This window comes from Flavobacterium sp. GNP011, assembly GCF_056428925.1.
This window is the reverse complement of the sequence record NZ_JBWJVJ010000001.1, coordinates 173,015-230,685: the sequence shown is the minus strand read 5'-3', so window position 1 is coordinate 230,685 and position 57,671 is coordinate 173,015. Positions and strand designations below refer to the sequence as shown.

The following is a 57,671-nucleotide window of genomic DNA, read 5'->3' as shown; positions in this document are numbered from 1 at the left end:
AAAACTTTAAGCCCGTTTTTAATTCTACTATTGGTTACCCATAAATTCCCCGACTTGTCAAATGCCGTTGCATTGATTCGTATATCAACATTATTAGTTCCTCCAAAAGTAAGCGACTCTAATCCGCTGTTGGTTTGATTGAATAAAATAGTTGGAACATCATTCTCAATTTTGAGAAGCCCTGAAAAAAAAGAACTCGCATACACTTGATTTTCGTTTATTGGGTTCACAATCACTTTACCTATAGTTTGCGCTCCTAATACCGATTCATAAGGAATATTTAGCCAGCCTTCCTTATCATATTTACTTATGCCATAGCTATCCAACGGAAATGGATTGTAATCCCCTGCAAATTCTCCGTACACTGCCCAAAGCACAGAAGGCGTGAGATCCAAAGCGAAAATATTATTTCTTAATGGTCCTGAGGGTGTACTGTTTTCAAATACGGATGATCCATTAAGAGCGGTTGTAAATAATCCATTTTCTTGTGTACCAATATAAACCGTATCACCAATTACGGTAGCGCACGTAAAGGTGATGTTGGTCTCAGGAATCTGATTGGCGTTTAGTTCCCGAAGCAAAATCATTTGACTGTTATAAAAATATAGTGTGCTTGGAGTACTCACAACCATAATACCTGCTCCAACTCTCATATCTATTGCTGGCTGTGGCAATTGTGAAAATAGCACAAAAGTATTTGTAACTGCATTATACTTTTGGATTGCTCCTGTAGCATTGACAGCATACAATTCTTGATTAAGCGTTGTAACTCCTATCCAAGAGGCTGATGTTAGTGTTTCCCACTGATTATAATCTATTAAATTTGGGTTTATGGCTAAGGCTCTTCTAATCCCGCTGGAAGTAGCAGCATAAAAATATCCATTAAAAAGTGCCATTTGGTGCACTTTCATTTCTGTTCCGCCGTCGCCAATGAAATACGTGTCTCCAAATTGCATGGTTGATAAGTTAAACTGTACAATCCCAAAATCACAAGAGACGTAAAGTATTCCTTGATGTTCTAAGAAATGATTGATTTTTTTTATAGTAGGAGACAGTTTCTTATTGATAATGTCTACTATTCTCGACATACTTCCGTCCTGCTCATTGATCACTATAATAAGTCCGTTTTCATAACCTAAAACAGTCTTATTGAGCGCTGTGCTATGGTATAATGTTGATATGGTTTCTCCCGAAAGGCCATCAACCGTAGTAGTTGTTTTTATTATATTTGTGAGTGAATTTTTAGAGAACAAAGCGTTTTCTGAAGCTGCAAATACCGCATTTGCAGACTGAGAAACATCTTTAATTTCAGAATATGAAAAATACCCTTGCCAGGATAAGTCGCTTTGGGCAAAACCCAAAAACATCCCTGTAAAAAGTAAAATAAGCGAAAAAAAATTTTTCATCTAATGTAGCACTATTGATTTACAAATATAAACAAACGAAAGTTAAGGCTATTTGTTACATAAAAAAACCTTCTACCGCATACACGATAGAAGGTTTATTATAATTTAAGCAGTGTATTATACCACGCCTTGTGCTAGCATTGCATCGGCAACTTTTACAAATCCAGCTATGTTTGCTCCTTTTACGTAGTTTACATATCCTTCTTCATCTGTACCATATTGCTTACACTGATTGTGAATTCCAACCATGATTTCTTTAAGTCTTGAATCAACCTCTTCACTAGTCCAGTTTAAACGGATAGAGTTTTGTGTCATTTCAAGTCCTGAAGCAGCTACTCCTCCAGCATTTGCAGCTTTTCCAGGTGCAAAAAGTACTTTAGCTTTCAAGAATTCTTTTATAGCTTCAAGGGTACATGGCATGTTTGCAGCTTCGGTTACACACATTACTCCGTTTGCAATTAATTTTTTTGCATCTTCTTCGTTCAACTCATTTTGAGTAGCACATGGAATTGCAACATCCACTTTCACTTCCCATACACTTTTTCCTTTGTGGAATTCAGCATTTGGATATTTTTCTAAATACGCTTCAGCTCTGTTATCACCTCTTGCTCTCATTTCAAGCATGAAGTCAATTTTATCTCCTGAAATTCCTTCTTCATCATAGATATATCCATCAGGACCAGAAATAGTAACTACTTTTCCACCTAGATCATTTACCTTTAAGGCAACACCCCAAGCTACATTTCCAAATCCAGAAATAGAAACTCTTTTTCCTTTGATGTTTTGTCCGATAGTGTTTAACATTTGCTCCGCAAAATATACCACACCGTAACCAGTAGCTTCTGGTCTAATCAAAGATCCACCGTATGCTAATCCTTTACCAGTTAAAACACCAGTAAACTCATTTCTGATTCTTTTATATTGACCAAATAAATACCCTATTTCTCTAGCACCTACACCAATATCACCAGCTGGAACGTCTAATTGTGGCCCAATGTGTCTGCACAATTCTGTCATAAACGATTGGCAAAAACGCATTACTTCAGCATCTGATTTTCCTTGTGGATCAAAATCAGAACCTCCTTTTCCACCACCCATAGGTAATGTAGTCAAACTGTTTTTAAAAACTTGTTCGAATGCTAAAAACTTAAGCACTGATAAATTTACAGTATGATGAAAACGAATTCCTCCTTTGTATGGACCAATGGCAGAGTTCATTTGAATTCTAAAACCTCTGTTTACTTGAATTTCTCCTTTATCATCAACCCAAGGAACTCTAAAAATGATAGAACGCTCAGGCTCAGTAATTCTAAGTAATAAGTTTTTACCGTCGTATTTTTTTTGTTCTGCAATAAATGGAATGACTGTTTCAGCAAATTCCCTAACAGCTTGAATAAATTCAGGTTCATTTGGATTCTTGGCCTCAACTTGAGCCATAAAATCATTTATTTTTAGTAACATAGAATATAAGTAATTAATTAAGAAAACGATTTCGTTATAATTTACAAAGATACATTTTATAAAAATATACGGTCTTAGTTTTTTTATTTTATGCTTAGAATTATCTATTTATTAAGCAATTTCAAACAATTGTATTTAAGATGAATGCAAATAATGCTATTGATTACCACTTTCGTAAGTAAATAAGAAATTAAGTGTTTATTTTTAATTTGCTTTTCCTTTCTAAAATGAGCGAGGTTTTTATATATTTGTATAGTTTTGAAAACAATACACACTAATGATCAGACAAATAATACTTTTTTTGGGAGTTATTTTTGGATTTTCTAATTATTCAAATGCTCAATTCGACGGTTTTTCGCACGAAGTTGGAATAATTGTAGGCCCAGTTGCTTTCCAGTCTGATTATGGAGAACGATACGATCTATCTACCAATGCAGGAAACACAGGATTTGGTATTGGCTTAGTTCATTACTTGAATTTCACCTATGACAAGTACTACAATTACACTTCTAGAACTTATTTTAACCAACACTTTAAATTAAGAACTGAATTATCATTTAATAAAACCAATTTGCAACATTTTGGCGAATATGTTGACCCAAGTAAAAATTCACTTGGAGCCCAACAATTACGTGCCATGACCGGAAGTACCGCAGTAACAAATCTTGGTATGCAACTTGAATTTTATCCTTGGAACATAAGAGACTTTACAGCAGTAACAGGAGGTTTTGCTCCATTTATAACTTTAGGTGGTCAATTTAGTTACTATAATACGAAAGCTAAATCATCTGTTGGTCCGCTAGGAAATGCTGCTACTACTTTTCCTAAATACCTCACCCCATCAGAAGGGCGTGCTTACGGGTTTTCATCTGAGCAGGGTACTGTTTTGTCTGTTGTATCAAGTGTTGGATCTCGATATAAATTAACCGATTCTGGTGATTTGATGGTTGATTTACGTTTTCAATATTATTTCTCTAACTGGGTAGATGGGCTTAATCCCAACCCAGAAATTTATAAAGAAAATAAAGCTAATGACTGGCTAGTTTGGTTTAATGTAGGGTACATTCATTATTTAGATTAATCAGTCAAACCATTATTTGTGTAAAAACAAACCCCAAAACATTCTTTTCTGTTTTGGGGTTTGTTTTATTAGGCCAATGCTTGTTTTAAATCTTCGATTAAATCATCTGCATCCTCGATACCTACGCTCAAACGAACCAAATCATCCGTAATTCCAATTTCCTTACGTTTATCTTCAGGAATGGATGCGTGTGTCATTAACGCTGGATGATTGGCTAAAGACTCAACGCCACCAAGAGATTCGGCCAAAGTAAATACCTTAACTTTTTCTAGAAAGTCAATTGCATCCTCTTTTTTACCCGATACAAATGTAAAAGATACCATTCCGCCAAAACCACTCATTTGTTTTTTGGCAATTTCATGATATGGATGACTCGGTAATCCAGGATAATATACTGTTTTTACTTTTGGATGATTGTTTAAAAACTCAACCACCTTAGCTCCATTTTCACAATGTCTTTGTACGCGTAAGTGTAACGTTTTTATTCCTCTAAGTACTAAAAAACTATCCATGGGTCCAAGTGTAGCGCCAGTAGCAAATTGTTGAAAATGCAATTGTGCTCCCAGTGCTTCATCTTTTACAATCAAAGCTCCCGCAATCACATCAGAGTGTCCTCCTAAATATTTTGTAGCAGAATGCATTACAATATCAGCTCCTAAGTCTAATGGTTTTTGCAAATATGGCGTTGCAAAAGTATTATCAACAGCAAAAAGAATGTTGTTTTCCTTCGTGATTTTTGCAATTTCTTGAATATCGGCTAGCTTCATTAAAGGGTTTGTGGGCGTTTCTACCCAAACCATCTTCGTGTTTTCATTGATCAACGACTTGAATTTTTCCAAGTCATTCATGTCCACAAAATGGAATTTTATTCCTGAATCTTTATAAATACGCGTAAACATGCGGTACGTTCCTCCATATAAATCATCCATAGCAATGATTTCGTCTCCTGCTTTGAAAGATCGCAACACACAATCTGTAGCCGCTAATCCTGATGAAAAAGCCAATCCACGAGTTCCGTTCTCAATACTTGCCAAAGCGTTTTCAAGAGCGCTTCTGGTAGGATTTGCAGCCCTACTGTATTCATAGTCTGGATTTAATGGCTGCCCTGGGCTGGTTTGTACAAATGTTGATGTTTGATATACTGGCGGCATAACTGCTCCTGTACTTGGATCATGGTGTTGCCCACCGTGGATTACCTTTGTATTGAATTTCATATCGTTTGATTTTATTACCTAAATGTTTCACAAATTTACCCTTTAATTTATTTTAACCAAGCTACAAGTTGATACCTTTGTATATAATTAACAATTTACAAATGAAACCTTATTTCGTTTTTGGAGTACTATTCCTTTTTTTAACTAGTTGTACAAAGGAGCTTCACTTTACTTCTGTTTCTTTCGAAAAAAAATCGAAGATTGCTTGCCAAGAAAACTGCCCACAAATCAGTATCAAAATTCCAGTTGCACAGGACAATTCTGTGGAAGCCGATAGTATTAACAAAAAAGTGTTTTCGGTTTTAAAAGAGATTGTTTACTTTGGTGAAAAGCCATATGCCGCAACAAATTATAAAGATTTAACTACTGCTTTCATTGACTCCTACGAGAAATTACACAAAGATTTTCCTAGCGAAACTATTGGTTGGGAGGCTACTATAACGGGGAAAGTAAGGTATCAATCAGAAGGAATTTTGAATCTAGAAATCAATCATTACACCTATACGGGAGGTGCTCATGGCTATCAAGGTTTGCGCTCTTTATTGTTTGACCCATCAACAGGCAAGACCATTACAAACGAAGCTATTTTTAAGGATAAAGCTGCTTTTATGGCTTTCGCCGAAAAGAAATTTAGAGCCAAATACAAAATCCCAAGTACAGCATCGATAAACGCTACAGGACTGATGTTTGAAGAGGATAAATTTGCGCTTCCTCAAAATATTTTTTACACAGACAAAGGATTACTGCTTTATTACAACTCCTACGAAGCTGCATCCTATGCCGATGGCCCAAAAGAATTATTGTTGGCATACACTGATATAAATTATTATTTAGAGATTAAATAGTTGTTTTAAATCTAAGATAATTGTTGCGCTATAAAATTTAAAGCTTTATACATTTTGAAAAGTTATTCAAAACTTTGTATTTCAAATTATAAATCAATAAAAAGTGAAGAAAAATATAAATAAAAACATCTTCAAGGTACTATTAATCACATTGAGTTTGTCAATATTTTCAGCCTCCCTCACTTTCGATGCATTCTCGTATGAATACCAAGGTGTAAAAATGATGTCTTCTTTATCGTGCTTTGTAACAGGGAGCCTTGCAATTTTGGGAGGTGGCACTTTAGAATGGTTAATCTGGTTGGCTAATCCTTTATGCTTAATATCTATTTTTTGTTTAATTATGGACAAAAATCTAGCCTCAAAATTTAATTTTACAGCTTTGATTTTAGCTATATCATTTTATTCTTGGAATTCAGTTCTAGCTTCAGAAAGCGGAACTTCTGGTAAAATTTTATCCGTAGAATTAGGGTACTTCATTTGGTTAGCTAGTATAACTGTACTTACCATCGGAACTCAATTGTATTTTAGACAATATAGTGAAATAAAATACACTGATTAAATCAAGATAAATATTAATTAAAAAGGTAATCGATATCACATTTAGATCAAATATTATCTTTTTTATCGAAAACAAAGTTTTGAACTCACACTAAGGCATTACCTTTTTTAGAACGTTACATCTCAAAAGAAAAGTCCCCCTAGCCCCGACAGCAGTGAAAATCCTCTGGCCCAAAACCCTATTTTTTCTTGGTAGAAAAGAGCGACCGCAGGAAGCTCCTTTTATGCCTTAGAAAAAAAGGGTTTTGGGCCAGAGATGAAACGAATGGCGGGATATAGCTCCTAAATAAACTTTCGAATGATGAGCATATTGCCTATATGTAAGCCTTCATGGAAATTACTGAAAGCCATGGCATCTTCGGCATTTTGCAGGACGTGATCACCGGTAGAGGTGGTGTACTCCATGTAAGTAACAAACTTTTTCTGCTCATAATCCAGTTGAGTTTGCGCTATAGTTGCAAACAATAAGGCCTTCATTTCGTCTACTTCGGCTTGTGTAACATCAACTTCTGGGCGGGTTCCTTTTTTATACTTCTCCACCAATTCCTCTGAAACTAACATAGGTAAACCCGAAAGTTTGTATACTAGCAGTTGTTGTGAGACAACAATGTGCCCAATGTTCCAGATTAAATTATTGCTGCATCCCTGCGGTATGGCATTCAATTGATCCAGCGAATAGCTATCTAAGAATTTCGACATCATTTTTCTACTGGTTGTAGCTACATCAAATAATTGCTTCATGATTTTTATTTTTTCTATAAAAATAATCATTTTTTGACTTATACAAACTTTCTAATACTCATAATGATGCCCATGTGTAGCGCCTCATGATAGTTATTAAAAGATAATGCATCTTCAATGTTTTTAATAGTCAGGCCTATTGAAGTAGTATACTCCTGATAGTCTTTAAAGAATTTATTATTAAAATCTACTTCGGTTTGATTAATAGTTTCAAAAAGCAATGACTGGATTTCATCAACCTCAGCTTGTGTTACATCTTGAAGTGGCTTGGTTCCACCTTTATATTTTTCAAATAATTCGTCAGAAATAATCATAGGCATTCCCGAAAATTTATAAACTAACCTTTGTTGTGTAACCACAATGTGCGCGATGTTCCAAATTAAATTGTTATTAAATCCCGGAGTCATTTTATTTAGTTGCTCCAAAGTATAGTTTTCCAGAAATTGTGACAACACTTTTCTACTTGCTTTGGCAATATCAAATGTTTGATGCATTTTTTTATTTTTTCTATAAAAATAATCATTTTCAGTGTCAAATGAATTTTCTTTGCACAAAGAAATTATGCTATCCATGGACAAAATATACTATCTCGCCTCCTGCGACACGTGCAGAAAAATTATAAAATCATTACCTAAAGAACATGATTTTAAATTTCATGACATCAAACAAGACCCCATTACGCTGGAAGAATTAGAACAAATGCGAGAACTTGCAGGCAGTTACGAAGCACTTTTTAGTAAAAAAGCACAGCTTTACAAATCAATGGATTTGAAAAACAAATCCTTAACCGAAGACGATTACAAGAAATACATTCTGGAACATTATACGTTTTTGAGTCGTCCGGTATTTATTATAAAAGACAAAATCTACATTGGCAACAGCCAGCAAAACATGCATCAAGTAAATCTTGCTCTTGCCCATGTCTAAAAGAAATCTCGCGCTCATTGGCGCTACACTGGTCTCCATTATTTATGGTGTAACTTTTACCATTGCTAAGGATGTTATGCCGGCGTACATTGATGCGTATGGGTTTATTTTGCTGCGTGTAGGAGGTTCGGTGATTTTATTTTGGTTGGTTTGGCTTTTTATGCCAAAGGAAAAAATTGAGATTGGTGATTTTCCTCGAATTATAGCGGCAGCTTTTTTTGGTGTAGCCTTTAATATGCTAACTTTCTTTAAAGGATTAAGCTTGACTTCGCCCATAAGTGCAGCGGTAATTATGGTGTCTACTCCTATGATTGTATTGACACTTTCGGCCATTATTATGAAAGAACGCATGCAAAAGAGAAAAATTTTTGGAATCATCCTAGGACTCATAGGAACTGCGTTTCTTATTCTTTACGGCAAGTCTATTGGCAATGCTACCAATGCTGGATTGGGGAATTTCCTCGTTTTGGTCAATGCCATTTCGTATGGGTTTTACCTAATTGTAGTCAAGAAATTGATGGACAAATACAATGCGTTCACGTTTGTAAAATGGATTTATTTGTTTGGTTTTTTAATGGTTTTGCCTTTTGGCTGGAGCCAATTTCAAGCCGTTGATTGGATAGCAGTACCCGCGGCTATTGGATGGAAAATAGGATTTGTGGTGATTTTTTCGACTTTCTTCACGTATTTGTTGAATTTACTTTCGATGAAAGAATTAAAACCAACAACCGTGGCCGTTTTTATCTATTTACAACCTTTATTTGCAACCATTTTTGCCATCGGTTTGGGTAAAGATGAGTTGAGTTTGGTAAAAATTGGTTCGGCAGTTTTGATTTTTATTGGCGTTTATTTGGTGACGATGAAAAAGAACTAGTTTACAGTGAGCAGTTGCAGTTGGCAGTTGTGAAAAGTAGTCTACAAAAATGAGATTTGGTTGCAAATTTGATTGCTGAAAACTGAGACTAAATACTGCAAACTACACCCTAAAAACTGAGACTGAGACTGAAAAAGTTTTTCCTTATCTTTGAGCTCTTTTTATAAAATGATATGATACAATCAATGACCGGTTTTGGTAAAGCTACTTTGCAACTACCAACCAAAAAAATAACAGTCGAAGTAAAATCCTTGAACAGTAAAGGTTTGGATTTAAATGTACGCATGCCTTCGCTGTACCGCGAAATGGAATTGGGTTTACGCAACCAAATTGCGATGAAACTCGAACGCGGAAAAGTAGATTTTTCTGTTTTTATAGAAAGTACTGCTGAACAAACTTCTACCAAAGTCAATGTACCGATTGTAAAAGCATATATGGATCAACTTAAAGAAATTTGTAACGAAGGATACGAAACAGAGTTGATGAAAATGGCCATTAGAATGCCCGACGCCATGAAAATAGAACGCGAAGAAATTGACGAAAACGATTGGATTCAAATTCAAACTGTTATTGAAGAGGCGTTGCAAAACATCTTGAATTTTAGAAGAGATGAAGGTATGTCACTTGAAAAAGAATTCCAATTGCGTATTGGCAACATTCGTCAATACATGACAGAAGCTTTGGCGCTTGATCCAGAACGTGTGCAAGCCATAAAAGATCGTTTGCAAACTGCTATTTCTGAATTGAAAGTGAATGTTGATGAAAATCGATTTGAACAAGAATTGATTTACTACTTAGAGAAACTAGACATCACCGAAGAAAAAGTACGTTTGACAAACCACCTAGATTACTTCCTAGAAACCATCAACGGAACCGAAGCTAACGGTAGAAAATTAGGCTTTATTACTCAAGAAATGGGACGTGAAATTAATACGATGGGTTCCAAATCAAATCACGCACAAATGCAAAAATTAGTCGTTCAAATGAAAGACGAATTGGAGAAAATTAAGGAACAGGTGTTGAATGTATTATAAAAGTAATTAGTACTTAGTCGTTAGTCTCTCGTGTTCAAAAACGAAGGACTAAGGACCAAGAACTCTGGACTAATCATTATAAAGATGAAAAAAGGAAAATTAATCGTATTCTCGGCACCGTCAGGATCAGGAAAAACGACCATAGTTAGGCATTTATTAAAACAAGAAGACTTGAATTTAGAGTTTTCCATATCAGCAGCTACGCGCGAAGCTCGTGGTGAAGAAGTAAGTGGCAAGGATTACTATTTTATGTCGCTTAAAGATTTTAAAACGCACATTAAAAACGAGGATTTTGTAGAATGGGAAGAAGTCTACAGAGACAATTTTTACGGAACTTTAAAAAGCGAAGTAGAACGTATCTGGGCACTCGGTAAAAACGTAATTTTTGATATTGATGTAGCCGGCGGATTGCGCATCAAACATAAATTTCCAGAGGAAACTCTTGCTGTTTTTGTGAAACCACCAAGCGTGGATGAACTTAAAAGACGATTAAAGGAACGCTCTACCGAAAGTGACGATAAAATCAATATGCGTATCGCTAAGGCATCTGTAGAACTTGCAACTGCACCACAATTTGATGTGATTATCAAAAACTATGATTTGCCAGTTGCTCTTGAAGAAGCCTATCAATTGGTAAAGGATTTTGTTGAGGATTAAAATTATTACACAAAGATTCACAAAGAAAAAAAAGAGATACACAAAGCGTTAAAAATCCTTCGTGAATCTTTGCGAAAAGCTGATATATGAAGAATTTGCCTATTGCAATTGAGGAAGCGTAGTAATTAGTGAAGGATTTTGTTTAGGATTAAAATTATCACACAAAGATTCACAAAGAAAAAAAAGAGATACACAAAGCGTTAAAAATCCTTCGTGAATCTTTGCGAAAAGCTGATATATGAAGAATTTGCCTATTGCAATTGAGGAAGCGTAGTAATTAGTGAAGGATTTTGTTTAGGATTAAAATTATCACACAAAGATTCGCAAAGAAAAAAAAGAGATTCACTAAGCATTTAAAAATCCTTCGTGAAACTTCTAAAACTCTTTGCGAATCTTAGCGAAACAAAATAAAAATGAAAATCGGACTTTATTTCGGAACATTTAATCCCATTCATGTTGGGCATCTTATCATTGCCAATCACATGGCAGAGCATTCTGATTTAGATCAAATTTGGATGGTAGTTACGCCACACAATCCTTTGAAGAAAAAAAGCACACTACTTGATGATTATCACCGTTTGCAAATGGTCCATCTAGCTACTGAGGATTTCCCAAAAATCAAGCCTTCGGATATTGAATTCAAACTAGCACAGCCAAATTATACGGTAAATACACTCGCTCATTTAGAAGACAAATATCCTAATTACGAATTCTCTTTAATCATGGGAGAAGATAATTTGAAATCGTTACACAAATGGAAAAACTACGAAGTAATCCTGGAGCGTCATGACATTTATGTGTATCCACGAATCTCATCCGAAGAAGAAAATTTGGAATTTAAAAATCATCCAAAAATCCATCTGATTGATGCTCCTGTTGTAGAGATTTCAGCAACTTTTATCCGTGACAACATCAAAAAAGGCAAAAACATTCAACCGCTGTTGCCTGCAAAAGTTTGGGAGTACATTGATCATAATAATTTTTATAAGAAATAAAATCAAAAAAAGCCTAAATGAAAATTTACATTTAGGCTTTCTATTTTTACAAAGTTGGTTACAACAAACTGTTCTTTACTTGACTCCGAATCTCCGATAAACTTAAGTCAATTAAAAGTTTTCCATCTCTAAAAACTTCTTTCAATTCTCCTTTTTGTTCTTCTTCCCAAGAAACCTCATCCGTTAAAGTATATTGACCCTCAACCAATTCTATTTTCATTAATCCTTTAGCCGATTTTTTGGTACCATCATCCGTAATCGGGTCTTTAAAAATAGCTCTTCCTTCTCTGTTGACTTCTCCATAAGTTGCTTTCATTGCAAAACCAAAAGTATCTCTTGTATTGTATTGATAGGTAAATGAACCAATTCCAAGAACCACATTAGTAGAAGCAAACCCTTTAGCTTTTAATCGTTCACAGATTGCCGTTGCTCTAGTTACGGTAATACTGTCTCCATAAATAGCTCCTATTTGAGGTACTAATTCCTTGAATCCTTTTGCGTTTACAGTACCTCCAAAAACATCCCAAAGCAATTCAATTACTCCTTTCTTTTCTTGTTCAGTTTTGCCATTTGGATTACCGCAAATAATATCAACTGGATCTCCACTGTCTGGACGCACCACTACTTTTCCTTCTCTTGAAAGAATTTCATCTTTCAATCGAGGTAAATAATCTGTTAATACTTTCCATAAATCCCAAGTGTCAGAAACAATAGAAACAATTCCTTTTGGATAGACCTCACAAATTAATCTTTTGAACGTTTCATATTCTCCTTCGGTAGTACCCATACACATTACAGAATGTTCAGTTGCGGCAACAGAACCAGCTATTAATTCAGCGTCAGAATTGGCATTGTAATACTCTTCAAAAAAATCAATTGCAGGAATCGTATCCGAACCTGTAAAACTCAATAAATGCCCCGCTGCAGATGTTACCGCTGCTTCTATACCGCCCATTCCTCGCATGGAGAAATCATGTCCTTGCCAATCCACAAACCTCGGCATTGAAGACGTTTCCTCGGCATATTTGTCTAGTACTTTTCTGTACTGCTTTGCTATTGTAGCCGAATTACAAGGCAACCAAATTACCGCAGAAAGCAATGTTTCAAAATAATTGGTTAACCAGAAAAACTCAGGAATCGTATTGTACATTGTGAACATAGGTATGCGAATAGGCACGCTGGCTCCTTCTGGCAAGGCTTTGAAAACCATAGGGATATATCCCAAATCGTGCAAATCTTCAATATGTTTGGTACCCACTTGGTTTTCGGCCAAATAATTGTTGATTCTGCGGGCATATTTTTTCACCACTTCTTCTTTTGGCTGTTTAAAAAAATGCAAATCAAAATCTTGAATGATGTATTTTTTTAGGAAATATTGCAATCCAAAAAACACAACTTCATCAATACCCTCAATTCTCGATTTTCTTGGAGTCCAATTAGAATATACTAATGTCGTTCCGTCAGGATATTGCCTTTTGTGGTCAACTTTGTAACCGTCTGTTAATAAAAGTGGGTTCATGTTTTTTAATTTATTTTTTTTAATAATCGTTCTGCTAAATCTTTAATATCATTTGTTCTGACTAAATTTTCAATCCATTTTTTTGGAATATTTTCGATTCCATAATAAATACCGGCTAGACCACCAGAAATAGTTCCTGTTGTTTCTGTATCACCTCCAAAATTAACTGCTTTCAAAACTGTTTCTTCATAGGAATTAGAATTTAAAAAACAGTACAAACTCGCTTCTAAACTATGAAGAACATAACCAGATGAGTGAATTTCATTTTCAGGATATTCAGCAATATTATTTTTTAAAACTCTATCGAACAATTGAATTTCAATGGGATTAAATTTCTTGTCTATTAAAAATACTGCAATGATTTTTTGCATTTCCTTATATGCTTCTGTTTTGTCTTTTCCATCCAAGATTTCTAAGCAATAAATTACATAAATAAAGCAAGCAAATACCGAACGAAAATGGGCATGTGTAATTGATGAAACTGCTTTTACTTTTTTGTAAATAATTTCGATATCTGTTTCTTTATGAAGATGAAAAACTAAAGGCAGTATTCTCATTAAAGATCCGTTACCGTTATCTTCTTCAAAAAAATTACCCGAAAATCTGGCCGATTCACCTTTTACGACTCTTGCCAAAGAATATCTTGTAGTACCTCCTATATCAAATACTTTATGATGCGCTCCCCAGTATCCGTCCTGCATCCATTTAATAAAAGTTGTTGCCATATCTTCGATATCATAACCTTTGCATAAACTTTCAGCTGTACAAAAAGCCAATGAACTATCGTCACTAAATGTTCCAGGAGGTTGATTCCAACACATAAACCCCATCATATCCTGAACTGGATTGTTTCTTAAAAAATCTCTGGTTTTAAACTCTACTGGAACTCCTAATGCATCTCCTATTGCTAATCCGAATAAACCTGATTTGATTTTGTTATCCATTGTATTGCTTTTTAAGTCAATTTTTTATTTATTTCTTCCGTTTTCTTTTGGATATAATGACTGCACAACATCGCTTTGCCAGAATGTTTTAGTTTCAATATCAAGACATGACATTTTTCCATAAAAACCAGCTCCTGTGTCGATATTCCAGACATTACATCCTTGCATTGGTACCTCAATATTATAATTTAGTGTAGGTGTATGTCCAATATAAATTTCATTATAAATCAATAACCTTTTTGGATAGGAAAGAGAATCTTTCTTAATTCTTTTATCCATTGTCAAAGCCATTTCCCAGAGCGTCCTATCCCAAGTATAATTAGTAGTATAATGCTCTTTTTCTGGCCCATGCATAGATGAAAAACCCGCATGAATAAATAAATTATTATTTTCATCAACATAATAATCTTTCATCTTCGCAAAAAAATCAAGGTGCTTCTCTTTTGTTGAAAGATCAACATTTTGATAACTGTCAATAGTCGATTTTCCACCATGCAAAAACCAAATATCATTTATTTCTTGATTAATCAACCAATCTTGACACCACACATCATGATTTCCTTTAATAAAAACACAAGAATATTTTTTAGAAAGTGCTATTAAAAAATTGATCAATTGAGCTGATTCTGACCATCCGTCTACGTAGTCACCAAGAAAAATCAATTGATCATTTTGATTAATTCTAGCTCTATCAAGCAATTGGACTAATGCTTTTAAGCCACCGTGGATATCGCCAAAAACGAGTGTTCTTTTTTTCATTTTAATAATCCCAAATTAATCCTTTTTCATTTAATCTGTATTGAAATTTTTGAGTGTCTCCAAATGTCTTATAATCTTTATAGTTCCCGTTAATTATTTCATCGTAAGCTAAAAACATTTGATTTGAAGCAATATGAAATGGCATTCTTCCACAACCTGTTGCTAATCCAGGAATAGCGACCGTTTTGATTGTTTCATTATTTTTACAAGCTATCAATATAGCTTTCATCGCTAAATAGGCGTTGACAGATGTTGCTATATTGAAACTCATAGGAACTCGCATAGTTGGGGCAGAAATTAGGTATGGAATTTTTTCATTTCCTGTTGCCAAAGTAATGGACTTACCTATTAATAATTCTTTTTCGTCTAAGCTTGCAATTTTTGCTTGCAATTCGTCTTGTAAATGCCAGCCAAATTTTTCAGAAATATGTAAATCCAAACCGCCATCCATAAATCCAAAAGAATTCGCAGGACTAACAATAGCATCACATTCTGTTTCTAAAAGATTGCCATTTAAAATTGTTACGTTGGTACAACCAGCAAAATCATTAATCCATGCATTTCCAAGTTCTTCTTCTATATAAACTAATTTTATTTGTAGCATTTATATTTTAATTTAATTCGATATAATTAGTTGGTACTTCATCAATTAACCAAACATTGTTTTCGGAGAGATAGAATTTATATCCATCTAAAAACATTTTTGGAGCATTAATTTTTAGGACAATTGGCTTTCCTCTTCTGCTTCCTACTTTTATTGCGGTCTCTTTATCTTTACTTAAATGAACATACTGTCTACTCATTTTTTGTAAACCTTCTTTTTTTATGGAATCAATAAATTTTTCGACTGTCCCGTGGTACAAGAAATCTTTAGGTTCTGACTCTTTTAAGTTAAGTTCAACGTCAATCGAATGTCCTTGGTTAGCTCTTATCTTAGTTAAATCCTCGTTGAACGTAAATCTCTTTTTATCATTAGTTTCAACAACCTCTTCTAACAAACCAAAATCAAATTCTTTTCCAAATTGGTGGGACTGAATTATTAATTCATCCACGTTTGCCCAACCATTTTTATCCAATTGCAATTGAATTGTTTCTGGAGCGTGGCGCAGAACCAAACTCAAAAACTTACTTATTGTTTTTATTTCTTTTTCTTTCATAATGTTTGATTTTTAGATCAAAATCTTTTTATACAAATCATAATTCTCATCATCAAAACAAACAAATACCACTTCTTCAATTGAATTAAATTGAAATGACTTTACCGTTTCAATGGCGATTTCTGCCGCTTTATCTTTTGGAAAATGATAAATTCCTGTACTTATATTTGGAAAAGCGATTGATTTTAAATTTTGATTTTCGGCAATTGTTAAACAGCTTTTATAACAATTTGCTAATAACATTTTCTTTTCTTCTTTGTCTCCATTCCAAACAGGTCCAACAGTATGAATTACATATTTTGATGGCAAATTACCTGCTGTTGTAATTACAGCTTCGCCTACTTTACAACCGCCTTGTTTGTTGCGAATTTTGACACATTCGTCCAAAATTGCTTTTCCTCCTTTTCTGTGAATTGCTCCGTCAACTCCGCCTCCTCCTAGCAGTGAAGTGTTTGCTGCATTGACAATTGCATCGCCTTTGACAGTTGTAATATCGGATTGAATTAGGGATATTTTCATGCTTTTTTATCTATTTTTAAACGTTTTCTAAAAATCATATACAGTTACTTCTATATCATTATTAGAAAGTTTTTTTAAAATAATTGGTTCAATACTCTCCCATTTTCCACCTGCTAAACCGCATCCAATTCTTGGCATATGAATACTAGCTTTGTTTTCAGTTGCAAAAAGCGCAATCGCTTCTAAACCTTCTTCAATAGCATCATATCGTATTGGAGCATTTCCGTTTTCATCTTTATTGATTTTATGCTGACCAATTAAATTTGCTACCCAAAGATCTTCTTCTACCTGAACAAACTGAACTTTACTCAATTCAAAACCATCTTTTGATTTAAACCATTCCCTATATTGATTTTCCGGTTTTTTCCATCTTTTTGAAATCGCCATAACAAATCCTTTTCCCCAACCTCCAATATCATTACAGATATGCACAATGATTTTATTATCTTCTGATTGAGGAGCAGTTGCATCTCCTTTTGTATATTGAATATCTTTCATTTTTGTGTTTTTTTTTAAGCTATAAGATCTTTAATGGAAATTTTCATTTTTCCTTCCATAAAATGAGATGTTGCCCAAACATAATCTCTACCTTCACTTTCTAAATAATAGAAAATAAATATTCTTTCTGCACCTTGAAATAAATGTTCTTTGAAAATATTTGATAACCAACTTATTTGATCCTGAGAAATAACAGATTTTAGTGCAATCTTGATTTCTGCTTTCTTGCTAATTTTAATATAATAATTTTCAAAAATTTCGTAATCTATTGATTCCTCATTCGTAATCTCAACAGGAATATATTTTAAATAATTTAACTCCGCATCATCAATGTCATTTATCAAAACTGCATCTAACCCATACTTTTTTTCTAACTGAACTATTTGATAATATTTTATACCCCTACCTTTCAGCCTCTTAATTACTTCTTCTTTCTGAGAAGCAGGCATTCTTAAACCAAAATAAATTGCTTTTACAGTTCTAAAATCATAACTATGTTTTCCAAAATCATCATTAACTATACGATATTCTTTTTCGTATTCCCATTTTTTTGATTTACAACCAAATGCTTTTTGTATCAAAATATTGTTTTTTGATGCAGAAGAAACATCTTTTAAGTCTATTTCAGAAGGATTAAGATTATAAATAACAGGAAATGAATATCTATTTTCATGGACATGATTATCCAAAAGATTATTTAACTCATATTCAATACAAAAACCTGCATGAGAATTAGCATAGTGAGCCCAAAGAAGCTCATCACTAAATGTTTTCGACAATGAATAAATCCCTACTCTTTTCTTATGTGAAAGAAAAACATCTAAAGCTTCATGAACATTTACCAGAGCATCCTTTGATTTTTTTCCAAAAAATAGACTTAAAATGTTTGATTGTTTGACAAACTTATCAGGAGATATCATGCTTTCCTGAGTATCATTTAAGCTTTCTAAATTTGCACTCCAGTAATAATTTTTTTCTAAAGAGTCTAAATCTCTTGTAAAAATTTCGTCATTTCCTCCTCTATACTTATAAACTAACATCTGAAGTAATTTAAATTAATACTTAGTTCTATTCTAATTCATCTCTAACTTCCATCAATGCAAAACCTAATAAATTTAATCCTCTCCATTTCTCAGGATTCAAAACATCTTTATGATCACCTGCCATCCCTATTCCCCAAATAGCATCAACTGGACTCGCCTCTACCAAAACTCTTTCCTTAGTATTCACAAGAAACGCTTTTAAATCTGAATTTTGATGGAACTTATGGAGATTGCCTTGTTTTACAATTTCATATCGGCTGGCTAACCAAAGTGTATCATCATAATTCCTCACTTCTCGTCCTAATTTTTTAGCTTCGGCAGGAGAATTCGCTTGAATTATTTTTTCTAAAATTTCATTGTCGTTAAACAGTTCGGCTTTTTTTGCCATCATCCAATGTTCTGCTGTTTTATAGGTAATGCCATCAACAACAAATGGGCTTACCCACCATTGACTAAAACAGGTTTTGGTTATAATTCCATCTTTTGAAGGTTGATGTCCCCAGAAAAACAAAAATTTACTTTCGGGAGCTATATCTTTTATATCGTATTTCATATAAATTGATTTAATCCTATCACTTCAACACGTTCTCCTTCAAAATCTTTTACAGAATTGGTAGTAAATATTTTCTCAAAACAATCCAAAACAGCAAATCCTTTATTAAAAATCCCGTGGCTTACCGCCAAATATAACTTACCTGCATTCTTGTTTTTCAACTCTTCCGCAAGACCTACAAAAGTTCCGCCACCGTCACAAATGTCATCTACGATCAGACAATCCATTCCCTGCAAATCGTCATTATAGACTTTAAAACCAGATAATCTTCCAGTTTTTACATCTCGGCTTTTACTGCATTCCACTACTTCAACTCCGCCTAGAAATTCTGAAACTTTATAAATTTTCTTCAAAGCACCTCCATCTGGAGAAATTAATTTGACTTCGTTTCCAATTGCTTTTACAACCGTTTCAATAAAAGTATGATTCGGAATCACTTCACAGTTGTTTACTAATGCAGGGGTGACTTCAGAATGTGCATCAAATACAAACACTTTATCGAATTGCATTCTATTAATAATATCGGCATACACTTTTACCGATAATGGCTCTCCTTTAATCATCACTCTATCTTGTCTTGCAGCAGGGAAATAGGGGATAAAAAGCTCCATGTTTTTCACATCCATTCTGCGTAAAGCATCAACTGCAATGCACAATAATCCTAAATCGTTGAAAGAATTTAATCGATGTGTAAGGGTTACTTTTTGAGTAGTATCAAAATCAGGATTAATCTTAATATGAGGTTCTCCTCCTGAAAAAGTAAAATTTTGAAAATTGATTTCTTGCCGTGCAGCAAATGGTTTAAAGTTTTGGTCTAAATTGAGTATCATAGTTTTTAAATTTTGCGTTAATTATACGCAAATATAAATAGTATTTTTTAATAAACAATTTTATTTGTGTAAAAAATACGCAAACTTTATTTCGAAGTGAAAACCTTTCTTCAATAAAGCATTATATTTCTGTTTGTTAAACTTGAATAGTTTTGCAGGTCTTCCGCTTTTTATAGGAGAAAAATGATCTGTTTCTTCAATAATTTCAAAGCTTAGTATTTTTTTTCTAAAGTTTCTACGATCTATTTCTTTTTCCAAAATAGTGCAGTATAAATTTTCGAGCTCTGAGAATAAGAACTCTTTTGGTAACAGATCAAATCCTATAGGCTCATACGTGAGTTTTGCCTTTAATCGCTGCATTGCCTTCCTTAAAATGATGGTATGATCAAAAGCTAAAGCTGGCACTTCATCAATTTTAAACCATTGTGCATTTTCGGCATCCGAATCGGCCTTGACCTTAAGTTTTGAGGAATCCACTAAGGCAAAATATGCCACTGAAATTACACGATTTCTGGGATCGCGAAACACATCGTCACCAAAAGTAAACAGCTGTTCAAAATAATTAACGCTAATGTTCGTTTCCTCTTTCAACTCTCTTTTCACAGCATCTTCCAAGGATTCATCATTTTGTACTAATCCACCAGGCAATGCCCAATAAGAATCGTTTGTTCCAAATTTTTGCTGTATTAATAATACATAAAGCTGATTGTTTTGGTAACCAAAAACAATGGCATCAACGGCAACTTTTATATTTTGATTTTCACTCATATTCTAAATGCGTAAGATTTACACAAATATAGAAATAGTTTTATACTTCTAATCTTATTAATTTGCACCCTAAGTTATGATAATGGAATAATTTAAATAATAATCAAAAAACCTTTTTCAATTCCACTTGAATATTCTCAAAAATAGTACTCAAATTATCATTTTTACCTGATAAGACATAAACAGAAGTGCTGGGCATTTGCTTGCTGTTCCACAACATCTGGATTTTATTTTCGGCTAGTAGCTTTTTTGCATTAATATCCCAAACTACTCCTATTCCTATATTTCTCGAAATGATTTCAATCATTTCATATTCAGATGGAATGATATAGTTAGGAACCATCGACGGTCTTTTTTTATTAAAGACATGCAACCAAAATAATTTTATATGCGGAATTTGAGCATTGTGGCTGTACCATTTTTGATCGTTTAACCAATGTTCAATTGCCGCAAAATCTTTAAGTTTTATGCTTGCTTTTAATGCTGAAGAATCAATTTCTGGCGACCCAACGATGACCTGTTTGATCTCACCAACTTTTTTTTGAATGGTATCAAAGGTTTCATATTGTTGAGTAACCACAGCAAAATCTAGTTTTTTTTCGTTTACCAGTTCAAACAACGTGTCATTGTCGTAGAAACTAAAGTCAATATATTCAAACTTTGAAACCAAGACACTCCCCAAACTAGACATTAAATGTTTCGAAATTCCTATCGAAATTAAACGATTGGCGTTGAATGCTTTGGCTCGAAAACCATTTTCTACATTTTCCAATCGGTCTAATGCTTCAATGATTAAATTATTGAGTAACTTAGCATATTCTGTAGGTTCAACTCCTTTTGACTTTCTATTGAAAAGCTTGTACCCCACATGCGCTTCGAGCATGGATATTTGCTGACTCACAGCGGGTTGACTTATAAACAACTCTTTGGCAGCAGCCGAAAAATTTCCGTTTTTATACACTGATTTAAAGGTTCGGTACCATTCTAAATTGACCATGATATAAATATATTTATCACAAACATAATTTAAATTATTTTTACTGATAACATAATCGCCGTAAATTTGTACAAAGAAAGTACAAGATGAAAAAGATCGCATTATTTGCATTACTAGTATTAACCGTGGGTTGCTTATCGGCAACGGCACAAAAAACAAAAAAAACTAAGATGAAAAAAGTATTATTTGTTGTTACCAGTCATTCTGAACTAGGAAACACAGGAGAAAAAACGGGATTTTGGACAGAAGAATTTGCTGCTCCATATTATGAATTACTAGACAAAGGTGTTCAAATTGATATTGCTACGCCAAAAGGTGGACAACCTCCAATTGACCCAAAAAGTGAAGACCCATCTGCCGCAACAGAAGACACAAAACGTTTTGATGCCGATACTGAATTGCTAGCAAAACTTAAAAACACGCACAAATTAAGCGATGTAAAAGAGTCTGATTACGATGCGGTTTTTTATCCGGGTGGACACGGACCTTTATGGGATTTAGCTATTGATGCTAATTCTAGCGCTTTGATTGAGTCTTTTTACACCAATAACAAACCTGTAGCTTTTGTTTGTCACTCACCAGCAGTGTTGAAAAACGTGAAAGTAAATGGAGAATTTTTAGTGAAAGGTAAAAAAGTAACTGGTTTTTCAAACACCGAGGAAGAAGCGGTTGGATTGACTAAAGTTGTTCCTTTTTTATTAGAAGATGCTTTGCAAGCCAACGGAGCTATTTACTCTAAAGTAGCAGATTGGAATCCATACGCAGTAGAAGATGGTTTGTTAATTACAGGTCAAAATCCAGCTTCGTCTAAATTAGTTGCTGAAAAATTATTGGCTCAATTGAATTCAAAAAAATAAAAGAAAGTTGCTAAGATACTTTAAAAACTCAGAGTCTAAGTATCGTAGCACCTCTTTTTAAAATAAAAATATCATGTTAAACTTCGAATTATACAATCCTACCAATTTAGTTTTTGGAAAAGGACAAATAGAAAAACTATCCACGCTAGTGCCTCAAGGAGCGAAAATCCTTTTGGCGTATGGCGGTGGAAGTATTTTCAAAAATGGTATTCACGAGCAGGTAATCAAGAATCTTAAAGATTTTGAAATTGTTGAATTTGGTGGAATCGAACCCAATCCGCATTTTGAAACTTTGATGAAAGCGGTTGACGTAATTAAGAAACAAAACATTGATTTCATCCTTGCCGTTGGTGGAGGTTCTGTAATTGATGGGGTAAAATTTATTTCGGCAGCCGTACATTTTGAAGGAAATCCAATGGAAATTCTACAAAAAAGATTGTTGATTAAGGATTTATCTAAAGTAATACCTTTTGGAACAGTTCTTACTTTGCCAGCAACAGGAAGCGAAATGAATTCTGGTTCAGTAGTTACTATCAAATCTACTCAAGAGAAATTGGCGTTTGGAGGTTCAGCTTTGTTTCCAAAATTCTCTATTTGTGATCCAACAGTCATTCAATCGTTACCAGAAAGACAATTGCAAAATGGAGTAGTAGATGCGTATACTCACGTTTTAGAGCAATATTTAACTTATCCGCACGAAGGCTTTTTACAAGATCGTATTGCCGAAAGTATTTTGCAAACCTTAATTCAAGTAGGTCCTGAAGTTGTTGAAAACCCATCAGATTATGCCTTGGCTTCTAACTTTATGTGGAGTTGCACCATGGCCTTAAACGGATTAATTCAAAAAGGAGTTCCATCTGATTGGGCTACGCACATGATTGGTCACGAGCTTACGGCTTTGTACGGAATTGATCATGCTAGAACGTTAGCAGTAGTTGGTCCAAATTTATATCGCGTAATGTTTGAAACCAAAAAAGGGAAATTAGCACAATACGGAAAACGTATTTTCAATTTAACCGGAACAGATGAGGAAATTGCAAATGAAGCGATCAACAAAACAGTAGCCTTTTTTCACACAATGGGAATGGACACTAAATTGTCAGACTACACTAAAGAGTACGATAAAACTGCTGATTTCATAGTAGACCGCTTTAAAGAAAGAGGTTGGTTAGGTTTAGGTGAAAAACAATTGGTTACACTTGAAAAAGTAAAAGCCATTGTTGAAATGAGTTATTAAACTTCAAACGCACTTTTATACCATAAAAAAAGGCGTTCTCTACAATAGGGAACGCCTTTTAACATTCTAAAATATAACTAACTCACTCAATTCAAATAATTGTTAAAATACTGTTTACTAATTAGGTATAACGTCGTATAACTAAAAATAGTATAGTATAATTAAAAAAAACATAATTATATTTTACTTTTTTAAGACAAATTTTCAAAAAACTTAGTATACACAATACTTCCGACAATAATTAAATTTGCTTCATTAGACCTTTTTTAAGTACTTTTGATTAAATTCAGTAAACAATGACCGATAATAAAAAATTTGCAGTAATTGGTGGTGGGAGTTGGGCTACAGCAATAGCTAAGATGCTTTGTGTAAATCTTGACGAAATAGCTTGGTACATGCGTAATGAAGCTGCAATAGAACATCTTAAAACCTATAAGCACAATCCTAACTATTTGAGTTCGGTTGAGTTTGACGTTAAAAAATTAAAACTTACAAGCGATATTAACGAGGCAATAGCCTATGCTGATTATATTATTTTTGCTATTCCATCTGCCTTTCTTGGTGCAGAATTAGAAAAACTTACCGTTTCATTAGAAGATAAAATCATCTTTTCAGCCATAAAAGGAATTGTTCCAGAAACAAGCCTCATAGTGGGCGAACATTTTCATGTAAAATATGATATTCCGTATTACAACATTGGTGTCATAACAGGTCCTTGTCATGCCGAAGAAGTAGCTATGGAACGCCTATCATACCTAACCATTGCTTGTGGCGATCCCGATAAAGCCAAAACGGTGGCTAAAAATTTATCAGGAAACTACATTAAAACTAAAATCACAGATGATATTATAGGTACTGAGTATGCTGCTATGCTCAAAAACATTTATGCTATTGCAGCAGGAATTGCACACGGTTTGGGATATGGCGATAATTTTCAGTCTGTATTGATGAGCAATGGGATTCGCGAGATGAAAAAATTCATCAAAAAAGTACATCGCATGAAACGCAACATCAACGACTCCGCTTATTTAGGGGATTTATTGGTGACCGGATACTCTGTTTTTTCTAGAAATAGAATGTTTGGAAATATGATAGGTAAAGGATATACCGTAAAATCAGCCATGATGGAAATGAGTATGGTTTCTGAAGGCTACTATGCAGCCAAAAGCGCTTACAAACTCAATCAAGCTTATGGCGCCAAAACACCAATAATAGATGCTGTACATAGCATTTTATATGAAGGTCAAGATGCGAAGGCAGTATTTAAAAAACTAACCGACAAACTTGACTAGAAAATCGTCAGTATCCAAAATTTAAAAAACATCTTATGAGCGAACGGTGGAAATATCAAATTAAGATGGGTGGTATTTGGGGTGTATTTATGACAGTTTTCAATGTATTGTTTGACATCAAGGAAACTACATTTGCAGCGCAAGTTGCCGCTCCTGCTTTTTATTTTAAAGCCATCGCTTATATATTAGTAGGGATATTTGTTTTGGGGCATTTTACTTGGAAATCCAAACAAAAACAAAACCTATAATTTTTTAATTTTGAGCGAAAGATGGAAATACCAACTTAAAACGGGATTGATTTTAGGAGTTGTATTCCAACGATTTTTGCCAGAGCTAAAACATTCAAAATATTATTAAAAGATTTTTTACACAAAAAAAGCAGTCAAGAGACTGCTTTTTTTGTATTCCTATATTTTATTTTGTCTTGTACACTTTTTGCAACAAAGTAAATTACCTAACAATAACACCGTCAACAAATAAAATAGGCACTTCTTCTACTTCCGTTTCATTAATAGCGTTTGCTTTGAAAATAAATTTTTTATCGTACAATTTCCCATCCATGAAAAACGTGAGCATGAATTCATTATTAAGCGCTAAAACACTTTTTTCAATCATTTCGACTTTAACAACCGATACCGCTGGAACTTCTATAAAAGCGTGACGCAAAAGTGATGTTTTTTTCATTTCACCATCTATTGTTCCAAAGGCTTTGGAAACAACCATCACACTTTCGATCAAGTAATCGCTATCGTTTACTAGATAAGCGTACCATACTTTTTCCATAAAATCGTCGCTCCATTCATGCACTGCTGCAAAAAAAACGTTTTCTACTTCGGGGATGATGATGTCTTTTTTCATAATTTAGTCGTAAAGTCTAAGGTCGTAAAGTCATAAAGTCGAGTGAAAAACTATAACTAGTATTTCTTTCGACTTTATAACTTTTGCTATATTGAGGATTTAAATTGCTCTAAGAAACGAACGTCATTTTCGTAAAACATACGAATATCGCCTATTTGATACAACAACATCGCAATACGCTCGATTCCCATTCCGAAGGCAAAACCTGTGTGCTCTTCTGGATTGATGTTGCAATTTTTCAACACATTAGGATCTACCATACCACAACCACCTATCTCTAGCCAGCCGGTTCCTTTGGTAATTCTATAATCTGTTTCAGTTTTTAAACCCCAGTAAATATCAATTTCGGCACTTGGTTCTGTAAATGGAAAATAAGAAGGACGCAAACGGATCTTTGATTTCCCAAACATCTCTTTAGTAAAATACAACAAAGTTTGTTTTAAGTCGGCAAAAGAAACGTCTTTATCAATGTACAACCCTTCCACTTGATGAAAAATACAGTGGGAACGAGACGAAACAGCCTCATTACGAAAAACGCGCCCTGGTGAAATGGTACGAATAGGCGGCTTGTTGTTCTCCATGTAGCGCACTTGAACAGATGAAGTGTGTGTACGCAACAAAATATCTGGATTAGTCTGAATGAAAAACGTGTCTTGCATATCACGCGCTGGATGGTATTCTGGCAAGTTCAATGCAGTAAAATTATGCCAATCGTCTTCAATTTCTGGACCTTCAGAAACGTTAAAACCTATTGTGGAAAAGATGTCTATAATTTGGTTTTTAACCAATGAAATAGGGTGACGAGAACCAATAATAACCGGTTCAGCAGAGCGAGTCAAATCACCATAAAACCCTTTACTTTCTTCTTTACTTTCTAAAGCTTCTTGTATGGATTTTACTTTTTCTTCGGCAGTGGTTTTCAGCAAATTCATAATTTGTCCAAACTCCTTTTTTTGATCGTTTGGTACATTTTTGAACTCAGCAAACAAATCTTTCAAAAGACCTTTGCTTCCTAAAAATTTAATTCGAAACGCTTCTAATTCAGTTGCATTTTGAGTTGAAAAAGCTTGAGCTTCGCCGATATATTCTTTTATCTTGTCTATCATTTTCCTTCCGTAATTGAGAGTGCAAATTTATGAAAAAGTTTTCAGTTTTCAGTCGCAGTTTCTAGTAGATTCATTCTGAAAACTGCGACTGTGACTGTCAACTACGAAATTACTTCGCGTTCCAAGAAATAATTCACAATGGCTTCTTTCATCAAAACCGATTGTTCTCCTGCCTTTAACGCTGGTAATTGCTCTTTAACTTTGTAATGAGGCCAACCGTCTTTGTCAAAAAACTCAAATTCATAGTAACCATAGGGCTCTAACAAACGGCAAATGGCAATATGCATCAAATTGAGTTTTTCGTCTTTTTTAAATTCTTGGTGCACTTTGCCTAATTCTTGCACACCAATTAAATAAATAATGGCGTCTAGATCTAGATCCTCGCCTTGCGAAAATTGATCAGAAAGTAGTTGAACCAACTGTTCCCAGCGTTCTTTTAGTTGTATATCTCTGGACATTGTTTAAAGTTTGAATGATGGATTATGAATTATTGATGTACAACTCATAATATTATGTGCACAAAGATAAGAACTTGAAAATTGGCAATTGATAGTCAACAATTCTTTTATCTTTGTTCTTTATTTAAATCGCTATATTTTTGTTTTTATGAGTTTTCTAGATATTATATTAGGTGCATTACTAGCTTTTGCTGGGTTTAAAGGTTTAAAAAATGGTCTTTTTGTTGAACTAGCTTCCTTAGTTTCGTTAGTATTAGGAATCTATTTAGCTATTAAATTTTCATTTTTTACAAAAGAAATCATTTCGGGATTTGTAAACTGGAATCCCAATACCATCCAAGTAATAGCGTTTATGATTACGTTTTTAATCGTTGTTGTAGCAGTAACATTTTTAGGTAAATTCCTCACTGGGATAGCGAGTTTTGCTTTCTTAGGATGGGCCAATTCTATAGGTGGTGGTTTTTTTAGAATATTAAAAACCGTTTTAATCTTAGGAATTGTATTTTCAATTTTTGAAAAAATAAATTACAATCATATTTTGATCAAGAAAGAAACACTTGATAAATCCATATTTTACAATCCTGTTCAAAAAACTGCTGCTTACCTCTACCCTTCCTTACAAGAGTGGTATAGCAGTTTGAAGAAAAAAAATAAAGAATAATCTACTTCACTTCCTTAATCGCACTACTTTCAATCCAACCAGAAGTTCCATCTGTAAGTTGGATTTTTTTCCATTTTCCAATAGTTTCAAAAACGTAGACTTTGGCTCCTTCATGTATTGCTAACAATGGCTTTCCACCTTCTCTCGGTTCTTTTTTCACATCTGTTTTTTCGGCAAAAACGATCGCCGGTCGTTCAGAATAATAATACTTTTTCTCAAAAAATGCAGCCGAAAGTATAACCAGAAGCAATACAAAAGCTACACTCATTCCGGTAAAAAAAACTCTTTTTAAAAGTGGTTTTCGAGAAAAATAATATACCAAAAAGAACGTGAAAAATAAAAATGAAAAACCTAATGCAATCTTTCCCCAAACGTCATAGTCAAACTGTCCCGTAAAGTCTTGTATGAGTTTTGCAAAGCCTACTTTAGGAATCACCTTAAACTCATCAATGGTTCTTTTTTGGGCGAATTTTAAGTTCCCCGCCGCCTCAACGTTTTCTGGATTTAGTACAAGGGCTTTCTCATAATTGTAAATAGCTGGCGCAACTTGATTAAGCTTATAGTAGGCATTACCCAAATTAAAATACAACTCTGATGAATGTTGGTTGTTTCTTAAAACACTTTCATAAGCCGCTGCAGCCTCAGTATACTTTCCTTTTGCATAGAAAGCGTTGCCGTTCTCAAAGCCACTTTGGGCAAAGAAAAATTGGGTTGAAAATAAAAGTAGATATAATATGTTTCTCATTATAATATTTATTTGCCACAGAGGCACAAAGTCCTTTTACTTAAAAATTAATTTTAATACTCTTATTATGAAATCTGTTTTTCTAAATCTGAAATTATAACTACCGCTTTGTCAAAATCCTGTTGAATCGTGACACTTGACGAAGGTGCATAACGCGCTATTTCACAATTTTCAGTAAGTGTAATAAAATCGGTTACCGCTTCTGGATTTGCATTACGAGACAATAATAATTCTTGAATATTATCCTTACTCATTTCTGAGGTTTCAATATTTAGTTTGGCTTTCAAGAAATTATGCATCGCTTTTTCTAATGCCACATAAAACAGTTCTTTATTGTTGATTTGTTTCTTGGCTTCTGATAAATATTTCTTGGCTAACTTGTTATTCATGCGGACTTTGTTTCCAGCAACATCACCATCCATAGCTTCTTTCTTCTTTTTGAACAATACTATCAGCGGTATCAATAAAAAAGGAAGCAATAACAACCCCGTAAACATATTAGAACCTAAAAAATCTTTCTTATTTATTGCAACAAAATTAGTCTTTGACTTAATATTTTTAAATTCTTCTACAGTCGCTATTTTATTTTTATTACCCTTTGTAGCAGTAGAATCTACAGGCGTAGGCCCATCAAGTACATGTATCATGATTTCTGGTGAACGCAGGGTTTTATAGGTTCCAGAACTTAAATCAAAATATGAAAACTGCATTGGTTTTACCGGATAATTCCCTTTGTATTGCGGAACTATAGCATAACTATCAACTGATTTTCCTGCCATTCCAGTTAGCGGTGTGCTAATGTCTTCGCTGTGAACGGCATCATACATTTCAAGAGCATTTGGAACTACTGGTTTTGGCAAACTAAATAGTTTTAAATTTCCTTTTCCGGTAACGCTCACAACCAAATCTAGGCTTTCACCATGTTTTAAATTAGTCTTTGATGGAGCAACTTTAAAATCAAAATCACCCACTGCACCGGTAAAATCATCTGGTTTGCCTGCTTCAGGTAGTGGTTTTACGTTTATTGTTTTGGCTCCAGCCGAAACTCTTTTTGTAGTTTCGGTGAGTAGCATTCTACCAAACATATCTCTACGATTAGTAGGTAATTGCACATCAACGGTTAAGGAAAGAGGCTCAATTTTAAGTCTACCCGATTTTTGAGGATACAATATTACTTTCTTGAGAACAATATACCTGAAATTTTGACCTTTAAAAATGCCTTCTTCGGCAACTAGTTGTTTTATCTCGATGTTTTGACTCCAAAAATCATTGTATTTGGGTTTACTTGTTTCCCCAAGATTTGTAATACCAATGTTTGCAAAATACAATTTATATACTACCGTAACGGGCTCATTGAGATATGGATTAGTCTTAGAAACATCAGCAACCAAATATAAGTTTTCATCACCAGAAATTTGAGAATCGTTAGGATCTCTAGGCTGCTCTGTAGCTGCTGTAACCGTTATTTTTATGGGAGCTGTCTTGTAAATTTGCCCGTTGTACTCAATAGCCGCGGACTTGATTACAAAAGTTCCTTTTTGATTGGGCACCAAAAAATAAGAATATGCTTTTTCAAAAGAGCTTCTCCCGTTTACCCAAGACTGACTCACTTGCTGACTAGGTCCGGCAATAATTCTGAAACCATCAAAAGATGGCTGCACGAAGTTATCGCCATCTACATTCATCATAAAATCAATACGCAATCTTTCATTCAAACCTAGCGTAGTTTTGCTTACTCTGGCCTCAAATTGAACCTGAGCGCTCAGCGTGCTACACACCAATAAAACAATCGCTGCAATGTATTTTTTCATTTTCAAAATCTCTAATTGAATTACCAATCTTTTTCTGTTTTAACTGGTTTTCCTTTTACTTTTTGGGCATTAACCTTGTCTTGAATTTTCTTTTCCTCTTTATTTACAGCGTCTAAAAGATTTTCTAAACGGTCTTTAGAGATTCCTCCTGGCGCAGGTTTAGGCTCTCCTTTTTCATTTGGTTTCGGATTTTTATTTTGCTTATCCTGATCGCCTTTGTCGTCCTTTTTATCTTTTCCCTTGTCGTCTTTTTTATCTTTTTCTCCGTCTTTCTTGTCGTCTTTTTTATCTTTATCCTTATTTTTCTTATCGTCTTTTTTCTTGTCGTCCTTCGGCGGATTGTCTTTTAGCATTTTTTTAGCCAAGGCATAATTATAACGTGTTTCCTCATCCTTTGGATCATTACGCAACGCATTTTTATAGGCTTCTACGGCTTGCGTATAATCCTTTTCATTCATAAATACATTTCCTAGGTTATGAAAAGCACGGTGTTTTTCGGGTCTTGTTTTCGAATTTTTTAAGGCTTTCGCAAAAGCAAATTTAGCTTCACTAGACTGTTTTTGTTTGTAGATACTGTTTCCAAGATTAAAAGGCGCAGCAGCTTTATTAGGGAATTTTGAATCCGAAATTCGATAATTGGCTTCAGCATCCGAAAATTTATTGCCCGCATATTCTTGGTTTGCTTTGGGCAAAATTCGGTCTTTTTCTTGAGCAAGCAATCCAGCTGTACCGCAAAAAACACTGATTAAAAAAGCAACTATAATTATTTTAAATCTTTTCATTTATTGTAGCTCTATGTCCTAAGGGTTTTGAAAACCTTTTGAAAATAATTATTTATTCTCGTTAAATAAATCCAATTTCTTAATCCAACTTGTTTTTCTTTCCAATAGAAAAACATCTGCAAATAACAACAAAAAGGCAAAGCCCAAAAACCATTGAAATTGCGATTGAAAATCGGCCATTTCCGTAGCTTCAAATTCGGTTTTTTGAATATTGTTTAGTGCATTTTTGACATATTCTAAAACTTCTTTTGTGTTATTTCCGTTTACATACCCTCCTTTTGTGGTTTTTGCAATCAATGTTAAACTTTCAGGCACCAACTTTGTAATTACAACTTCATTATTGCTGTCTTTTTTAAAACCTTCAACAACACCGTTTCGTTTTAGTGGAATTGTTCCTCCTTTTTCGGTACCTACTCCTATAGTGATAATTTTAATTCCTAGTTTAGCGGCTTCTTCTGCTGCAGCTTCTGCACCTTCATTATGATCTTCACCATCTGAAATCATAATTAAAAGCTTGCTCGTTTTCTTATCATCAAAATAAGTAGCTGATAACTTGATAGCCTCATTAAATGATGTCCCTACAGAGGAAACCATATCCGTATTCATGCTTTGTAAAAACATTTTAGCCACACTATAATCCGTAGTGATGGGCAGTACAGGAAAAGCACTCCCGGCATAAGCAACAATTCCTATTCGATCACTACCAAGCTGGTTGATAATTTGCGAAACGATTTGCTTGCTTTTGTCCAATCGGTTTGGAGCAACATCTTCGGCCAGCATACTTTTGGAGACATCCACAGCAAAAACAATATCAATTCCCTCGCGTTTTACCGTTTCCATTTTTGTTCCAATCTTTGGGTTTACCAGACCAATAATAAGCCCTAGCAAAGCCAAAATAAAAATTACAATTTTTAGAACAGGTTTAAACATGGAGCTGTCAGGACTCAGTTTTTTCACCATTTCTAAATCACCAAATTCACGTTGTTTTTTTCTTTTCCAATATAAATTGAATAAAAAAACCAACACTACTAGAGGCAGTATCAATAAGAGGTATAAATATTTTTTTTCGTCTAATTCCATTTTTTTACTTTTAGTCGCAGTATTCCGCTATAGTTTTGAACTGAAAACTGTGAGAGCGACTGTCATTATACAAAGCTTCTAAAAACCGTATTTCTTAATCCTACTTCCAGCAATACTAAAAATCCAGCAATCCATATAAACGGTCTGAATTTTTCATCATAATCATAAAACTTAAGTTCTTCTATTTCTGTAGTTTCTAGTTTATTGATCGATGCATAAATCTCGGCTAACTTATTATTACTGGTTGCTCTAAAATATTTTCCATCGGTTTTCTTGGCAATATTTTTCATTAATTGCTCATCAATCTCCACTTTCATCATTTGGAACAAAAATTTTCCATTAGGCGCAATAGCATACGGAAACATTGCCATACCATTAGTACCAATTCCTACCGTATACACTTTTATTCCGTATTGTTTAGCAATGTCAGATGCCGTTTCTGGCTCAATAAATCCGGCATTATTTACACCATCAGTCAATAAAATAACTACTTTACTTTTAGCTTGACTGTCTTTTAATCTGTTTACTGCAGTTGCTAGTCCCATACCAATTCCGGTTCCGTCTTGCAAAACATTGTCATATTTAATGCTGTTAATGGCATTAAGAATAACGGCTTTATCACTGGTTACTGGTGTTTTTGTATACGCTTCAGAGGCATAAACCACAAGCCCAATTCGGTCATTTGGTCTTTCTTGAACAAAATCGGCTGCTACTCTCTTGAGGGCTTCCATTCTATTAGGTTTCAAATCTTTGGCAAGCATACTTCCTGATACGTCAATTGCCATTACAATATCAATCCCTTTTGTAGTTTTCGTTTTATTGCTAATATCTACCGTTCTTGGTCGTGCCAATGCAACGATTAACGAACATAAGGAGAGCACTCGCAACACGTTTAACGTGGGTTTTAACTTAGTCAAAAATGATTCTGAACCTTTGAATCCTTCCAATGAACTCATTTTTAAGGTAGCCGATTGCTGCTTATTTTTTTGGAAAAACCAAAAAATAACAATTGGGATTAATACAAACAACCAAAAAAATTCTGGGTTTAAAAAAGTGATTTTGTCCATTATTTACTTGCTTGTTTTAATTCGACTGTATTTAAAACCCGTTCCGAAATTTCATTTCCATAAGAATCTCCTTCTTCATGAAAAATTAAAATTTGTTGCAAACCACCTTCTTGACTAAACAATAGTGCCTCATAATACATTCGTGCTGTAGTTTTGTTTTGGCTGTCCAGTTGAGAAAAAGTTCCGTAGGCTTTTAATCCTTTTACACCTTCTGGCGTTTCAAATTCTTCTTGCTTGACAATCATGTTTTGTGCTCCTTGTGCTTCTAGAGATTGTAAAGCGCCATCCATTGATTTGGCCAAGTCAATTTGAGTTTCGGCCTTATATTTTAAAGTAGAAACCATCACATAGAAACGATCTACAATGCTACCATAACCAAAAGATTGCATTTCTTTGATTAATGCCATTCCGTTTTTAGGAAGCGTTTTGGTAAGATCTACACGTTTTAAAACCTTTGGAGTTTCAATGACAATACCTGGATTTCCGTATTCACTTTTCACCCATTCCCCCTCTAATAATTCTTTAGTAGGGTGACCCATAATGTTGTCTTTCACAAAATCAAAACCTCTAGTTGCAATAAAATAGGCGGTCACGGCAGTTACAAGAAGAAGAACACTTACAATAGCGGTTTGAATTCGTTTTTTTCTTTGCTTGCGTAATTGCAATTCAATTTGTTTTTGTTTTTGAGCTTCGTTTAAAAGTAATTCTTCTTCAAGCGGAACCTCAACTGGGATTGATTTATCTAACGTTAAAATAACTTTTTGAATTTTGTTGCGATCCTCCGTTATTTCAAAATCAAGAGGCTTTGATTTGGCAAATTTTACTAAATCGGCTTGCTTTAAAACTCGCTCCAGGTTTTCAATAATTTCCTGTGAAAGTGTCATTTTCTTTTTGACAGAAGCCGCTCTTAATCCCTGAATCAACTCCGATGTTGTGCTTTCCATGGCTGGAATTTCAATCGCTTCTTCGATATAATTTCTAGCAATATCTGTTAATTCACTATAATAAGCCTTGACTTCTCCTTTTTGCCAAAGTTCTTTTCGCTCTAAGGTGTCTAATAATGTTGTTGCTTTTTCAATAGGAGTTTTAAAAACTTCTTCTTGTAATTTTTTCTCCTGACGCTTTTTTAGAAACCAATAAATCAATACAGCAATCCCTGCAAGTAATAGAATTGCCAAAACATATTTCCACCAGTTACCCATAGTCTCCTCTGCTGGAGCAATGTCTTTAATGTCATACATTTTTTGTTTTAGCGTATCCACTTGCACATTGGCAACTTCTACTAAAAGTGAATCCGTAAGAAAGGCTTGGTTGTTGATGAAAATTTTAAACCTAGGAATAACATACCTCCCAGAATCAAATTGGGTAAGTCCATATCTTTTTGTCAATTCATATCGGCCTTCTATTTTAACGGTATCAACTGGATAAGACTGAATGACTTCTAATGCGCCAAAGTTTCTCGATTTTGGAAAAAGTACACGGCTTGACGAATCTACCGTTGTTTTTATAGACAACTTAAACTCGGCACCAATCTTATTTTTAATTGTATCAATACTTGTAACCACTTGCTTTTGTTGTGCAAAAACAGCCGTAGAAAGCAGCAATAGTAGTAGATATAAATGTTTTTTCATGTTGTATTATTGAACCTCTTTTGATTTTTGATTGCTAGTAAACAATTTGTAATGCCCTATTTAAGCCCGAAACTTCTATTTATTTTTTATCAAAAATCTGTTTTTATTACCTCGATTTAAAGTAACTCAGCAACTTAGTCACATAACTTTCATCAACTCTTGTGTTCACCACACCTGAACCTGATTTACTAAACGTTTCCTTAAAATAATTTACCTTATGATGGTAGTGTTTTTCATAACTAGTACGAACTGCTTTAGACCCCGTATTTATCAACTCAATGGCACCTGTTTCGGCATCCAGCATAGGAACCATTCCTAAATCTGGCATTTTTTCTTCCCGAATATCATACACTCGTATTCCAGTAACATCATGTTTTTTAGCTGCAATTTTTAGTGTTTGTTCATAACCGCTTGCCATAAAATCAGAAATAACAAATACTATTGCTTTCTTTTTTTGGGTTCCTGATAAAAACTTTAAGGCTTGCGCTAAATCTGTTTTTTTGCTCTTTGGCTCAAACTCTATCAACTCTCTAATGATTCTTAATACATGCGACCTTCCTTTTTTTGGCGGAATATACAATTCTATTTGGTCAGAAAACAAAATTAAACCAATCTTATCATTGTTTTGAGTAGCTGAAAAAGCCATAGTTGCCGCAATCTCTGTAACAATATCTTTCTTAAATTGATTTTTAGAACCAAAACTTTCTGATCCCGAGATATCTACCATTAGCATCATGGTCAGCTCTCGTTCTTCCTCAAAAACTTTTACGTGTGCTTCATTATATCTTGCGGTTACATTCCAGTCAATTGCTCGAATATCATCCCCATATTGGTACTGTCGCACCTCACTAAAGGTCATTCCGCGTCCTTTAAATGAGGTATGATATTCCCCCGAGAAGATGTGATCGCTCAATCTTCTGGTTTTAATTTCTATTTTTCGAACTTTTTTTAAGAGGTCTTTTGTATCCATTTTTTTTAGTTTTCAGTCGCAGTTTTCAGTTCAGTTGACAAGTCATATCTTGTACACTGTGACTGAAAACTGAAAACTAATTTTTAAGGTACTTCTACTTCGTTTACAATTTTATTGATGATGTCAACAGATGTGATGTTTTCTGCTTCGGCCTCATACGTAATTCCTATACGGTGGCGTAACACATCATGCACAACTGCACGAACATCCTCTGGGATAACATACCCACGGCGCTTGATAAAAGCATAACATTTTGCGGCATTCGCCAAATTGATACTTCCACGAGGAGAAGCTCCAAAACTGATTAAAGGTTTTAAATCAGCTAATTTATATTTTTCAGGATAACGTGTTGCAAACACAATATCCAAAATGTATTTTTCAATCTTTTCATCCATGTACACCTCTCTTACGGCTTCTTGCGCTCGCAAAATTTGTTCAACAGATACTACAGCATTTACTTTTTCATAACTCCCTTTTAAATTTTGACGAATTACAAGGCGTTCATCTTCCATCTTAGGGTAATCGATAACCGTTTTCAGCATAAAACGATCCACTTGAGCCTCAGGCAATTGATACGTTCCTTCTTGCTCCACTGGATTTTGAGTTGCCAATACTAAGAAAGGTCTGTCTAGTTTAAAAGTAGTGTCCCCAATGGTTACTTGCTTTTCCTGCATCGCCTCAAGTAACGCCGATTGAACTTTGGCTGGAGCACGGTTGATCTCATCTGCCAAAACAAAATTGGCAAAAATAGGACCTTTTTTTATAGAAAATTCATTTGCCTTAATGTTGTAAATCATAGTACCCACAACATCCGCAGGAAGCAAATCTGGAGTAAACTGGATTCTGCTAAAAGATCCTTGAACGGCTTGCGCCAAAGTGTTTATGGCAAGAGTCTTTGCAAGTCCAGGTACACCTTCAAGTAAAATATGACCTTGGCCTAAAAGCCCAATCAACAATCGCTCAACCATGTGTTTTTGACCCACAATGACTTTGTTCATTTCCATAGTCAAAAGATCTATGAACGCACTCTCTCTTTCTATTTTTTCATTGATAGCTCTTATGTCTAAAGTCCCCGTATTTTCTTCCATTATATCTTTTTTAAAACCTTGTATTTAATGCCTTCGTTTTGAAGCTGCAAATTGAATTTTTTTTTAGAAGTAAGATGTTAAAAAATGGTTAAAACTTCAATAAAATAGGTAATTTTAAGGACATATTGTGATACAATTTTTATATTTTTAAGAACTTTGAATATTATACTTTGATTTCAAAGTTTTGTACCTTTAAACAAAAAAAATCAACCATGAGCAAAACAAAAATATCACCCATAATAGCAGGGGTCATGAATTGGGGAATTTGGGATAAAAAACTCAATACCAAAGAAATGGAAAACATGATCAATGTGTGTCTTGAAAATAAAATAAGCACTTTTGACCATGCTGATATTTATGGAGATTACACCACCGAATTTGAATTTGGTAAAGCATTAGCCGCAAGTAAAATAGATAGAGAAAGAATACAACTAATCTCTAAATGCGGTATTCAAATGGTAACTGAAAACAGAAATAACACCGTTAAAAATTACCAATATTCACAAGAATACATCATAAACTCAGTTGATAATTCCTTAAAAAACCTGCAAACAGATTACCTAGATGTACTGTTATTGCACAGACCTAGCCCCTTAATGCAAGCCGATGAAATTGCTGAAGCGGTTTTAAAACTAAAAACGGCTGGAAAAATTAATGATTTCGGATTATCAAATTTTACCACCTCACAAACAGAACTCATCCGTACCAAGACCGAAGTTTCATTCAATCAAATTCAGTTTTCGGCTACGCATCATGAGCCCATGCTCGATGGCAGCCTTGATTACATGCAAATTCACGGCATTCGTCCTATGTCATGGAATCCACTCGGATCCGTTTTTAGAGAGGATATTCCGCAAACAAGAAGACTAAAAAAATTACTAGCTACGCTGGTTTCAAAATACCATTTAGGATCTGATTCTATTTTATTGGCTTGGATTTTAAAACATCCTGCTGAAGTAATTCCTATTGCGGGAACTGTAAATGTGGCACGCATACAATCACTACAAAAAGCAGTTGAATTAGAACTAGAACATGAAGATTGGTTTGCCATCTGGACCGAAAGTATGGGTCATAAAGTACCTTAGTATCTTTTTAAACCCTTTAATTAAAATTATCTTAATAATGATAAAAACTGCATTAATAACTGGAGCTACCAGCGGAATAGGAAAAGCAACCGCACAGCTTTTAGCCAAAAACAATTATAAAATTATCCTTTGCGGAAGACGAGAAGATCGACTAGATGATTTAAAACAAGAACTCTTAAAACTCACTGAAGTTCACACTTTAAACTTTGATGTTCGTGACAAGAAAGCCGTTTTTGATAGTATTAACTCCATCCCTGAGAGCTTCGCAACCATAGATATTTTGATTAATAATGCAGGAAACGCGCATGGACTTGACCCGATTCAAAACGGAAATTTAGACGATTGGGATGCGATGATTGATATTAATGTCAAGGGACTTTTATATGTTTCAAAAGCTGTGATTCCTGGAATGATAGAACGAAAATCAGGTCATATCATTAACATAGGATCTATAGCTGGAAAAGAAGTGTATCCAAATGGAAATGTATATTGCGCCTCTAAACACGCCGTTGATGCACTCAACCAAGCTATGAGAATGGACTTAAATCCCTACGGCATACGAGTGGGTGGCATACATCCTGGCGCTGTAGAGACCGAGTTTAGCGAGGTACGATTTAAAGGCGATACAGAAAAAGCCGCAAATGTATATAAAGGATTTGAACCCTTGCGTGCCGAGGATATTGCCGATATTATTCATTTTGTGGTGTCAAGACCATATCATGTAAACATTGCCGACTTGATGGTGCTACCGACAGCCCAAGCAGCTGCTACTATCTTAAAAAAGGAAATTGTTTAGAAATAATTTGAAAAATTAACCGCTAATTAGAATTTTATCTAATAAATTTAAAATTTGATGATTAGCGGTTCCTTTTTCTATATTCTGAGACAAAAATTTAAAATAGGATTGAAAAAACACCTTAACAAAAATAAAAATAGTCTCTCGTAATGATCAACAAACGTCTACTTATCAAAAACTTACTCGCTCATAATGACGAGAGTAGTTTTTATGATAAAAAAAGACAGTTGAACTTGCATTCCCGTGAGGGAAAAGCAAAATTTTTAAAACATATTTGCGCCCTTTCTAACTCAAATCCCACAAATAATTCATACATAGTTGTGGGTGTTGAAGATCAAGAAAATACAATTGTAGGTGATGATTTTTTTGACGATAGCCGTATCCAAAATCTTGTAAACGCCTATCTAGAAAATCCGCCCAAAATTCAATACGAGAATGTTCCTTTTCCTAATTTGCCAAAAGACAAGGTTGTTGGTCTAGTGACTATAAAACCAAAAAACAAAATTTCATGCTTTAAAAAAGGAATTCATACCATCCCCATAGCATCTATTTTTATTAGACGCGGCAGCAATACCATACCACTTGACGGAGACTTTGAAAAAAATTATCAAAACACGGAGACAGTTATTGGTATAGAAAACAACTCTAGAAATAGTATTGAAAATACGCTTGATGGTGTTATGGATTTTATGAACCTTCGGCACAAGGATATGTCACCAAAATACAAAGTCTTCAAAGAATTATTTGTTATTTGCTGGGCAGGTATTGCTAAGAAATCTCGAGATAAAACCTATCTCTCACGTGTAGATATTGAATTAATTAATGAGCAAATTAAACTCTTTTATTCGGCACAAGATGTGGTTGAAATCACTTTTGACGAAGATACTTTTATTATTATTGAATATGTTCCATTGGGTTTAAATGATAAAACCAGCTATTACCCACTTGAAAAACAAACCATCCATTTTCAAGATAATGGATATTATAAAATTGAAAGAGAGTTTTTATTTCAACCGCCAGAATTCAATAAAAAATTACTATTTCATATTTACAATGTGAACCTTAGTATCTTAAAAAAGCTAGAAAAGGGATTTGAGTTAAACCATAGAGAAAACAAAGATTTAGAAAACTTACCCTCTACCTTCATGATATGTTACCTCAACGGTTTTGAAGATGCCAAACAAAAATTGATTGATGCTAAGCCAATATTGAAACCTTTTAACCACGTGTATTTATCGTTTAAGGAGTCATTACGGATTTTAAGAAAAATGAAATATGACGTTCAATAAAAAATTTTAGGATTTAAAATACTTCCCAAATATCTAAAAAAAACTTATTAATAAAGCTAAATAAGTTTTTATTCTATTGACTTCACTTCTATCTTAACTATTTACATCTTTTGAGTATGTAAATAGTTGAACATAAAAAAGGACTAATATTAAAAAAAAGCCAGTAATTCTTTAACCAATTGGCAAATAAATTTAGCTATAAACAATGATAATTCTACAATTACACCCATCTTAAGGAAATTTAGTATTTTTTGTAAATTTAAACTAAAAAAACTAAATAATTACTCACTAAAAACAGTGATTTTTAAAACTACAAAAAACATCTTAAAAAAAAGTAAATTCCGCTACCTTTTTATCGTTAAAGTAAAAAAAGAAAGTGTATTTTGGCCTGTAAAATAAAGTATCAACTAGAATAATTTTCTAGTAATTTTGCAACATTAAAAAAACAGTACGTACATGAGAACACTTGTTATAGGCGATATCCATGGTGGTTTAAGAGCACTTCACCAAATAATGGAAAGAGCCAAAGTTACCACAAAAGATAAACTTATTTTTTTAGGTGATTATGTAGACGGATGGAGTCAATCCCCTCAAGTACTAGATTTTATAATAGATTTAAAAACCAAACAAAATTGCATTTGTATCCGCGGCAATCACGATGACTTATTATTAGAGTGGCTTGATGAAAGTAAAGACAATCTGCTATGGTACAAACATGGTGGTGAAGCAACCGTAAACGCCTATGAACTTGTAAGTGTCGCTACAAAACAAAAACACGTTGCTTTTTTAAAATCATTAGAAAATTACCATCTTGATGATAAAAGACGCTTGTATGTACATGCTGGTTTCACAAATGTAAACGGAGTTAATTTTGAATATTTTCCAGGTCAATTTTACTGGGATAGAACCTTGTGGGAAACAGCGCTAGCGCTGGATGACAGAATGAAAACAGACCATCCTTTTTATCCAAAACGTTTTACATTATATGAAGAAATTTACATAGGGCACACGCCTGTAACACGCATAGGAGAAACAACTCCGGTCCAAAAAGCAAATGTTTGGAACGTAGATACAGGAGCAGCTTTTAAGGGAGCATTAACCATACTTGATGTAGATACTAAAGAGTTCTGGCAAAGCGAGCCTTTACATCAATTGTATTTTGACGAAAAAGGAAGAAATTAATTATTATTGCAGTACTTTTACACCATTAAAAAAAAATAAGTATGAAAAAGATTATTACACTAGCATTGCTATTAACAGTAGGACTGTCACAAGCTCAAGCTTTTAAAGGGGCTGGAGATGTAAAATTTGACCTTGGTACAACAATTCAAGACGGAGGTACAGGAATAAGAGTTGCAACAGATTTTGGCCTGGGTGAAAACATGTCTTTCGGGATTGCGTCTTCTTATTTATTATCTGTGTCGAATGATGCGCTGGGAAACAAACCAGAATTTGGAGATAGAATTGACGTAAAAGGAAGATTTAGCGCTAATTTAGGAAATGTATTTGAACTAGACCCAAAAATGGATATCTATCCTGGACTGGATTTAGGCTTACGCAATTTTGGTGCTCACTTGGGTTTCCGTTATTTCTTTACTGAAGGTTTCGGAATTTTTACCGAAGCTGGAATTCCTATTGCAAGCTACAAAACGAATCCTATCGGTTTTGACAAATTAAACAATCAGTTTACTTTTAATGTAGGCGCTTCTTTTAATTTGTAAAACAAAACTATTTTAAAATAAAAAAAGGCAATTTGAAATTTCAAATTGCCTTTTTTAGTATTTCTAATTATTCTATTACAAATCAAATTTAATTCCTTGTGCTAAGGGTAAACTCGTAGTGTAATTAATGGTATTTGTTTGACGACGCATATACACTTTCCAAGCATCAGAGCCAGACTCACGACCTCCACCTGTTTCTTTTTCGCCACCAAAAGCACCTCCAATTTCGGCACCTGAAGTTCCAATGTTTACGTTTGCTATACCGCAATCAGAACCCGTTACTGATAAAAATAATTCAGCTTCACGCAAATTGTTTGTCATAATTGCAGATGACAATCCTTGTGCTACTCCGTTTTGAATTGCAATGGCATTCTCTACCGTTCCAGAATATTTTAATAAGTACAATACAGGAGCAAAAGTTTCGTGTTGTACAATTTCAAAAGTGTTGTCAGCCTCAGCGATGGCTGGTTTTACATAACAACCACTTTCAAATCCTTCACCAGAAAACACTCCGCCTTCTACAAGAATTTTTCCACCTTCGGCAACTACTTTTTCTAGCGCTTTATTATACATTTCTACAGCATGTATGTCAATTACTGGACCAACATGGTTGTTTTCATCTAATGGATTACCAATACGCAATTGCTTGTAAGCTGATACCATGGCATCTTTTACCGTATCATAAATACTTTCGTGAATGATCAATCTACGTGTTGAAGTACAACGTTGCCCTGCTGTTCCTACGGCACCAAATACAGCACCAATAACTGTCATTTTTATATCCGCATCTGGAGTTACAATGATGGCATTATTACCACCTAATTCTAACAATGATTTTCCAAGACGAGCAGCAACCGCTTGCGCTACAATTTTACCCATACGAGTAGAACCTGTTGCAGATACTAATGGAACGCGTTTGTCGTTAGTCATCATTTCGCCTACTTTATAATCTCCGTTGATCAAACAAGAAATTCCTTCTGGAAGGTTGTTTTCTTTAATTACTTCGGCAATAATATTTTGGCAAGCAATACCACAAAGAGGTGTTTTTTCAGATGGTTTCCAAACGCAAACATCGCCGCAAATCCATGCTAATGCTGTGTTCCAAGCCCAAACTGCTACTGGGAAATTGAAAGCTGAAATAATTCCCACAACTCCCATTGGATGGTATTGTTCATACATTCTATGTCCAGGACGTTCAGAGTGCATGGTTAAACCGTGTAATTGACGAGATAATCCTACTGCAAAATCACAGATGTCAATCATTTCTTGAACTTCTCCATATCCTTCTTGCAATGATTTCCCCATTTCATAGGAAACTAACTTGCCTAAAGCTTCTTTATTTTTACGTAATTTTTCACCAAACTGGCGTACAATTTCACCGCGTTGTGGCGCTGGCATTGTTTTAAAAGTCTTGAATGCCTCAGTAGCAGTCTGCATTACTTTTTCATAATCGGTAGCGGTTGTTGTTTTTACCGAAGCTATCAGCTGGCCATCTACTGGTGAATGACTTTCTAGAATTTCACCGTTTGAAAAATGATTTATTCCTGTTGACGTTCCTTCGTTTATGGGTTGTACGCCCAATTGCGCCAATGCTTCTTTCATTCCGAATTGATCTGCTATTGTTATCATTGTAACTTTTTTATTAAATATTGTTATATTTTTTTACAAATATATTGATTTGACTTGAAATACAACAGTGTGAAACTGCAATTTTACTTGATTGAATATATAAATTTGTATGTGAAAACACCACCGTATTCGAGTTTGTGCCGTGATTGAAATTTCAAAATGAAAAAACATATCGTCTATTTGATGTACTATTTTCTAGCCCCGGTAGTAGCGGCATCCTTTTATGACTGCCTTTGCAGGAATAAAAGATACAGCGGATGACGGGAATAGCTCCTAAAAAAACTAGTCTTTAGAAACAAATTTAGGATCGGCCTGCATGACTGTGCAGCACGAATCGCAAGTGCGCAAGCTTTCTGAATTATAGAAATGCTTGAAATGAGGCAAGAAATCTTTTTCGATATTATGAAGTTCAAAATAAACCTCGTGCAATTTGTGGTTGCACGAATCACAAAACCAAAGCAGGCCATCTGTAAATCCTTGTCCGGCTCTTTTTCTTTCTATGACAAGCCCAATAGAACCCTCGGAGCGTACAGGCGAATGAGGCGTTTTGGCTGGATTAAGATACATGTCGCCAGGAAGTAATTCCATTTCCTTGCGCTCTCCATCTTCTTGAATAATTACTTTTATAGAACCTTCGAGTTGGTAAAATAGTTCTTCGGTTTCATTGTAATGGTAGTCTTTACGGGCGTTTGGGCCAGCAACAATCATAACGATATAATCACCAGACTCTGTATATAAATTTTTGTTCCCAACGGGCGGTTTAAGAAGATGACGGTTCTCATTAATCCATGCATTGAGGTTGAAAGGTTTTGCGATTGCCATTTTAGTATGAGTTTCAAAGTTACTAAGCCACTAAGGTACTAAGATTTTAAATGAATCAAGCGACTAATTTTTTACAAAAAAAACGAAGGCGGCTTAGCCTTATTTTTGTTTGATTAAATAAATATAAACGGGAAAGTGATCACTGAAACCAATTTCGGATACAGAATGCCGCAACGGATATCCTTTGTACTGCCCGCTGTTTTGTATCAAAAAAGGCTTGTTGTAAATACCTGCTTTCCAGAAACGATAGCTCGAGAAACCGGAACGAATTAAAGTCTCAGAAAGCATTATTTGGTCAAAAATATCCCAGGCATCTCGATGCGCAATGGTACCTAAACCTTTCTGAGCCATTTCTTCGAAGGGGTTGTAAATCCCAAACTCTGGTACGGAGGCTTTTTTGGCTTTGGCGCCAAGCCCTATTTTTACACTTTTATTGTAAGGTCCATCATTGAGATCGCCCATGGTAATGATTTTTGCTTCGGGATTAATTTGCTGTAACGAATCAATTATTTTCCTGTTTAGCAAGCCTGCTGCCTCGCGATACGGGCTTGATTTTTTTTCACCTCCAGAACGCGATGGCCAGTGGTTCACAATAATATGTACTTCCTCACCATCTAAAAAACCAGTTACTAAAAGTTGGTCTCTAGTATATACTCTATAATTTTTAGTGTTTACTTGGGGCTTATCATCGGTAATGTCCTCAGTTTTTTCGAGAACCTCTTCGGTTTGTGAGTTTCCTTTTTTATAAAGATATAAAGGGATATTGCTAAAGCTAGTGGGTTGGAATTTCTTTTTTTGATACAATAAGGCTACATCGATTCCTCTTTTATCGGGCGAATCAAAATGTATGATTCCGTACTCTTTATCGATGATTTTTGGTTCTTTTACAAGATCTTCAAGTACAGCACGATTTTCTATTTCGCATCCGCCAATGAAGGTGGGTGAATCTGGATTTTCTGAAGAACCAATTTCTGCAAGCACACGAGCTAGATTACTAAGTTTTTTTTGATATTTATCATACGTCCATTTCTGGGTGCCCTTAGGTGTCCACTCCTCATCATAAGTGTCTGGGTCGTTTATGGTGTCAAATAAATTTTCGAAATTATAAAAAGCTACAGTATGAATAATGTATTTTTTGGATTGAGCATTCCCAACCGAACTCCAACTCAACAAAAAAAGCAGTGCCAATAGGGTTTTGTAAAACCTAACTTTAAAGTACAACATAATTAAAATCAATTAATTCAGGATAAAAATAGTGATTTGTATCGAATTTCGTATTCTTTCTTAAATGACTATCTTTGAAATCATAAACCGTGTTGCTTAATTTGATGAAACAGTATACCAATACACACAACATTTATAATCCCATTTTTTATTGGGTACTATTGTTTATTTTTGTTTTTCGAACATTACCTTGTCAATCACAACCCACTATGATAACACCACCTTATTTACAAAAAGGAGATACTATTGCCCTTGTAGCAACAGCCAGAAAAAATATTGATGATAACTTAAAGCCAGCAATTGACTTGCTACACAGTTGGGGCCTTGAGGTAATCATTGGAAAAACGATTGGATTAGACAACAACCAACTCGCTGGCACAGACGAGCAACGCGCAGCTGATTTTCAAGCGCAACTGGACAATCCAAATATTAAAGCAATTTGGTGTGTGAAAGGGGGTTACGGCACGGTAAGAATGATTGACTTACTAGATTTTAAAAATTTTAAAAAGAATCCAAAATGGATCGTTGGTTTTAGCGATGTGACCGTATTACACAGTCATTTGAATACCTTAGGATACCAGTCGCTACATGCCATTATGCCACTCACTGCACCAAGAGCAACACCACAAGCTATTGAAACATTGCGTATGGCATTGTTTGGAGAAAAGTTATCCTATGCGGTTGCCGCAACTGCAAAAAACAAACTCGGAAAAGCAACAGGTCAATTAGTTGGCGGAAATTTATCCATCTTGTACAGTCTGTTTGGCTCTACATCTGCAATTGATTGTTCTGATAAAATTTTATTTATTGAAGATCTTGACGAATATTTATACCATATCGACCGCATGATGATGAACTTAAAGCGCAACGGTTGCCTCGAAAGCATTAAAGGAATTGTGGTAGGATCTATGACAAAAATGAAAGACAACGATATTTCGTGGGGTAAAAATGCACTCGAAATTATTGAAGACGTTACACAAAAATACACGATTCCAATATTGTATAATTTTCCGGCAGGGCACATTCAAGACAATAGAGCATTGATTTTGGGAAGTAATGTCACACTAGACGTGCAGGAAAAAGGCGGAACACTTACATTTGAATAAAAAAAAGCCTACTCCCTCCGAAGGAGTGGGAGACTTGGCAGAAGCAGTTTGGGAACTTCTGCAGTACACTGAATTATGTTTTTTTCATTGATGAATTTTAGTTGCAGAAATTAAAAAACTTGAAACCTCAAACTTGAAACAAAATTTTTAAATGGCTGAACACAACGAACTTGGTAAACTTGGCGAAGAAATGGCTGTTGAATTCCTCAAAAAGGAAGGCTACACTATTTTGCAAACCAATTATACGTTTCAAAAAGCAGAAATTGACATCTTGGCTAAAAAAGCAGCTGTTCTTGCTGTGGTCGAAGTAAAAACAAGATCTTCCTTGGATTTTGGTTTACCACAGGATTTTGTGAAGCCAAAAAAAATCCAACTCTTAGTAAAGGCTGTAGATGCTTATGTCACTCAAAATGATCTTGACCTAGAAGTTCGTTTTGATATCATAGCCATTCATAAAGAGGATAAATCTTTTGTGATTGAGCACCTTATCGATGCGTTTTATCACTTTTAAACATATTTTCTAGATGTTATATTTGTAACAAAATGTTTTTTTATTTATATTTGCGCTTTATTTACACACTAACTACGCGTAAAATAACGACTAACTAAAAAAAATCCATCATGAAAACTGTTTCTTCAATTGTTGAAAACTACATTAAAACTAAACCTTTTTTACTAAATGCTTTATCATTAGGCATTATCAATTTAACTTCATTATCCCGAAATATCATGACGGAATTAGAAAGTGAATTTGGCAAAGAAGTGAAGCAAGGTGCTGTAGTAATGGCATTGAAAAGATTGACAGAGGAATTGGATTTTAGACTCAACCACAAGATCAATAAAGTCATCAAAAACATTGGCGAAATCACCGTTCGATCAGCATTGACGGACTATACTTTTGCAGCCTCTGAAACGGTTTTGAACAAACAGGCCGATTTAATTGCGGATATCAATGCATTGCCAGACATTTTTTATACTTCATCAAGAGGGGTAAACGAAACGAATATTGTAGTAAGCAACAGCATCAATCATCTTGTAGACAAACATTTTGCAAGTGAAAAATTGATTCAAAAACTAGATGATCTAGCCTCAATTACTGTAAAATTACCCAAAGAAAATATTGTAGTTCCTGGAATTTACTATTTCATCTTTCAACGTTTGGCTTGGGAAGGAATTATTATTAACGAAGTAATTTCGACATCAAACGAGTTCACTATTTTAGTAAGTGAAGAACAAGTTGATGTTGCTTTTAAAGTGATAAAAGATTTGAAGAATTAAGAACATTCTAAAATAAACAAAGCTTCCAACCTTCAAAAGGCTGGAAGCTTTGTTTATTATTCTCCTCCCAAAAGCTCCATCAGTTCCAAACACCTGCGAGTAGTTTTGGCGTCATCAAAGGTTAAGAGCAAACGTAATCCTGCAGGAGTTTGCTTTTCTTTCATTCTACAAATAGCACTGTTTTTTTGAACAAAATTCACAACTTGCATGAATCGCTTGGATTGGTAATAATCGGATTGTTGATCCGAGACAAAATAGCCAATCATTTTACCTTGCTTCATCACTAATTTCTCGATTCCTACCCGTGTAGCAATCCACTTAATGCGTATGCTGTTCATCAATGCTTTGGCACGTGGCGGCATTGGACCAAAACGGTCAATTAATTTATCCTGAAAAACAGTAAGCTCTTCCTCATTTTTTACATCGCCTAGCTCATTATACAAACTCAATCGCTCTGCTACATTATTGATGTATTCATCTGAAAACAGCAATTCAAAATCAGTATCAATTTGTAATTCTTTGACGTATTCTTTGGTTTCTAAATTGTTTTCCTCGGGATACAAATCCTTGAATTCATTTTCTTTCAACTCATCAATAGCCTCGTTCATTATTTTTTGATAGGTATCAAAACCAATTTCGTTTATGAAACCGCTTTGCTCGCCGCCCAATAAATCTCCAGCACCACGAATCTCTAAATCTTTCATGGCAATGTTAAATCCGCTTCCCAATTCACTGAATTGTTCCAAGGCTTGAATACGTTTACGAGCATCTTCGGTCATACTTGAATATGGCGGACAGATAAAATAGCAGAACGCTTTCTTGTTGCTACGTCCTACTCGTCCACGCATTTGATGCAAATCAGACAGTCCGAAATTATTGGCATTATTGATAAAAATCGTGTTCGCATTGGGTACATCCAATCCGCTTTCGATAATGGTTGTTGCGACTAAAACATCAAATTCACCATTCATGAAAGCCAACATCAACTCTTCGAGTTTTTTGCCATCCATTTGGCCATGACCAATACCTACCCTTGCATTGGGAACCAAACGCTGAATCATTCCGGCTACTTCCTTGATGTTCTCAATTCGATTATTGATAAAGAAAACCTGCCCATTACGCTGAATTTCATACGAAATAGCATCTCGAATAGTCTCTTCGCTAAAACCAACGACATTCGTTTCAATAGGATATCTATTAGGTGGCGGCGTAGTAATCACTGATAAATCTCGGGCTGCCATCAATGAAAACTGCAATGTTCTCGGGATTGGCGTTGCTGTTAGTGTTAACGTATCCACATTAGCAGCTATGGTTTTGAGTTTGTCTTTTACGTTGACACCAAATTTTTGTTCCTCATCTACAATCAATAAGCCAAGGTCTTTGAAAACTACATTTTTATTGACTAATTGATGGGTTCCTATCACAATATCCAGTTTGCCTTCGGCTAATAATTTTAGTGTTTCGGTTTTTTGTTTTGCGGTTCTAAAACGGTTTAGATAGCCAATTGATACAGGCATATCTTTCAATCGTTCCGTAAAAGTGCGGTAATGTTGGTAAGCCAAAATGGTTGTGGGAACCAAAATGGCAACTTGTTTGCTGTTATCCACTGCTTTGAAAGCCGCACGAATTGCTACTTCGGTTTTACCAAAACCTACGTCACCACAAACCAAGCGATCCATCGGTCTATCGCTTTCCATATCCGCTTTTACTTCTGCCGTTGATTTAGTTTGGTCTGGCGTATCCTCGTAAATGAACGAACTTTCTAATTCATTTTGCAAGTAACTGTCGGGCGCGTACTGGAACCCTTTTTCGAGTCTTCTTTTGGCGTAAAGCTGAATCAAATTGAAGGCAATATGCTTAACACGCGCCTTAGTTTTTTGTTTTAAAATTTTCCAAGCATTCGAACCCAGTTTGTATATTTTGGGTGGCGTACCGTCTTTTCCGTTGTATTTTGAAATTTTGTGTAAGGAGTGAATACTCACATACACAATGTCATTATCGGCATAAACGAGCTTGATGGCTTCTTGTGTTTTGCCTTCGACTTGTATTTTTTGCAAACCTCCAAAACGGCCTATTCCGTGGTCAATATGCGTAACATAATCTCCCACAGAAAGTGTTGTAAGCTCCTTTAAAGTGATATTTTGTTTTTTTGAATAGCCATTTTTGATGCTGAATTTATGGTAGCGTTCAAAAATTTGATGATCTGTATAACACGTGATTTGGTTTTCTTCGTCCACAAAACCTTGATACAACGGCAACACAACAGTATTGTATTGCTTACGAATGTTTTCGGAATTGGCTTCGTCTAAACTTTCAAAAATATCATGAAAACGCTTGGCTTGCGCATCATTCGAACAGAACAAATAATTTTTGTAGCCATTGAAATGATTTTCATTTAAATTATTCAACAACAAATCAAATTGTTTGTTGAATGACGGCTGTGGTTTTATATGGTATTCAAATTTTTTGGTGGTTCTAAAAATAGGTTTTGATCCCCATTCTACCACCGCAAAATCCAAAGCTCTTTTTATAAATTCGGCTTGATTTAAGAATAATTGTTCTGGTGAAGCGCGTTTTATTTCCTGTGATAATTTTGCAAAAGCTTCCTCAGCTTTGCCAAATTGTTTGTCTAGTTGTGCTAAAAAATCTTCGGTATTTTGAATAAAAATAACCGTTTTTTCTGAAATATAATCTAAAAAACTCTCTCTATTTTCCTGAAAAACTTTGTTTTCAACATTTGGAATTATTGTGATCTTTTTTTGAGTTGCAATAGACAATTGTGTTGCTACATCGAAGGTTCTGATACTCTCTACCTCGTCCCCAAAAAACTCAATTCGGTACGGGTCATCATTTGAAAATGAAAATACATCCACGATTCCTCCACGAACCGAAAATTCTCCAGGCTCAGTAATAAAATCAACTCTCTTAAACTCGTATTCAAATAAAACTTCGTTAATGAAATCTATCGAAATTTTATCATTGATCGCCACTTTTAGGGTGTTCTTATCCAGCTCTTTTCGGGTAACCACTTTTTCAAACAAAGCTTCGGGATACGTGACAATAACGGCCGGTTTTTTTCTAGAATTTATACGATTCAATACTTCGGCACGAAGCAGTACATTAGCGTTATCTGTTTCCTCAATTTGATACGGACGACGAAATGAACCGGGATAAAAAAGTACGTCTTGCTCTCCAATCATTTGTTCGAGATCATTCAAGTAGTAGGCTGCTTCTTCTTTATTGTTTAAAACAATTAAAAAAGGCAACTCTGCTTTTTTGAAAATAGAACGAATTACAAATGATACTGCCGAACCCAAGAGTCCCGACAAATGCATTTTTACGGCGTTGTTATCCTGTAAACACGCAACAATTTGCAGGTTTTGAGGCGTATTATCATAAATCGTGTATAGGGCAGTTTTACTCAACTCGGGGTATATTTGGGTCTATTATTGGTGTATTTGGAATTGCTCGTGTAGAATCTAGCATTCGTCTAAGCTCAGATTCCCCTTCTTCTAGCGGGATTTTACTTTTTTCTACAATTTTATCCATTTGTCTTTGTAGCGAAACTAATTCTAGATTTATTTCTGCTATCAAAAGAGCCACTTTTTTATCTGGAATTTGATCCAGGTGTATAAATAAGTCAAGCATTCTTACCTTAGTAACTAGGGTTGCAATTCTACTTTTTATTTGAGGTTTGTCATATTCATATGGTATTCTATCCTGTAGCGCAATTGCTTTTTTAGAAAGCGCTTTGGCTTTACGCTGATAGGCGTTGGCTGTGTTTTTTGGTTTTTGAGATAATTCATCAAGAAAAAGTCGGAATTCATTCCAGGAAGACAAACTTTTCTCGGAAGCTTCAGTAAGAGGAGTGTCATAAAAATTCCAATTTTTTTGAATGTTTTTTAAGATCACTTCTTGTTTTTGAACTTCTTTTTTGTTTTCCAAAACGCGGTTATCAACCTCATCTTTACAAGAGCTTACAAGTAAAACCAGCATGAGGAACACAAAGGAAGAGTATTTCATTTTTACATAAGTTAAAGTACAAAGTTACAAAGTAAATTTACAATTATGAATTATAGAAATCGAATAACAATCTAGTACCTATATATTGTATTTTAGCAATAAAAAAACAAACAATTAGCAGTAAGAAATAGCACATTACTAATTTTTATATGTTTTTATAAAGATTCTAATAATTTTTTGATATTTTCGAAAACGTTATCTTTGCTTAACAAAACTTAAAAAAAATGAGTACAAAAATATTAATTATAGGCGCTTGTGGCCAAATAGGTACTGAGCTAACGCAAAAGTTACGCGGAATTTACGGAACAGATAATGTTATAGCCTCTGATATCCGTAAATTAAATATTGATGTCGTAAATTCGGGTCCATTTGAAGTGGTAAATGCGTTAGATTTTAATCAAATTGAGCATTTAGTTGAAGCACATCAAATTACCGATGTGTATTTAATGGCGGCACTTTTATCGGCAACAGCCGAGAAAAATCCAGCATTTGCATGGGACTTGAATATGAACTCTTTATTTCATGTTTTGAATTTGGCGAAAGCCGGAAAAATAAAAAAGATATTTTGGCCATCAAGTATTGCGGTTTTTGGACCAACAACCCCTAAAGAAAACACACCTCAATACACGGTTATGGAGCCATCAACGGTGTACGGAATCAGTAAGCAAGCAGGTGAAAGATGGTGTGAGTATTACCACAATGTGTTTGGTGTTGATGTGCGCAGCATTCGTTATCCTGGCTTGATCAGTTGGTCATCACCTCCTGGTGGCGGAACTACAGATTATGCTGTAGATATTTATCACAAAGCACTCGCCGATCAAAAATACGAGTGTTTTTTATCCTCAGAAACTAAAATGCCTATGATGTACATGGACGATGCTATTGCGGCTACCATCAAAATCATGCAAGCACCCGCTGAGCAAATTAAAATTCGTTCCTCATACAATTTGGCTGCAATGAGCTTTACGCCAACAGAAATTGCTGCCGAAATCCAGAAACACATTCCTGAATTTACCATTACGTACGAGCCAGATTTCCGTCAGAAAATTGCCGACAGCTGGCCAGCAAGTATTGATGACAGCAGCGCTCGCGAAGACTGGAACTGGAATCATGAGTTTGATTTAGCAACCATGACAGTGGATATGCTAGAGCATTTAAGATAAACTTTTTGAACATAAATAAAACGCCGCAAAATTCAAGTTTTGCGGCGTTTTTTTGTTTTCTACTTTTTCATGTACAGAAACCCATACTTGCATTCAAAAAACAATCGTTTCATAAAAAATACAACAGAAATCATCTTATAATTATGTAACATTATAGCTTTAAAAAATAAATGTAGCATCCTCAATATCATTACATTTGATAAAAGCTAAAACGCCATGAAACTAAAATCAAGTGAACCTTTTTGGTTGGTAAAAAATGGAATCATCAATTCCTATCCCTCAGTAAGAGAAAATTTGGACACAGATGTTCTTATTGTGGGAGGTGGTATAACTGGCAGTCTAATTGCACATCAATGTATAGCGGATGGTTACAAAACCGTGCTTATTGATCGCAGAGAAATTGGTCACGGAAGCACATCGGCTACAACATCCATGTTACAATATGAGATTGACGTGCCGTTGTATCAACTTATTGATTTGATTGGTGAAAAAGCTGCCGTTGACAGTTATTGGGCGTGTTACAAATCAATTGATGATTTGAAGAAAATCGTGCAACAAGTAAAATCAGATTGTGGTTTCAAGAAAAAAGAATCCCTTTATTTTGCCGCTTTAAAGAAAGATATTGTCTGGTTAAAAAAAGAATTCGAAGCGCGAAAAAAAATTGGTATGCCGGTAAAATGGCTGGAAGCCGAAGAAATTGAAAAAAAATTTAAAATCAAACGTTCACATGGCGGCATCTTGTCTGAACAAGGTGGCAGTATAGATGCTTTCCAATTAGCGCATGATGTACTAGCATACAATCATAAAAAAGGATTGCAGATTTTTGATAAAACCGACATTAAAAAAGTTACTTACACAAAAAATGGCGTAACCGTTTTAACGGAACATGGTACTACTATTACTGCTAAAAAAATACTCTACTGCAACGGTTTTGAAAGTACTGAAATCATTAAAGACAAGTTTGTAAAATTACTTTCTACCTATGCTATTGTTGGAGAACGTTTTGAAGACGATCAATCACATCTTAACGACACGCTGTTTTGGAACACGGCGGAGCCTTACATGTATATGCGAACCACAGACGATAATCGATTGCTTATTGGCGGCGAAGATGAAGATTTTGTAGACGCTGCAAAAAGAGATTCCTTACTCAATGACAAGTCCGATAAATTGACTAATTATCTGAAGAAAATTTTACCTGATTATGATTTCAGAACAGATTTTGTTTGGGCAGGTACTTTTGGTGAAACCAAAGACGGATTGCCCTACATAGGAGAACATCCAAATTTTCCGGGCGCTTATTTTGTGCTTGGTTTTGGAGGTAACGGAATCACCTTTTCTGTCATCGGAATGGAACTTGTTGCTGATATGCTACAAAACAAAAAACATCCCCTCGCAGATACCTTCAAATTCAGACGATAATTCGTTTCCTAATAACAAAAAGCCCAAGTAAACCATAGTTTATTTGGGCTTTTGTGTGGAGCGTAAAAAGAAGAACTTACTTTTTCTTTTTTGCAAATAGCGTTTGCAATTCTTTGTATTCTGCTTCAGATTGTAATTCAATTAAATCTCTAATTTTTCCGTTTTTCAACTCTAGAAAATATTTTTTTATACCTTTTACCTCACGCTCCTTGATTCCTGCTATTTGATCAAAAGGTATTGTATCTGCACCTGTTTTTTTCATAAAATAATGTCGCAAACCCACCGCAGCTGCCATACCAATCAATAACCAAATTAGTTTCATCAAACCAAATTCAACCTGAGCATTCGATAGATTTAAAAGTACATTTACAAAAGTCACAATGAGTAACAATCGTACAATAAGAAAATGGCTCTTCAAACCGTCTTTAATTTCGAGTGAAGCGGTTGCTTCATTGTATTTGAATTTCATATAAAAATCAAGTTCTATTTAAAAACGTTATTCTCTTTTTTAATATCAGCCATTAAACTACTCGGGTCTATGGTAATGCTTTTGATTCCCGTTTTCGATTTTGGAATATTGAGTTCATACGTAGGATACGCCCAAGCCCAATCATTCAATACTGTTCTTTTTACTATTGGATTAGGGTTTTCTTTCTCAAAACTCATCATTCGTAATGGGATGTAAAAACTTTCTGTAGTACCATCAGTGTATTCAATTAGCAAATCAATTGGCATTGGCATTCTACCAATTCGTTCTAAAACTACCTTTGTTTGTCCTGCATTCTCAGTTACTTCTTTAATGCCGTAATCAATAGTGTTTGTAGTTTGTGTCCAATCTGTAAGGTACCAATCTAGGTTTGCTCCAGATATTCTTTCGGCAGATCTTTTAATATCGTTTGGAGTGGGATGCTTGAATTTAAAATCGCTGTAATATTTTTTCAAGGTTTTCATCAAATTCTCTTTGCCTATCAAATACATCAATTGTGTCAAGAAAAGTTCCCCTTTGCTGTACGATGAAATGCTGTATACTCTGTTCTCATCAAAACGATCAGCGTGTGTTCCTTGAGGCAATTCTTTTCCTGAATTTACCATCGAAAAATATCCTGTGTAGCCACCCGCAAATGGGTTTTGTGCTTTTTTCTCTGCAATTTCATTCATTCCTAAATCTTCCAAAAAAGAAGTAAATCCTTCGTCCATCCATCCGTGTTTAGACTCGTTTGAGGCCAATACGTGTTGGAACCAAGAGTGCGCCATTTCGTGAGCCGTTACACCCAACAATCCTTCAAATTTTCCTTGTCCTAAAATCAAAGTACACATAGCATATTCCATTCCGCCATCGCCACCTTGAATTACCGAATATTGTTTGTACGGATAATCACCCACGGTTTTGTTGTAAAACTCCATCAATTTTACAGTCAATGGCTGTAAATTTTTCCAGTTTTCAATGTATTGCGGATTGTTTTTGTACAAAAAGTGAATGTCAACACCATTTGGACCTTTGGCAATATCATGAATATAGTTTTTGTCAGCTGCCCAAGTAAAGTCGTGAACCATTGGTGCTTTAAAATGCCAAGTAAGTGTTTTAGCTTTTTTAGGAATGGTAACCACTGCCCCTTGATCTTGGTATCCGTGACCAATTTCGTTAGGATTTTGTAAGTAACCTGTTCCCCCTAAAACATAATTTTTATTAATAGTAATTTTTACATCAAAGTCGCCCCAAACACCATGAAATTCTCTAGCAATATAAGGATCTGCATGCCAACCTTCAAAATCAAATTCGGCAAGTTTTGGATACCATTGTGCCATTGAAAGTTCAACACCTTCAGCATTATTGCGTCCTGAACGACGAATTTGAACTGGAACTTGACCCTCAAAATCTAAAGTAAAAATAGTTTTTGAATTGGGTAACATTGGCTTAGCCAAAGTAACCTCAAGAATAGTTCCTACTTCTTTAGCGGTTGCTGTAGTACCATCTTGCTTAAAATTAGTCACATGTAAAAAGCCAATTTCGTTTGGTTTCAAGTTTTTGATACGGCTTTCTTTAATTTCTTTGTCCCCTACTTTAACTTTAGAAACCATTCTTCCGTCAGGATCTTTAATGTTTTGGATACGTGCATCCATTTCGCTTCCAGGCTGAAAAGCGTTATTGAACAAGTGGTAATATACTTTTCTAAGTGTATCCTGAGAGTTATTGGTATATACTAATTCTTGTGTGCCTTTGTATGTATACGTTGATACATCCATGGTAACCGCCATTTTATAGTCAACATGTTGCTGCCAATAATTTGAATTTTGTGCCCATAAATTGCCAAAGCTAGACACTAAGATGGTGCATAAAAGTAGTTTTTTCATATGTAGTTAAAATAAAAATGGAAGGACAAATTGTCCTTCCATAAAATTAAGTTTTTTAAAATTTATTTTGACATTTTCTCTGCCATTAATAAAGCATTATATGCATTTACAATTTTACCTGATTTTGATAATGTTGAAAACGAACGTTTGTCAGTTGCTTTTCCTCCAACGATAACTTCTGTCGAAATAGCTACACCAGATTCCATCAAGATTTGTTTTACTTGTTTAGCCGATAATTTTGGATAGTATGAACGAATCAATGCTGCAACTCCTGCAGTGTTTGGCGCAGCCATTGAGGTACCCTGCAAATATTGGTATTCGTTGTTTGGAGTAGTCGCATAGATTTTTACACCTGGTGCAAAAACATCTACATTGAGTTTCCCTATGTTTGAAAAACGAGCCACAACTTTATCACCGTATTCAAAATTTAATGCTCCAATAGTAATTACATTATCCGCAAACTCTTTTACTTTATCTTCAGAATCATTTGGGAAATTCTCAGCAAAATCGATGTCTTTTGCGTCATTTCCTGCCGCGTGTACAAACAATACATCTTTTTTCTCTGCATATTTTAAAGCATCATAAACCCATTGTCTGTGTGGTGAAAAGCTTTTTCCAAAACTTCCGTTGATTACTTTGGCACCATTATCAACAGCATAACGAATCCCTAATGCAATGTCTTTGTCGTACTCGTCTCCGTCTGGAACAGCACGAACCGTTAAAATTTGAACGTTATTT

The 57,671-nt window shown here is 34.7% G+C and carries 59 protein-coding genes (2 of these 59 running past the window's edge); 23 read left to right on the top strand and 36 right to left on the bottom strand.

Translation table 11 applies throughout. The features are described 5' to 3' along the window. Together porZ and gdhA are read right to left on the bottom strand one after the other, a co-directional pair. Positions 1 to 1,406: the 5' portion of a type IX secretion system anionic LPS delivery protein PorZ gene (porZ, locus tag AC061E_RS01020; RefSeq protein ID WP_478284599.1), read on the bottom strand. The gene continues 883 nt to the left of window position 1, outside the view; only the first 1,406 of its 2,289 coding nucleotides appear in the window; its start codon is at positions 1,404 to 1,406; its stop codon lies beyond the left edge, outside the window. 117 nt (positions 1,407 to 1,523) lie between these two features. Continuing rightward, positions 1,524 to 2,867, bottom strand: a complete 1,344-nt coding sequence (gdhA, locus tag AC061E_RS01015) for an NADP-specific glutamate dehydrogenase (protein WP_158730330.1) — start codon at positions 2,865 to 2,867, stop codon at positions 1,524 to 1,526. 277 nt (positions 2,868 to 3,144) lie between these two features. On the opposite strand from gdhA, the gene AC061E_RS01010 reads away from it, so the two are divergent. After that, on the top strand, positions 3,145 to 3,948 hold the full coding sequence (locus AC061E_RS01010) for a THC0290_0291 family protein (RefSeq protein WP_478284598.1): 804 nt from the start codon (positions 3,145 to 3,147) through the stop codon (positions 3,946 to 3,948). A 68-nt stretch (positions 3,949 to 4,016) separates the two neighbouring features. On the opposite strand, the gene AC061E_RS01005 is transcribed toward AC061E_RS01010, so the two are convergent. After that, positions 4,017 to 5,162, bottom strand: coding sequence for a cystathionine gamma-synthase (locus tag AC061E_RS01005; RefSeq protein WP_144890282.1), 1,146 nt, complete (start codon positions 5,160 to 5,162; stop codon positions 4,017 to 4,019). A 101-nt stretch (positions 5,163 to 5,263) separates the two neighbouring features. On the opposite strand from AC061E_RS01005, the gene AC061E_RS01000 reads away from it, so the two are divergent. Continuing rightward, positions 5,264 to 6,007 (top strand): DUF3298 and DUF4163 domain-containing protein, encoded by a 744-nt coding sequence (locus AC061E_RS01000; RefSeq protein WP_478284597.1) that lies wholly within the window; start codon positions 5,264 to 5,266, stop codon positions 6,005 to 6,007. Between the two features lie 103 nt (positions 6,008 to 6,110). Beyond that, positions 6,111 to 6,566: a hypothetical protein gene (locus AC061E_RS00995; RefSeq protein ID WP_478284596.1), complete on the top strand. Its 456-nt coding sequence runs from the start codon at positions 6,111 to 6,113 to the stop codon at positions 6,564 to 6,566. 281 nt (positions 6,567 to 6,847) lie between these two features. Here the strand turns inward: AC061E_RS00995 and AC061E_RS00990 are convergent, their stop codons facing one another. Further along, positions 6,848 to 7,306 (bottom strand): DinB family protein, encoded by a 459-nt coding sequence (locus tag AC061E_RS00990; protein ID WP_478284595.1) that lies wholly within the window; start codon positions 7,304 to 7,306, stop codon positions 6,848 to 6,850. A gap of 38 nt (positions 7,307 to 7,344) precedes the next feature. Next, positions 7,345 to 7,878 (bottom strand): DinB family protein, encoded by a 534-nt coding sequence (locus AC061E_RS00985; RefSeq protein ID WP_478284594.1) that lies wholly within the window; start codon positions 7,876 to 7,878, stop codon positions 7,345 to 7,347. Between AC061E_RS00985 and AC061E_RS00980 the strand changes: the two genes are divergently transcribed. The 5 genes from AC061E_RS00980 to nadD all read left to right on the top strand — a co-directional run bounded on the left by AC061E_RS00980 (position 7,877) and on the right by nadD (position 11,793). Next, entirely contained in the window at positions 7,877 to 8,233 is a 357-nt protein-coding gene (locus AC061E_RS00980) for an arsenate reductase family protein (RefSeq protein WP_158730335.1), read from the top strand. The two genes, AC061E_RS00985 and AC061E_RS00980, sit on opposite strands and share 2 nt — an antisense overlap. Beyond that, complete coding sequence (locus tag AC061E_RS00975) at positions 8,226 to 9,107, top strand: DMT family transporter (RefSeq protein WP_478284593.1); 882 nt, start codon at positions 8,226 to 8,228, stop codon at positions 9,105 to 9,107. The genes AC061E_RS00980 and AC061E_RS00975 overlap by 8 nt, the downstream gene beginning before the upstream one ends. Before the next feature lie 173 nt (positions 9,108 to 9,280). After that, positions 9,281 to 10,141, top strand: a complete 861-nt coding sequence (locus AC061E_RS00970) for a YicC/YloC family endoribonuclease (RefSeq protein WP_478284592.1) — start codon at positions 9,281 to 9,283, stop codon at positions 10,139 to 10,141. 84 nt (positions 10,142 to 10,225) lie between these two features. Further along, entirely contained in the window at positions 10,226 to 10,798 is a 573-nt protein-coding gene (gmk, locus tag AC061E_RS00965; protein ID WP_086453268.1) for a guanylate kinase, read from the top strand. Positions 10,799 to 11,211: 413 nt separating this feature from the next. Continuing rightward, positions 11,212 to 11,793, top strand: a complete 582-nt coding sequence (gene nadD / locus AC061E_RS00960) for a nicotinate (nicotinamide) nucleotide adenylyltransferase (RefSeq protein ID WP_478284591.1) — start codon at positions 11,212 to 11,214, stop codon at positions 11,791 to 11,793. A gap of 58 nt (positions 11,794 to 11,851) precedes the next feature. Here the strand turns inward: nadD and AC061E_RS00955 are convergent, their stop codons facing one another. The 12 genes from AC061E_RS00955 to AC061E_RS00900 form a co-directional block, all read right to left on the bottom strand. After that, on the bottom strand, positions 11,852 to 13,312 hold the full coding sequence (locus AC061E_RS00955) for a nicotinate phosphoribosyltransferase (RefSeq protein WP_478284590.1): 1,461 nt from the start codon (positions 13,310 to 13,312) through the stop codon (positions 11,852 to 11,854). A gap of 5 nt (positions 13,313 to 13,317) precedes the next feature. Then, positions 13,318 to 14,256, bottom strand: coding sequence for an ADP-ribosylglycohydrolase family protein (locus tag AC061E_RS00950; protein WP_478284589.1), 939 nt, complete (start codon positions 14,254 to 14,256; stop codon positions 13,318 to 13,320). Between the two features lie 24 nt (positions 14,257 to 14,280). Then, a complete protein-coding gene (locus tag AC061E_RS00945; RefSeq protein ID WP_478284588.1) occupies positions 14,281 to 15,015 on the bottom strand; it encodes a metallophosphoesterase family protein in 735 nt (244 codons plus the stop codon). Position 15,016: 1 nt separating this feature from the next. Further along, positions 15,017 to 15,619 carry a macro domain-containing protein gene (locus AC061E_RS00940; protein WP_478284587.1) on the bottom strand — a complete coding sequence of 201 codons (603 nt, stop codon included), beginning with the start codon at positions 15,617 to 15,619 and terminating at the stop codon, positions 15,017 to 15,019. 7 nt (positions 15,620 to 15,626) lie between these two features. Continuing rightward, positions 15,627 to 16,172 carry an RNA 2'-phosphotransferase gene (locus AC061E_RS00935; RefSeq protein WP_478284586.1) on the bottom strand — a complete coding sequence of 182 codons (546 nt, stop codon included), beginning with the start codon at positions 16,170 to 16,172 and terminating at the stop codon, positions 15,627 to 15,629. Positions 16,173 to 16,184: 12 nt separating this feature from the next. Beyond that, entirely contained in the window at positions 16,185 to 16,691 is a 507-nt protein-coding gene (locus tag AC061E_RS00930; RefSeq protein WP_478284585.1) for an O-acetyl-ADP-ribose deacetylase, read from the bottom strand. A 27-nt stretch (positions 16,692 to 16,718) separates the two neighbouring features. Then, positions 16,719 to 17,189 (bottom strand): macro domain-containing protein, encoded by a 471-nt coding sequence (locus AC061E_RS00925; RefSeq protein ID WP_478284584.1) that lies wholly within the window; start codon positions 17,187 to 17,189, stop codon positions 16,719 to 16,721. Positions 17,190 to 17,203: 14 nt separating this feature from the next. Further along, on the bottom strand, positions 17,204 to 18,229 hold the full coding sequence (locus tag AC061E_RS00920) for a DUF2971 domain-containing protein (protein WP_478284583.1): 1,026 nt from the start codon (positions 18,227 to 18,229) through the stop codon (positions 17,204 to 17,206). A gap of 28 nt (positions 18,230 to 18,257) precedes the next feature. Further along, entirely contained in the window at positions 18,258 to 18,785 is a 528-nt protein-coding gene (ybiA, locus tag AC061E_RS00915; protein WP_478284582.1) for a riboflavin biosynthesis intermediates N-glycosidase, read from the bottom strand. Then, entirely contained in the window at positions 18,782 to 19,615 is an 834-nt protein-coding gene (gene prs / locus AC061E_RS00910) for a ribose-phosphate diphosphokinase (protein ID WP_478284581.1), read from the bottom strand. The genes ybiA and prs overlap by 4 nt, the downstream gene beginning before the upstream one ends. A 60-nt stretch (positions 19,616 to 19,675) precedes the next feature. Further along, positions 19,676 to 20,383, bottom strand: a complete 708-nt coding sequence (locus tag AC061E_RS00905; RefSeq protein WP_478284580.1) for an NUDIX hydrolase — start codon at positions 20,381 to 20,383, stop codon at positions 19,676 to 19,678. Positions 20,384 to 20,486: 103 nt separating this feature from the next. Further along, a complete protein-coding gene (locus tag AC061E_RS00900) occupies positions 20,487 to 21,380 on the bottom strand; it encodes a LysR family transcriptional regulator (protein ID WP_478284861.1) in 894 nt (297 codons plus the stop codon). Between the two features lie 86 nt (positions 21,381 to 21,466). Here AC061E_RS00900 and AC061E_RS00895 point away from each other — a divergent pair, with 86 nt between their 5' ends. From AC061E_RS00895 to AC061E_RS00880, 4 genes are all read left to right on the top strand, one after another. Continuing rightward, the gene (locus tag AC061E_RS00895; RefSeq protein ID WP_478284579.1) at positions 21,467 to 22,237 is read left to right on the top strand and encodes a type 1 glutamine amidotransferase domain-containing protein; all 771 of its coding nucleotides are present in this window, start codon (positions 21,467 to 21,469) and stop codon (positions 22,235 to 22,237) included. A 73-nt stretch (positions 22,238 to 22,310) separates the two neighbouring features. Further along, entirely contained in the window at positions 22,311 to 23,474 is a 1,164-nt protein-coding gene (locus AC061E_RS00890; RefSeq protein WP_478284578.1) for an iron-containing alcohol dehydrogenase, read from the top strand. A gap of 296 nt (positions 23,475 to 23,770) precedes the next feature. After that, positions 23,771 to 24,766 (top strand): NAD(P)H-dependent glycerol-3-phosphate dehydrogenase, encoded by a 996-nt coding sequence (locus AC061E_RS00885; RefSeq protein ID WP_144890235.1) that lies wholly within the window; start codon positions 23,771 to 23,773, stop codon positions 24,764 to 24,766. 35 nt (positions 24,767 to 24,801) lie between these two features. Continuing rightward, positions 24,802 to 25,014 (top strand): hypothetical protein, encoded by a 213-nt coding sequence (locus tag AC061E_RS00880; RefSeq protein WP_478284577.1) that lies wholly within the window; start codon positions 24,802 to 24,804, stop codon positions 25,012 to 25,014. A gap of 202 nt (positions 25,015 to 25,216) precedes the next feature. Here AC061E_RS00880 and AC061E_RS00875 read toward each other — a convergent pair whose 3' ends face one another. The 3 genes from AC061E_RS00875 to AC061E_RS00865 all read right to left on the bottom strand — a co-directional run bounded on the left by AC061E_RS00875 (position 25,217) and on the right by AC061E_RS00865 (position 27,188). Then, a complete protein-coding gene (locus tag AC061E_RS00875) occupies positions 25,217 to 25,624 on the bottom strand; it encodes a hypothetical protein (protein WP_478284576.1) in 408 nt (135 codons plus the stop codon). Positions 25,625 to 25,710: 86 nt separating this feature from the next. Then, on the bottom strand, positions 25,711 to 26,730 hold the full coding sequence (pheS, locus tag AC061E_RS00870; protein WP_478284575.1) for a phenylalanine--tRNA ligase subunit alpha: 1,020 nt from the start codon (positions 26,728 to 26,730) through the stop codon (positions 25,711 to 25,713). 101 nt (positions 26,731 to 26,831) lie between these two features. Next, on the bottom strand, positions 26,832 to 27,188 hold the full coding sequence (locus AC061E_RS00865) for a hypothetical protein (RefSeq protein ID WP_086453259.1): 357 nt from the start codon (positions 27,186 to 27,188) through the stop codon (positions 26,832 to 26,834). A 148-nt stretch (positions 27,189 to 27,336) separates the two neighbouring features. Here AC061E_RS00865 and AC061E_RS00860 point away from each other — a divergent pair, with 148 nt between their 5' ends. Continuing rightward, the gene (locus AC061E_RS00860) at positions 27,337 to 27,849 is read left to right on the top strand and encodes a CvpA family protein (RefSeq protein WP_478284574.1); all 513 of its coding nucleotides are present in this window, start codon (positions 27,337 to 27,339) and stop codon (positions 27,847 to 27,849) included. Position 27,850: 1 nt separating this feature from the next. Here the strand turns inward: AC061E_RS00860 and AC061E_RS00855 are convergent, their stop codons facing one another. The 8 genes from AC061E_RS00855 to AC061E_RS00820 form a co-directional block, all read right to left on the bottom strand. After that, positions 27,851 to 28,594, bottom strand: coding sequence for a tetratricopeptide repeat protein (locus tag AC061E_RS00855; protein ID WP_478284573.1), 744 nt, complete (start codon positions 28,592 to 28,594; stop codon positions 27,851 to 27,853). Between the two features lie 65 nt (positions 28,595 to 28,659). After that, complete coding sequence (locus AC061E_RS00850) at positions 28,660 to 30,405, bottom strand: BatD family protein (RefSeq protein WP_478284572.1); 1,746 nt, start codon at positions 30,403 to 30,405, stop codon at positions 28,660 to 28,662. Positions 30,406 to 30,425: 20 nt separating this feature from the next. Further along, on the bottom strand, positions 30,426 to 31,187 hold the full coding sequence (locus AC061E_RS00845; protein ID WP_478284571.1) for a tetratricopeptide repeat protein: 762 nt from the start codon (positions 31,185 to 31,187) through the stop codon (positions 30,426 to 30,428). Positions 31,188 to 31,235: 48 nt separating this feature from the next. After that, positions 31,236 to 32,267: a VWA domain-containing protein gene (locus AC061E_RS00840; RefSeq protein WP_478284570.1), complete on the bottom strand. Its 1,032-nt coding sequence runs from the start codon at positions 32,265 to 32,267 to the stop codon at positions 31,236 to 31,238. Between the two features lie 65 nt (positions 32,268 to 32,332). Next, positions 32,333 to 33,334: a vWA domain-containing protein gene (locus tag AC061E_RS00835; RefSeq protein ID WP_478284569.1), complete on the bottom strand. Its 1,002-nt coding sequence runs from the start codon at positions 33,332 to 33,334 to the stop codon at positions 32,333 to 32,335. Further along, complete coding sequence (locus AC061E_RS00830) at positions 33,334 to 34,965, bottom strand: hypothetical protein (RefSeq protein ID WP_478284568.1); 1,632 nt, start codon at positions 34,963 to 34,965, stop codon at positions 33,334 to 33,336. The genes AC061E_RS00835 and AC061E_RS00830 overlap by 1 nt, the downstream gene beginning before the upstream one ends. 106 nt (positions 34,966 to 35,071) lie before the next feature. Further along, positions 35,072 to 35,935, bottom strand: a complete 864-nt coding sequence (locus AC061E_RS00825) for a DUF58 domain-containing protein (protein WP_478284567.1) — start codon at positions 35,933 to 35,935, stop codon at positions 35,072 to 35,074. 83 nt (positions 35,936 to 36,018) lie between these two features. Beyond that, positions 36,019 to 37,023 (bottom strand): AAA family ATPase, encoded by a 1,005-nt coding sequence (locus tag AC061E_RS00820; RefSeq protein WP_144890199.1) that lies wholly within the window; start codon positions 37,021 to 37,023, stop codon positions 36,019 to 36,021. 212 nt (positions 37,024 to 37,235) lie between these two features. Here AC061E_RS00820 and AC061E_RS00815 point away from each other — a divergent pair, with 212 nt between their 5' ends. The 5 genes from AC061E_RS00815 (at position 37,236) to AC061E_RS00795 (ending at position 41,914) form a co-directional block, all read left to right on the top strand. Continuing rightward, positions 37,236 to 38,108, top strand: a complete 873-nt coding sequence (locus AC061E_RS00815) for an aldo/keto reductase (RefSeq protein ID WP_478284566.1) — start codon at positions 37,236 to 37,238, stop codon at positions 38,106 to 38,108. A gap of 37 nt (positions 38,109 to 38,145) precedes the next feature. Then, complete coding sequence (locus tag AC061E_RS00810; protein ID WP_478284565.1) at positions 38,146 to 38,904, top strand: SDR family NAD(P)-dependent oxidoreductase; 759 nt, start codon at positions 38,146 to 38,148, stop codon at positions 38,902 to 38,904. Between the two features lie 149 nt (positions 38,905 to 39,053). Further along, positions 39,054 to 40,193 carry an ATP-binding protein gene (locus tag AC061E_RS00805; RefSeq protein ID WP_478284564.1) on the top strand — a complete coding sequence of 380 codons (1,140 nt, stop codon included), beginning with the start codon at positions 39,054 to 39,056 and terminating at the stop codon, positions 40,191 to 40,193. 456 nt (positions 40,194 to 40,649) lie between these two features. Then, positions 40,650 to 41,375, top strand: a complete 726-nt coding sequence (locus tag AC061E_RS00800; protein ID WP_478284563.1) for a metallophosphoesterase family protein — start codon at positions 40,650 to 40,652, stop codon at positions 41,373 to 41,375. 41 nt (positions 41,376 to 41,416) lie between these two features. After that, positions 41,417 to 41,914: a DUF6646 family protein gene (locus tag AC061E_RS00795; RefSeq protein WP_478284562.1), complete on the top strand. Its 498-nt coding sequence runs from the start codon at positions 41,417 to 41,419 to the stop codon at positions 41,912 to 41,914. A 75-nt stretch (positions 41,915 to 41,989) separates the two neighbouring features. Here the strand turns inward: AC061E_RS00795 and amaB are convergent, their stop codons facing one another. From amaB to AC061E_RS00780, 3 genes are all read right to left on the bottom strand, one after another. After that, the gene (amaB, locus tag AC061E_RS00790) at positions 41,990 to 43,543 is read right to left on the bottom strand and encodes an L-piperidine-6-carboxylate dehydrogenase (RefSeq protein ID WP_478284561.1); all 1,554 of its coding nucleotides are present in this window, start codon (positions 43,541 to 43,543) and stop codon (positions 41,990 to 41,992) included. A 282-nt stretch (positions 43,544 to 43,825) separates the two neighbouring features. Further along, positions 43,826 to 44,365 carry a 3-hydroxyanthranilate 3,4-dioxygenase gene (locus AC061E_RS00785; protein WP_478284560.1) on the bottom strand — a complete coding sequence of 180 codons (540 nt, stop codon included), beginning with the start codon at positions 44,363 to 44,365 and terminating at the stop codon, positions 43,826 to 43,828. Between the two features lie 99 nt (positions 44,366 to 44,464). Continuing rightward, complete coding sequence (locus AC061E_RS00780) at positions 44,465 to 45,589, bottom strand: endonuclease/exonuclease/phosphatase family protein (RefSeq protein ID WP_478284559.1); 1,125 nt, start codon at positions 45,587 to 45,589, stop codon at positions 44,465 to 44,467. 209 nt (positions 45,590 to 45,798) lie between these two features. On the opposite strand from AC061E_RS00780, the gene AC061E_RS00775 reads away from it, so the two are divergent. The 3 genes from AC061E_RS00775 to AC061E_RS00765 all read left to right on the top strand — a co-directional run bounded on the left by AC061E_RS00775 (position 45,799) and on the right by AC061E_RS00765 (position 47,973). Continuing rightward, positions 45,799 to 46,695 (top strand): S66 peptidase family protein, encoded by an 897-nt coding sequence (locus AC061E_RS00775; RefSeq protein ID WP_478284558.1) that lies wholly within the window; start codon positions 45,799 to 45,801, stop codon positions 46,693 to 46,695. Between the two features lie 151 nt (positions 46,696 to 46,846). Then, positions 46,847 to 47,206 (top strand): YraN family protein, encoded by a 360-nt coding sequence (locus AC061E_RS00770; RefSeq protein WP_478284557.1) that lies wholly within the window; start codon positions 46,847 to 46,849, stop codon positions 47,204 to 47,206. Between the two features lie 110 nt (positions 47,207 to 47,316). Then, positions 47,317 to 47,973, top strand: a complete 657-nt coding sequence (locus AC061E_RS00765) for an aspartate kinase (protein WP_158730369.1) — start codon at positions 47,317 to 47,319, stop codon at positions 47,971 to 47,973. A 56-nt stretch (positions 47,974 to 48,029) separates the two neighbouring features. Here the strand turns inward: AC061E_RS00765 and mfd are convergent, their stop codons facing one another. Together mfd and AC061E_RS00755 are read right to left on the bottom strand one after the other, a co-directional pair. Beyond that, on the bottom strand, positions 48,030 to 51,398 hold the full coding sequence (mfd, locus tag AC061E_RS00760; RefSeq protein ID WP_478284556.1) for a transcription-repair coupling factor: 3,369 nt from the start codon (positions 51,396 to 51,398) through the stop codon (positions 48,030 to 48,032). Then, positions 51,391 to 51,996 (bottom strand): hypothetical protein, encoded by a 606-nt coding sequence (locus AC061E_RS00755; protein WP_478284555.1) that lies wholly within the window; start codon positions 51,994 to 51,996, stop codon positions 51,391 to 51,393. The genes mfd and AC061E_RS00755 overlap by 8 nt, the downstream gene beginning before the upstream one ends. A gap of 224 nt (positions 51,997 to 52,220) precedes the next feature. Here AC061E_RS00755 and AC061E_RS00750 point away from each other — a divergent pair, with 224 nt between their 5' ends. After that, a complete protein-coding gene (locus AC061E_RS00750) occupies positions 52,221 to 53,159 on the top strand; it encodes an L-threonine 3-dehydrogenase (protein WP_478284554.1) in 939 nt (312 codons plus the stop codon). A gap of 216 nt (positions 53,160 to 53,375) precedes the next feature. Beyond that, positions 53,376 to 54,581, top strand: coding sequence for an NAD(P)/FAD-dependent oxidoreductase (locus AC061E_RS00745; protein WP_478284553.1), 1,206 nt, complete (start codon positions 53,376 to 53,378; stop codon positions 54,579 to 54,581). A gap of 76 nt (positions 54,582 to 54,657) precedes the next feature. Here the strand turns inward: AC061E_RS00745 and AC061E_RS00740 are convergent, their stop codons facing one another. The 3 genes from AC061E_RS00740 to AC061E_RS00730 form a co-directional block, all read right to left on the bottom strand. Next, positions 54,658 to 55,050 (bottom strand): hypothetical protein, encoded by a 393-nt coding sequence (locus AC061E_RS00740; RefSeq protein WP_478284552.1) that lies wholly within the window; start codon positions 55,048 to 55,050, stop codon positions 54,658 to 54,660. 14 nt (positions 55,051 to 55,064) lie between these two features. Further along, positions 55,065 to 56,933 (bottom strand): M1 family metallopeptidase, encoded by a 1,869-nt coding sequence (locus AC061E_RS00735; protein ID WP_478284551.1) that lies wholly within the window; start codon positions 56,931 to 56,933, stop codon positions 55,065 to 55,067. Between the two features lie 62 nt (positions 56,934 to 56,995). After that, positions 56,996 to 57,671 carry the 3' end of a S8 family peptidase gene (locus AC061E_RS00730; protein ID WP_478284550.1) on the bottom strand. It continues 953 nt past the right edge of the window, so 676 of the gene's 1,629 nt are visible here — the last part of the coding sequence; the start codon falls outside the window, past its right edge — the gene reads right to left on this strand; its stop codon occupies positions 56,996 to 56,998.

Excerpts from the sequence above, each read along its gene's own strand:
- gdhA (WP_158730330.1), bottom strand. The coding sequence starts at position 2,867 with ATGTTACTAAAAATAAATGATTTTATGGCTCAAGTTGAGGCCAAGAAT.
- AC061E_RS01010 (WP_478284598.1), top strand. The coding sequence starts at position 3,145 with ATGATCAGACAAATAATACTTTTTTTGGGAGTTATTTTTGGATTTTCT.
- AC061E_RS01005 (WP_144890282.1), bottom strand. The coding sequence starts at position 5,162 with ATGAAATTCAATACAAAGGTAATCCACGGTGGGCAACACCATGATCCA.
- AC061E_RS01000 (WP_478284597.1), top strand. The coding sequence starts at position 5,264 with ATGAAACCTTATTTCGTTTTTGGAGTACTATTCCTTTTTTTAACTAGT.
- AC061E_RS00990 (WP_478284595.1), bottom strand. The coding sequence starts at position 7,306 with ATGAAGCAATTATTTGATGTAGCTACAACCAGTAGAAAAATGATGTCG.
- AC061E_RS00980 (WP_158730335.1), top strand. The coding sequence starts at position 7,877 with ATGGACAAAATATACTATCTCGCCTCCTGCGACACGTGCAGAAAAATT.
- AC061E_RS00985 (WP_478284594.1), bottom strand. The coding sequence starts at position 7,878 with ATGGATAGCATAATTTCTTTGTGCAAAGAAAATTCATTTGACACTGAA.
- AC061E_RS00975 (WP_478284593.1), top strand. The coding sequence starts at position 8,226 with ATGTCTAAAAGAAATCTCGCGCTCATTGGCGCTACACTGGTCTCCATT.
- AC061E_RS00970 (WP_478284592.1), top strand. The coding sequence starts at position 9,281 with ATGATACAATCAATGACCGGTTTTGGTAAAGCTACTTTGCAACTACCA.
- gmk (WP_086453268.1), top strand. The coding sequence starts at position 10,226 with ATGAAAAAAGGAAAATTAATCGTATTCTCGGCACCGTCAGGATCAGGA.
- nadD (WP_478284591.1), top strand. The coding sequence starts at position 11,212 with ATGAAAATCGGACTTTATTTCGGAACATTTAATCCCATTCATGTTGGG.
- AC061E_RS00955 (WP_478284590.1), bottom strand. The coding sequence starts at position 13,312 with ATGAACCCACTTTTATTAACAGACGGTTACAAAGTTGACCACAAAAGG.
- AC061E_RS00950 (WP_478284589.1), bottom strand. The coding sequence starts at position 14,256 with ATGGATAACAAAATCAAATCAGGTTTATTCGGATTAGCAATAGGAGAT.
- AC061E_RS00945 (WP_478284588.1), bottom strand. The coding sequence starts at position 15,015 with ATGAAAAAAAGAACACTCGTTTTTGGCGATATCCACGGTGGCTTAAAA.
- AC061E_RS00940 (WP_478284587.1), bottom strand. The coding sequence starts at position 15,619 with ATGCTACAAATAAAATTAGTTTATATAGAAGAAGAACTTGGAAATGCA.
- AC061E_RS00935 (WP_478284586.1), bottom strand. The coding sequence starts at position 16,172 with ATGAAAGAAAAAGAAATAAAAACAATAAGTAAGTTTTTGAGTTTGGTT.
- AC061E_RS00930 (WP_478284585.1), bottom strand. The coding sequence starts at position 16,691 with ATGAAAATATCCCTAATTCAATCCGATATTACAACTGTCAAAGGCGAT.
- AC061E_RS00925 (WP_478284584.1), bottom strand. The coding sequence starts at position 17,189 with ATGAAAGATATTCAATATACAAAAGGAGATGCAACTGCTCCTCAATCA.
- AC061E_RS00920 (WP_478284583.1), bottom strand. The coding sequence starts at position 18,229 with ATGTTAGTTTATAAGTATAGAGGAGGAAATGACGAAATTTTTACAAGA.
- ybiA (WP_478284582.1), bottom strand. The coding sequence starts at position 18,785 with ATGAAATACGATATAAAAGATATAGCTCCCGAAAGTAAATTTTTGTTT.
- prs (WP_478284581.1), bottom strand. The coding sequence starts at position 19,615 with ATGATACTCAATTTAGACCAAAACTTTAAACCATTTGCTGCACGGCAA.
- AC061E_RS00905 (WP_478284580.1), bottom strand. The coding sequence starts at position 20,383 with ATGAGTGAAAATCAAAATATAAAAGTTGCCGTTGATGCCATTGTTTTT.
- AC061E_RS00900 (WP_478284861.1), bottom strand. The coding sequence starts at position 21,380 with ATGGTCAATTTAGAATGGTACCGAACCTTTAAATCAGTGTATAAAAAC.
- AC061E_RS00895 (WP_478284579.1), top strand. The coding sequence starts at position 21,467 with ATGAAAAAGATCGCATTATTTGCATTACTAGTATTAACCGTGGGTTGC.
- AC061E_RS00890 (WP_478284578.1), top strand. The coding sequence starts at position 22,311 with ATGTTAAACTTCGAATTATACAATCCTACCAATTTAGTTTTTGGAAAA.
- AC061E_RS00885 (WP_144890235.1), top strand. The coding sequence starts at position 23,771 with ATGACCGATAATAAAAAATTTGCAGTAATTGGTGGTGGGAGTTGGGCT.
- AC061E_RS00880 (WP_478284577.1), top strand. The coding sequence starts at position 24,802 with ATGAGCGAACGGTGGAAATATCAAATTAAGATGGGTGGTATTTGGGGT.
- AC061E_RS00875 (WP_478284576.1), bottom strand. The coding sequence starts at position 25,624 with ATGAAAAAAGACATCATCATCCCCGAAGTAGAAAACGTTTTTTTTGCA.
- pheS (WP_478284575.1), bottom strand. The coding sequence starts at position 26,730 with ATGATAGACAAGATAAAAGAATATATCGGCGAAGCTCAAGCTTTTTCA.
- AC061E_RS00865 (WP_086453259.1), bottom strand. The coding sequence starts at position 27,188 with ATGTCCAGAGATATACAACTAAAAGAACGCTGGGAACAGTTGGTTCAA.
- AC061E_RS00860 (WP_478284574.1), top strand. The coding sequence starts at position 27,337 with ATGAGTTTTCTAGATATTATATTAGGTGCATTACTAGCTTTTGCTGGG.
- AC061E_RS00855 (WP_478284573.1), bottom strand. The coding sequence starts at position 28,594 with ATGAGAAACATATTATATCTACTTTTATTTTCAACCCAATTTTTCTTT.
- AC061E_RS00850 (WP_478284572.1), bottom strand. The coding sequence starts at position 30,405 with ATGAAAAAATACATTGCAGCGATTGTTTTATTGGTGTGTAGCACGCTG.
- AC061E_RS00845 (WP_478284571.1), bottom strand. The coding sequence starts at position 31,187 with ATGAAAAGATTTAAAATAATTATAGTTGCTTTTTTAATCAGTGTTTTT.
- AC061E_RS00840 (WP_478284570.1), bottom strand. The coding sequence starts at position 32,267 with ATGGAATTAGACGAAAAAAAATATTTATACCTCTTATTGATACTGCCT.
- AC061E_RS00835 (WP_478284569.1), bottom strand. The coding sequence starts at position 33,334 with ATGGACAAAATCACTTTTTTAAACCCAGAATTTTTTTGGTTGTTTGTA.
- AC061E_RS00830 (WP_478284568.1), bottom strand. The coding sequence starts at position 34,965 with ATGAAAAAACATTTATATCTACTACTATTGCTGCTTTCTACGGCTGTT.
- AC061E_RS00825 (WP_478284567.1), bottom strand. The coding sequence starts at position 35,935 with ATGGATACAAAAGACCTCTTAAAAAAAGTTCGAAAAATAGAAATTAAA.
- AC061E_RS00820 (WP_144890199.1), bottom strand. The coding sequence starts at position 37,023 with ATGGAAGAAAATACGGGGACTTTAGACATAAGAGCTATCAATGAAAAA.
- AC061E_RS00815 (WP_478284566.1), top strand. The coding sequence starts at position 37,236 with ATGAGCAAAACAAAAATATCACCCATAATAGCAGGGGTCATGAATTGG.
- AC061E_RS00810 (WP_478284565.1), top strand. The coding sequence starts at position 38,146 with ATGATAAAAACTGCATTAATAACTGGAGCTACCAGCGGAATAGGAAAA.
- AC061E_RS00805 (WP_478284564.1), top strand. The coding sequence starts at position 39,054 with ATGATCAACAAACGTCTACTTATCAAAAACTTACTCGCTCATAATGAC.
- AC061E_RS00800 (WP_478284563.1), top strand. The coding sequence starts at position 40,650 with ATGAGAACACTTGTTATAGGCGATATCCATGGTGGTTTAAGAGCACTT.
- AC061E_RS00795 (WP_478284562.1), top strand. The coding sequence starts at position 41,417 with ATGAAAAAGATTATTACACTAGCATTGCTATTAACAGTAGGACTGTCA.
- amaB (WP_478284561.1), bottom strand. The coding sequence starts at position 43,543 with ATGATAACAATAGCAGATCAATTCGGAATGAAAGAAGCATTGGCGCAA.
- AC061E_RS00785 (WP_478284560.1), bottom strand. The coding sequence starts at position 44,365 with ATGGCAATCGCAAAACCTTTCAACCTCAATGCATGGATTAATGAGAAC.
- AC061E_RS00780 (WP_478284559.1), bottom strand. The coding sequence starts at position 45,589 with ATGTTGTACTTTAAAGTTAGGTTTTACAAAACCCTATTGGCACTGCTT.
- AC061E_RS00775 (WP_478284558.1), top strand. The coding sequence starts at position 45,799 with ATGATAACACCACCTTATTTACAAAAAGGAGATACTATTGCCCTTGTA.
- AC061E_RS00770 (WP_478284557.1), top strand. The coding sequence starts at position 46,847 with ATGGCTGAACACAACGAACTTGGTAAACTTGGCGAAGAAATGGCTGTT.
- AC061E_RS00765 (WP_158730369.1), top strand. The coding sequence starts at position 47,317 with ATGAAAACTGTTTCTTCAATTGTTGAAAACTACATTAAAACTAAACCT.
- AC061E_RS00755 (WP_478284555.1), bottom strand. The coding sequence starts at position 51,996 with ATGAAATACTCTTCCTTTGTGTTCCTCATGCTGGTTTTACTTGTAAGC.
- AC061E_RS00750 (WP_478284554.1), top strand. The coding sequence starts at position 52,221 with ATGAGTACAAAAATATTAATTATAGGCGCTTGTGGCCAAATAGGTACT.
- AC061E_RS00745 (WP_478284553.1), top strand. The coding sequence starts at position 53,376 with ATGAAACTAAAATCAAGTGAACCTTTTTGGTTGGTAAAAAATGGAATC.
- AC061E_RS00740 (WP_478284552.1), bottom strand. The coding sequence starts at position 55,050 with ATGAAATTCAAATACAATGAAGCAACCGCTTCACTCGAAATTAAAGAC.
- AC061E_RS00735 (WP_478284551.1), bottom strand. The coding sequence starts at position 56,933 with ATGAAAAAACTACTTTTATGCACCATCTTAGTGTCTAGCTTTGGCAAT.